This window comes from Halomonas sp. TP35, assembly GCF_052375975.1.
Classification (GTDB): Bacteria; Pseudomonadota; Gammaproteobacteria; order Pseudomonadales; family Halomonadaceae; genus Vreelandella; species Vreelandella citrativorans.
Genome location: NZ_JBQSUZ010000006.1, coordinates 171049 through 216281, shown reverse-complemented (window position 1 = coordinate 216281; position 45233 = coordinate 171049). Strand labels below are relative to the sequence as shown.

Annotated in this window: 41 protein-coding genes, 1 tRNA gene and 2 pseudogenes (1 of these 44 running past the window's edge); 10 read left to right on the top strand and 34 right to left on the bottom strand. The window is 54.6% G+C overall.

The annotated features are described in order from the left end of the window. The 4 genes from ACT3RU_RS10025 to ACT3RU_RS10010 form a co-directional block, all read right to left on the bottom strand. Positions 1–439: hypothetical protein (locus ACT3RU_RS10025; RefSeq protein ID WP_192527375.1), on the bottom strand; the 439-nt coding region annotated here is incomplete at its 3' end. Between the two features lie 311 nt (positions 440–750). Further along, positions 751–2112: a GntP family permease gene (locus ACT3RU_RS10020; RefSeq protein WP_192527374.1), complete on the bottom strand. Its 1362-nt coding sequence runs from the start codon at positions 2110–2112 to the stop codon at positions 751–753. 208 nt (positions 2113–2320) lie between these two features. After that, positions 2321–2719 carry a lysozyme inhibitor LprI family protein gene (locus ACT3RU_RS10015; RefSeq protein WP_192527373.1) on the bottom strand — a complete coding sequence of 133 codons (399 nt, stop codon included), beginning with the start codon at positions 2717–2719 and terminating at the stop codon, positions 2321–2323. 149 nt (positions 2720–2868) lie between these two features. Then, entirely contained in the window at positions 2869–3558 is a 690-nt protein-coding gene (locus ACT3RU_RS10010; RefSeq protein WP_192527372.1) for a metal-binding protein ZinT, read from the bottom strand. 178 nt (positions 3559–3736) lie between these two features. Here ACT3RU_RS10010 and ACT3RU_RS10005 point away from each other — a divergent pair. The 3 genes and pseudogenes from ACT3RU_RS10005 to ACT3RU_RS09995 all read left to right on the top strand — a co-directional run. Next, positions 3737–3916 (top strand): annotated as a pseudogene (locus ACT3RU_RS10005) (CNNM domain-containing protein); the annotation flags it as partial. Between the two features lie 121 nt (positions 3917–4037). Next, positions 4038–4997 (top strand): calcium/sodium antiporter, encoded by a 960-nt coding sequence (locus ACT3RU_RS10000; protein WP_192527382.1) that lies wholly within the window; start codon positions 4038–4040, stop codon positions 4995–4997. Between the two features lie 59 nt (positions 4998–5056). Then, positions 5057–5602: a hypothetical protein gene (locus ACT3RU_RS09995; protein ID WP_087108749.1), complete on the top strand. Its 546-nt coding sequence runs from the start codon at positions 5057–5059 to the stop codon at positions 5600–5602. 29 nt (positions 5603–5631) lie between these two features. Here the strand turns inward: ACT3RU_RS09995 and ACT3RU_RS09990 are convergent, their stop codons facing one another. Together ACT3RU_RS09990 and ACT3RU_RS09985 are read right to left on the bottom strand one after the other, a co-directional pair. Next, complete coding sequence (locus ACT3RU_RS09990; RefSeq protein WP_192527371.1) at positions 5632–7422, bottom strand: TRAP transporter permease; 1791 nt, start codon at positions 7420–7422, stop codon at positions 5632–5634. A gap of 85 nt (positions 7423–7507) precedes the next feature. Further along, positions 7508–8476: a TAXI family TRAP transporter solute-binding subunit gene (locus ACT3RU_RS09985; protein WP_192527370.1), complete on the bottom strand. Its 969-nt coding sequence runs from the start codon at positions 8474–8476 to the stop codon at positions 7508–7510. A gap of 504 nt (positions 8477–8980) precedes the next feature. On the opposite strand from ACT3RU_RS09985, the gene nhaD reads away from it, so the two are divergent. Next, positions 8981–10456, top strand: a complete 1476-nt coding sequence (gene nhaD / locus ACT3RU_RS09980; protein ID WP_192527369.1) for a sodium:proton antiporter NhaD — start codon at positions 8981–8983, stop codon at positions 10454–10456. Positions 10457–10538: 82 nt separating this feature from the next. Here nhaD and ACT3RU_RS09975 read toward each other — a convergent pair whose 3' ends face one another. From ACT3RU_RS09975 to ACT3RU_RS09960, 4 genes are all read right to left on the bottom strand, one after another. Continuing rightward, the gene (locus ACT3RU_RS09975) at positions 10539–13145 is read right to left on the bottom strand and encodes an EAL domain-containing protein (protein WP_192527368.1); all 2607 of its coding nucleotides are present in this window, start codon (positions 13143–13145) and stop codon (positions 10539–10541) included. Between the two features lie 7 nt (positions 13146–13152). Continuing rightward, positions 13153–13824, bottom strand: a complete 672-nt coding sequence (locus ACT3RU_RS09970) for a glutathione S-transferase (RefSeq protein WP_483392666.1) — start codon at positions 13822–13824, stop codon at positions 13153–13155. Positions 13825–13951: 127 nt separating this feature from the next. Further along, positions 13952–14530 (bottom strand): antibiotic biosynthesis monooxygenase, encoded by a 579-nt coding sequence (locus ACT3RU_RS09965; protein ID WP_087108762.1) that lies wholly within the window; start codon positions 14528–14530, stop codon positions 13952–13954. A 235-nt stretch (positions 14531–14765) separates the two neighbouring features. Then, on the bottom strand, positions 14766–14993 hold the full coding sequence (locus tag ACT3RU_RS09960; RefSeq protein WP_087108764.1) for a DUF2835 family protein: 228 nt from the start codon (positions 14991–14993) through the stop codon (positions 14766–14768). A gap of 126 nt (positions 14994–15119) precedes the next feature. Between ACT3RU_RS09960 and ACT3RU_RS09955 the strand changes: the two genes are divergently transcribed. Beyond that, entirely contained in the window at positions 15120–15716 is a 597-nt protein-coding gene (locus tag ACT3RU_RS09955; RefSeq protein ID WP_192527366.1) for a putative metalloprotease CJM1_0395 family protein, read from the top strand. Positions 15717–15739: 23 nt separating this feature from the next. Here ACT3RU_RS09955 and ACT3RU_RS09950 read toward each other — a convergent pair whose 3' ends face one another. The 16 genes and pseudogenes from ACT3RU_RS09950 to ACT3RU_RS09875 all read right to left on the bottom strand — a co-directional run bounded on the left by ACT3RU_RS09950 (position 15740) and on the right by ACT3RU_RS09875 (position 32377). Then, positions 15740–17512, bottom strand: a complete 1773-nt coding sequence (locus ACT3RU_RS09950; protein WP_192527365.1) for a putative bifunctional diguanylate cyclase/phosphodiesterase — start codon at positions 17510–17512, stop codon at positions 15740–15742. A gap of 223 nt (positions 17513–17735) precedes the next feature. Continuing rightward, entirely contained in the window at positions 17736–18224 is a 489-nt protein-coding gene (locus ACT3RU_RS09945) for a C40 family peptidase (protein WP_192527364.1), read from the bottom strand. Between the two features lie 64 nt (positions 18225–18288). Beyond that, positions 18289–18918 (bottom strand): histidine phosphatase family protein, encoded by a 630-nt coding sequence (locus ACT3RU_RS09940; protein WP_192527363.1) that lies wholly within the window; start codon positions 18916–18918, stop codon positions 18289–18291. Positions 18919–18955: 37 nt separating this feature from the next. Then, positions 18956–19771 (bottom strand): phosphonate ABC transporter, permease protein PhnE, encoded by an 816-nt coding sequence (phnE, locus tag ACT3RU_RS09935; RefSeq protein ID WP_192527362.1) that lies wholly within the window; start codon positions 19769–19771, stop codon positions 18956–18958. A gap of 16 nt (positions 19772–19787) precedes the next feature. Continuing rightward, positions 19788–20624 carry a phosphonate ABC transporter, permease protein PhnE gene (gene phnE / locus ACT3RU_RS09930; protein ID WP_192527361.1) on the bottom strand — a complete coding sequence of 279 codons (837 nt, stop codon included), beginning with the start codon at positions 20622–20624 and terminating at the stop codon, positions 19788–19790. After that, complete coding sequence (gene phnC, locus ACT3RU_RS09925; RefSeq protein WP_192527360.1) at positions 20621–21460, bottom strand: phosphonate ABC transporter ATP-binding protein; 840 nt, start codon at positions 21458–21460, stop codon at positions 20621–20623. Before phnC ends, phnE (ACT3RU_RS09930) begins: the two co-directional genes overlap by 4 nt. A gap of 79 nt (positions 21461–21539) precedes the next feature. Next, positions 21540–22505 (bottom strand): phosphate/phosphite/phosphonate ABC transporter substrate-binding protein, encoded by a 966-nt coding sequence (phnD, locus tag ACT3RU_RS09920; RefSeq protein ID WP_483392665.1) that lies wholly within the window; start codon positions 22503–22505, stop codon positions 21540–21542. A 106-nt stretch (positions 22506–22611) separates the two neighbouring features. Beyond that, positions 22612–22812: pseudogene (locus ACT3RU_RS09915) on the bottom strand (EAL domain-containing protein); the annotation flags it as partial. Positions 22813–23061: 249 nt separating this feature from the next. Further along, entirely contained in the window at positions 23062–24597 is a 1536-nt protein-coding gene (locus tag ACT3RU_RS09910) for a TolC family protein (protein ID WP_192527358.1), read from the bottom strand. Further along, a complete protein-coding gene (locus ACT3RU_RS09905) occupies positions 24581–26485 on the bottom strand; it encodes an FUSC family protein (protein ID WP_192527357.1) in 1905 nt (634 codons plus the stop codon). Before ACT3RU_RS09905 ends, ACT3RU_RS09910 begins: the two co-directional genes overlap by 17 nt. Further along, positions 26475–27524, bottom strand: coding sequence for a multidrug transporter subunit MdtN (gene mdtN, locus ACT3RU_RS09900; protein ID WP_192527356.1), 1050 nt, complete (start codon positions 27522–27524; stop codon positions 26475–26477). The genes ACT3RU_RS09905 and mdtN overlap by 11 nt, the downstream gene beginning before the upstream one ends. 3 nt (positions 27525–27527) lie before the next feature. Then, positions 27528–27824 carry a YtcA family lipoprotein gene (locus tag ACT3RU_RS09895; RefSeq protein ID WP_192527355.1) on the bottom strand — a complete coding sequence of 99 codons (297 nt, stop codon included), beginning with the start codon at positions 27822–27824 and terminating at the stop codon, positions 27528–27530. A gap of 262 nt (positions 27825–28086) precedes the next feature. After that, a complete protein-coding gene (locus tag ACT3RU_RS09890; RefSeq protein WP_192527354.1) occupies positions 28087–30006 on the bottom strand; it encodes an alkaline phosphatase D family protein in 1920 nt (639 codons plus the stop codon). A 15-nt stretch (positions 30007–30021) separates the two neighbouring features. Then, positions 30022–31389, bottom strand: coding sequence for a sensor histidine kinase (locus tag ACT3RU_RS09885; protein ID WP_192527353.1), 1368 nt, complete (start codon positions 31387–31389; stop codon positions 30022–30024). Further along, positions 31386–32060 carry a response regulator transcription factor gene (locus tag ACT3RU_RS09880; RefSeq protein ID WP_087108798.1) on the bottom strand — a complete coding sequence of 225 codons (675 nt, stop codon included), beginning with the start codon at positions 32058–32060 and terminating at the stop codon, positions 31386–31388. Before ACT3RU_RS09880 ends, ACT3RU_RS09885 begins: the two co-directional genes overlap by 4 nt. Then, positions 32057–32377, bottom strand: coding sequence for a PepSY domain-containing protein (locus tag ACT3RU_RS09875; protein ID WP_225733790.1), 321 nt, complete (start codon positions 32375–32377; stop codon positions 32057–32059). Before ACT3RU_RS09875 ends, ACT3RU_RS09880 begins: the two co-directional genes overlap by 4 nt. A 228-nt stretch (positions 32378–32605) precedes the next feature. Between ACT3RU_RS09875 and ACT3RU_RS09870 the strand changes: the two genes are divergently transcribed. Further along, a complete protein-coding gene (locus ACT3RU_RS09870; protein ID WP_192527351.1) occupies positions 32606–33082 on the top strand; it encodes a PepSY domain-containing protein in 477 nt (158 codons plus the stop codon). Between the two features lie 171 nt (positions 33083–33253). Then, positions 33254–34210 carry a DUF1853 family protein gene (locus tag ACT3RU_RS09865; protein WP_192527381.1) on the top strand — a complete coding sequence of 319 codons (957 nt, stop codon included), beginning with the start codon at positions 33254–33256 and terminating at the stop codon, positions 34208–34210. 88 nt (positions 34211–34298) lie between these two features. Here the strand turns inward: ACT3RU_RS09865 and proB are convergent, their stop codons facing one another. The 4 genes from proB to rplU form a co-directional block, all read right to left on the bottom strand. Then, the gene (gene proB / locus ACT3RU_RS09860; protein ID WP_192527350.1) at positions 34299–35438 is read right to left on the bottom strand and encodes a glutamate 5-kinase; all 1140 of its coding nucleotides are present in this window, start codon (positions 35436–35438) and stop codon (positions 34299–34301) included. A gap of 125 nt (positions 35439–35563) precedes the next feature. Beyond that, on the bottom strand, positions 35564–36757 hold the full coding sequence (gene cgtA, locus ACT3RU_RS09855) for an Obg family GTPase CgtA (protein WP_192527349.1): 1194 nt from the start codon (positions 36755–36757) through the stop codon (positions 35564–35566). A gap of 140 nt (positions 36758–36897) precedes the next feature. Continuing rightward, positions 36898–37155: a 50S ribosomal protein L27 gene (gene rpmA, locus ACT3RU_RS09850; RefSeq protein WP_018917617.1), complete on the bottom strand. Its 258-nt coding sequence runs from the start codon at positions 37153–37155 to the stop codon at positions 36898–36900. Between the two features lie 31 nt (positions 37156–37186). Next, positions 37187–37498 (bottom strand): 50S ribosomal protein L21, encoded by a 312-nt coding sequence (rplU, locus tag ACT3RU_RS09845; RefSeq protein ID WP_087108812.1) that lies wholly within the window; start codon positions 37496–37498, stop codon positions 37187–37189. Between the two features lie 307 nt (positions 37499–37805). On the opposite strand from rplU, the gene ispB reads away from it, so the two are divergent. Both ispB and ACT3RU_RS09835 read left to right on the top strand, forming a co-directional pair. Further along, complete coding sequence (ispB, locus tag ACT3RU_RS09840; RefSeq protein ID WP_192527348.1) at positions 37806–38810, top strand: octaprenyl diphosphate synthase; 1005 nt, start codon at positions 37806–37808, stop codon at positions 38808–38810. A gap of 86 nt (positions 38811–38896) precedes the next feature. Continuing rightward, positions 38897–38973 (top strand) — tRNA-Pro (locus ACT3RU_RS09835). Between the two features lie 71 nt (positions 38974–39044). On the opposite strand, the gene ACT3RU_RS09830 is transcribed toward ACT3RU_RS09835, so the two are convergent. Further along, positions 39045–39710, bottom strand: coding sequence for a flagellar biosynthesis protein (locus ACT3RU_RS09830; RefSeq protein WP_192527347.1), 666 nt, complete (start codon positions 39708–39710; stop codon positions 39045–39047). A gap of 313 nt (positions 39711–40023) precedes the next feature. On the opposite strand from ACT3RU_RS09830, the gene ACT3RU_RS09825 reads away from it, so the two are divergent. Further along, the gene (locus tag ACT3RU_RS09825) at positions 40024–41196 is read left to right on the top strand and encodes an MFS transporter (RefSeq protein ID WP_441673951.1); all 1173 of its coding nucleotides are present in this window, start codon (positions 40024–40026) and stop codon (positions 41194–41196) included. Positions 41197–41228: 32 nt separating this feature from the next. Here ACT3RU_RS09825 and ACT3RU_RS09820 read toward each other — a convergent pair whose 3' ends face one another. The 3 genes in view from ACT3RU_RS09820 to ACT3RU_RS09810 are tightly spaced (at most 31 nt apart) and all read right to left on the bottom strand, a layout consistent with a single transcriptional unit that may run on beyond the window. Next, positions 41229–42008 carry a sulfite exporter TauE/SafE family protein gene (locus ACT3RU_RS09820; protein WP_193053597.1) on the bottom strand — a complete coding sequence of 260 codons (780 nt, stop codon included), beginning with the start codon at positions 42006–42008 and terminating at the stop codon, positions 41229–41231. A gap of 31 nt (positions 42009–42039) precedes the next feature. Then, complete coding sequence (locus tag ACT3RU_RS09815; protein ID WP_193053598.1) at positions 42040–44352, bottom strand: ATP-dependent DNA helicase; 2313 nt, start codon at positions 44350–44352, stop codon at positions 42040–42042. After that, a protein-coding gene (locus ACT3RU_RS09810) for a VRR-NUC domain-containing protein (RefSeq protein ID WP_193053599.1) crosses the window boundary here: on the bottom strand, positions 44349–45233 show its 3' portion. 810 nt of this gene lie beyond the right edge of the window; the window shows 885 of its 1695 coding nt (coding positions 811–1695); the start codon falls outside the window, past its right edge; it ends in the stop codon at positions 44349–44351. The genes ACT3RU_RS09815 and ACT3RU_RS09810 overlap by 4 nt, the downstream gene beginning before the upstream one ends.

Sequence of the window (45233 nt, the reverse complement as noted above, 5' to 3'; positions counted from 1 at the left end):
AAGTATTTTTTGCAGCTTGCACAGTATTACAAGTCACCGCCACTAAATATATATTAATATCACCACTTAGATCTAATGGAAACTTCTGTGTACACCTATTATCTAAATAGATACGATGTGGCTTTTCTTTAATCCACTTTTCCGCACCATACAATTGTTGACTGGATTTTATTACAGACTTTTTAAACCATCTTTTCCAACTGACATTAACATCGATATCATTATTAAAACCAATGTCTTTATCAGAAAAAATAATAACATTATTTTCAAAAACAACTAATAAGTCTGATAATTCTTCGCCTACTTTCCTTTTATTAATCCCTTCGTCAGTATATACATTTGGATATGTCCAAAGGCCAAAGAAACTATCATCAGCTAGTTTTGCAAGGTAACGCTCCCTAACAGTGCCGCCTTGTTGTTTGATAGTTGGCTTTAACAAAACATATCCTCTAGGTGGGTAGTGAAATGAAGGTTAGTTTGGTATGAAAGTCAGCATTAAGTCAATTACTCAAATAAGCCATTGAAATATAACAGATAGCGGCGGGTTCAATTCCCGCCGCCTCCACCAGACACCCCTACAAATCAAGCACCTAGCGGTGCTTTTTTTGTGTCTGGAATATACAAAAACTCCCAATAAATATTTAACTCGTGTTAGACGTAGCTGCCCAATCACCTCGTATCGACATTAGCCCCTGACTACAAGGTTACGTGTAGCCAAGGGCAATGCAGATATAAAACAGTCGCTGCTACTTACAGCAGTATCAACGATAGTCCGTAAACCAGGAGCATTGCAGTAACACCCTGAATGAGCGTCGCCATCGTCTGTGCCCGGTAGGCTAGCCCTACGCTCATACGGCTAAAGCGCGAGACGACCCAGAAGAAACTATCATTGGCATGCGAGACCGTCATGGCGCCTGCCCCGATGGCCATCACCGTGAGTGTACGGCCGATATCGCTCCCCAAGCCTAGCGAGTCGAGCATTGGGGCTACTAATGCAGATGTCGTCACGAGCGCAACGGTTGAAGATCCCTGGGCTGTTTTCAGCCCGGCCGCGACGATAAACGGCATCAAAATACCGATACCCAGCGTTGATAGCGTACTGCCCAAGTAATCGCCCAGCGGCGAAGCGCTGAGCACGGCACCAAAGGCTCCACCGGCACCGGTAATCAGCAAAATCGGCGCCGCTGCCAGGATACCTTCGCTAATACGCTCGCTGAACTCCGCGACCTTGTCATCGCTTTTTAACAGCGCGCAGGAAAGCAGTAGACCAATCAGCAAAGCCGTTAACGGTTGGCCAAGCAGGCTAAGTACCTCCATTACCGTACCTTCCCCAACCGGCGCTGCCGGTAGGCGGGCAATCGTTCCGATACAAATGAGCAAAATAGGCACGGCGATAGGGGCAAAAGCAGCCATAGGCTTGGGCAAGCGGCCATAACTGGCTTTAAGCGTTTCCCAGTCTTGCCACTGCTCATCTGGCTTCTGAGACATGTCGTGCAGGTCGGGAGCCGTATGCGCAAAGCGCTTCGCCCAAAGCATACCCGCAATGGCGGCGACCGCAGCAATGGGAATACCCGCAGCAATGACTAATCCAAGGTTAGACTCAAGCCCCAAGTTGCCTGCCGCTGCAATAGGACCCGGCGTTGGAGGCACAAAGGTGTGCGTGGCATAAAGGCCGGTAGCCAGCGCTACGCTCATCGTAATCGACGAGGTATGCAGCTTTTTAGCCAGCGACTCCTTGAGCGAGTTGAGAATGATAAATCCGGAGTCGCAAAAAACCGGGATCGAGACAATATAGCCAATTATCGACATCGTAAGCGTAGGAAAGCGATCCCCTAGCCGGGCAATAATGAAATCAGCCATGGTAATAGCCGCCCCGCTTTTCTCCAGAATCACCCCGATGATAGTTCCCAACACGATTACGAGGCCTATATAGCCCAGAATTCCGCCAAATCCTGAGGTGATCGTACTGACGACCGTATCTATGGGTAACCGATACGCAAAGGCAGCGATAAAGGCCGCGCCCAGCAGCGCCAGGAAGGGATGTATTTTCCACTTGCTGGTGGCAAGTACAATGAGCCCCACCACTATGAGTAATATTAAAACCAGCCCCATGATATTCCCCTAAGCAGTTGTTTATTCAACGTGACGCATATCCCTGCTTACCTAAGCAAGCCAGCACAATGTACCCGAAGCGGCGCGAGGGCGTACACAATAAGGAGAGGAGTAGGCTGTCGCAGAGAACGATATACCTCAACAACCGCTATTTACCCCCCCTCAGCCGAGGTGCTTTTCCGTATCGAACAACCGCCTTGGCACTTACTTACCTTACACAGCTAAGGTCGCCCTCTTCGCAGCTGGCATGCTCTTGCAGGCTTTGCGTACGTGCTTTGGTGAGCGCTTCAAGGCAGCTATTACGTACTATGGGCTGGGCGCTTCCCCCTTCGACCGCGCTACTCTCGAACGCACATTCGGCGTCACGAAAATCAATCCACTTGCGCTGGGCCACTCTGAGCTTCTCAAGCGATAAAGCATTACTATCAAGCCTTTCAATCAATGCCTGATAAGCCTCATTAAGCGCATCATCAGCCGCTTGATACATTTTCGCTGAACACTGCGTCATTTCCGCTTGGGTTTCAGGGCTAACACACTCCTCATTAGCACTTACCAAGCCGCTGAAGATCGAAATCCCCATGCCTGCCCATCGTAAAAGTAGTCGCATCGTCGTACCTATTCTGGTGGATAAAGCCAACGTGGTAACAAGAACGCTATCTGCCTTACAGGTTAGCCTCTTTTCATGCGCCCATAACGGCAAAACGCCAGCATTTCTGCTGGCGCCCATCGACTAGCTATAAAAAAGGTGGCTCGACCTTAATGAGCAGTCATTTCTTCAGCGATTTCATTACCGTCTAAATCGGACGGATAGTAGGTCGGCCAGTGAGAGACTTCTTCCAGCAGTGCTTCGCGATCATTGCCCCAGTAAAGGTGAAAGTGATGCGCGTCGGCTGGGTAGATAGCGTGGTCGCTGAATTGAATGTACTGAGGAAGATTTTCAGCGCTCTCACCCTCTAACTCGAAAATAAACCGCACGCCACGATTGCCTGCGTCGTAGGTTAAAATCTCGTAGCCGTCGTATTGATACTCGCCCGTGCTTTCTTCGCCGTCTTCATAGAAGGTAACGTTATTGCCTTCAATAATGATACGGTCAACCGCTGTTTGGTAACCGGTGTCGTAATACTCCTTGTACTCTTCAGCCGTTTTATCGCCATGCTCGGCTTTATGAGCAAACACCGCATCCAGCGTGCCATCCTCTAGATAGGGATAAACGGACTGCCAATCACCTTCCCAGTCGGAAAGTGAACGGTCCGCTACCTGGTCATCACTGAAATGCCCGGAATAAATATCACTACTGTGGTCATGGGAGTGGTCGTGCGAATGACCATGGGAGTGATCATGATCGTGGTGTTCATGCTTGTCATCTGCAACCACCGGCTGAATACCCGCCAATGCCAGCAAGCTGATGGATAATGCGCTGAGTGCTTTTGATGAAAGTAATGGCATCTTTCAGACTTCCTTTTTCAGCAAATGAATGGTTCTTGAACCAGCAATAAAGATACTTTATAACATAACGCTAATCAAACAAAGCATATTGGCTTGAAGCGTTAAAAGCACCTAACGGTTCTTGGCGGCAAGCTGGTCGACCATCCTCGTAACGATCATGCGGGATCCGACACGTCACCATATGCGTGTGATCCATGATGAACATGGGACATGGCTTGGCATCATTACCCTTGAAGACGTTATCGAAACGATTTTGGGGCAAGATATTGTAGATGAAACGGATAAAATTCAGAATCTTAGAAACCATGCCAAGCAGCGTTGGCTCAATCAAGTAACGTCCGACACACCCCTTCACTAGCTGGCCCTTAGCGAATATTTTAACCCCCTATGGCTGAAAAATAATGTGTCTCGCCATGCACCGAGTTTATGCTTATAGTCACTAACAATAAGCGCTTCGGCTACATGGGAGGCCCTTTATGCTGCTTTATGGACTGAGTTTATTAGCCGGTATTGTGCTTTTAACGCTAGGTGGCGAAGGATTGATTCGCGGCGCCGTCGCCGGGGCCAAACGGCTGGGCGTATCACCGCTGTTTACCGGGCTAGTGATTGTCGGCTTTGGTACCTCATCGCCTGAACTGGTGGTCTCGATCCATGCCGCCATGAACCAGCAGCCCGACATTGCGATTGGCAATGTGGTCGGCAGCAATATCGGCAATATCTTGTTGATTCTGGGCCTTTGTGCGCTTATCTGCCCACTGACCACCCAGCCCCAAGCGCTTAAGCGCGATGGGTTGGTAATGATGCTCGCCACTGGGCTGTTTATTCTTTTAGCGTTTAACGGCAGCTTGGGGCGTTTTGATGCGGCGGTGCTACTCGCAAGCCTGGCGGCTTATCTGGTATGGGCCTACCGCAGCGAAAGCGGCCAGCACTCCCCTTCTGCCGAGCTACACACGGCCGAGGCAGAAGAAGTGACCAAATTGCCCAGCAGCACGCTGTTTATCGTGGTGGCTTTAACCGCCGGGCTGGCTCTACTGATCGGCGGCTCCCAACTGCTGCTTTATGGCGCCGTCGGCATTGCTCAGGCGATGGGGATTTCAGAAGCGGTTATCGGGCTTACCATCGTGGCTATCGGCACCTCACTACCTGAACTCGCGGTATCGGTGATCGCGGCGCTGCGGCGCCATGCCGATGTGGCGGTGGGCAATATTCTTGGCAGCAATATCTTTAATTTACTCGGCATACTGGGCGTCTCCGCCTTTCTTCAGCCGCTACCGCTTGTTGAGCGCATGGCATCCTTTGACCAGTGGGTAATGCTGGGCGCCTCTGCGCTGCTTATTGCTTTCCTCTATACCGGCCTACGCTTATCGCGTGGAGAGGGGTTATTGCTCCTGGTAGGATATATAGCGTATTTAACGGCCAGTTTTACGGTGATTAGTTAAGCTTTGTACGAAAACGGCTTGCGCTCGACCATACGGCGTTAACGGCATAAGGAAGCACAATGATTCTTGGTACTCTGGGGCCTGAAGGCAACAATCATGCGCTGGTCGCTGGGCGCTATCTCAAACACCGGGTACCGCAAGGTGGCCAATGCATTTTCTTCGATACGTTTGAGGCGGCTTTCGAGGCACTTCAAGCCGGCGAACTAACCCATGTACTGCAATGTACGGCCCACTTCAGTCATGCCGACTGCGTAGGTCGCTATATGCATCGCGCCTTTCCAGTCGATACGTTTATTGCGGGCAGTAAGCCGCTGGCGCTGCTCGCCCGTCGTGATACTCCCGAACCAGAGCACATCGCGCTTCAGCCTGCCACGCGTTACTACACTGATTTAAGCGCGTTCAAGACGATCATTGAGGCACCGACAACCGTCGACGTTGCCAATGGATTAATCGAAGGTCGTTATCAGGCCGGCATTTGTGCAGAAGAAGCACTGGTCCAGGCACCTGATACGCTAACCTTGGTACGCTCGCTTGGACCGGCCATTGATACCTGGGTAATCTACGCGACCACAGCGCTAAATGAGGATTCGCCGCTGCACTTATAGCGCACATCGGCAGCGACGAACCCGGCAAGCTAGAGTGCGAAGATAATCAGCGCGCCCACCACCACAAGCACCAGGCGCAGCCAGAGCGCTTTATTGGCAATGACGCCAAAGGAGATCGCCCCCAAGCCTACAGCCACCTTGGCGGTATCGAACAGCGCACCAGCGGGGTCAAAGGCAAGCCGAATCATGTCAGGGTTAGCGACCATTGCTAACGGAATGATATAAAGCCCGATGCCCAGCGCCATGGCCTTCAGCGCTACCTTAAGCCAGTTCTCTCCCACCATGCCCGCCGCGATAAAGACACCACCACACACCGGCGGTGTAATCGTCGACAGTAGCGCATACCAGAAGACAAACAAGTGCGCGAGGAGCGGTTCAAGCCCAAGCGATGTCAGTGCAGGTCCCGCCACAGAAACACAAATGACATAGGCGGCCGTCGTGGGAACTTCCATGCCCAGAATCAAACATGCCAGTGCCGTCAACAAAAGCGCAGGCCATAGCATATCGTTGGAAAGCGACAGGATACCGGAGGTAATTTTCACCCCAAGCCCGGTCAGCGAAAGCACGCCTATCACCAGCGAGGCGCAAATAATAATCGCGCCAATCATCGCAATCTGCCGCCCAGCGGTCACCATGGCGAGCATAAACCGGGTTATAAAACCGGACAGGGAAAAACGGAGTGTGACGTTAAAAAACAGCAGGGCCAAACTGGCGAAAATGGCAATGCTCGCCGCATACTGAGGGGTGTATCCGCTGATAAAAATACACGCCAGCAGCAACACAAAAGGGACCGCAAAAAACAGTGAGGTAATCAACACCTCTTGACGGCTGGGCTGCTCGCTTTTATCCAAAGGCTGCAAGTCATGCCGAGTCGCGTAAGCATTAATCCCCACCCAGACCGTCAGAAAGTAAAGAAACGCCGGTAAAACAGCCGCCGCCATAATCTGTGTATAGGGGGTTCCAGTGAGCTCCACCATTACGAAAGCACCCGCACCCATCAAGGGCGGCATAATTTGTCCACCCGAGGAGGCCACGGCCTCCACCGCCCCTGCCAGGGATTTCGGATAACGCAAACGCACCATGGAGGGAATGGTAATGGCCCCGGTAGACGCCACATTGGCGGAGGCCGACCCGGAAATGGACCCCATCAGCGCTGAGGAGATCACCGAAACTTTAGCCGCGCCACCGGTTAACCGGCCCGCCACGGCACTTGCCAGATTCATAAATCCTTGACCTGCCTCGCCCGCGTTAAGCACAGCGCCAAAAATAACGAAAATCGCGACGACGCCCACACTGACACCGGTAAGTGACCCCCACAGCCCGCCTTCGGCAATGGTCAGCGTGCCCACCATGCTTGGCAGGGGAATACCTGGGTGACCAAACGTGCCAGGCACATACTGTCCAAAAGCGCCATACAGCAAAGCGAGCAACGCAACCAACGGTAAGGGCCAGCCAATAGCACGGCGCGCCGCTTCAAGCGCCAGAGCGATCAAAAAAAGCCCAATACCCATTTGCAGATGGCTATCGATAAAACCGTACTGGTTGGCCAGTGATGCTTCGTTAAGGGCGATATAGCCGCAGGCCGCCACACCAAGTAGTGTCAGCACCCAGCCACTCGCCCGCTGCCAAGGCGTTTTGGCCATAAATATCAGCACCCAGGGCAGCAGTAATGCCATGTGCAGCGGGCGACTAATCAACGCAGGCGTTAACCCGTAAAAGATAAGCCCCATGTGGAAAACCACACTTAAGGTGCCCAGCGCTACCCAGCCACGCGCAGCGGGCGCCTCGTCGTCTAGCGTCGAAGTTGAAAAAAGTGTCATGCCCTATGCCTATCAGAAACGAGTCAACAACAAATAGCGACGCCACGAAGCGGGCCTCGTGGCGTCGGCACTGCCTGGGAGAGAATTAACGCAGCGATTCGGGAACGTCGATGCCTGCTTCCTCGTAATAGCGCAGAGCACCGGGGTGCAGCATACCCGCCATATTGGCAAGCTGATCAGGCGTAATACCGCCCCACCACGCGGTCTCTTCGGCCATGGCATCACGGCGTTCCCAGAAGGTTTTGGTCAGCGTATACGCGGTTTCGTCATCCATTTGTGACGTGGTATACGCCATGACGGGCAACGACGTGGTTTGTACGTCCTCATCAATACCTGGGTAGGTACCGCCAGGAATTACCTGACGCGGTGCGCCGGTCATGTCGATCTGCTCGTCAGTGAGACTCACCATCGCAATCGGCATGCCCGCAGCCACTTCGATAATATTGGGCGTTGGGTAAGAGCTGGCGGTTACAAAGCCGTCAATCTGTCCGTTTTTCAACGCGTCGGGGCCGCTGCCCAAGGCTGCATCGGCGACCTGTACACTCTCATCCAATCCAAACAGCGCTAGGTAACGTGCGGCTTCACGTGCGCCGAACGTGCCCCGGCCAATCAGGATATGTTTATCTTCAAGTTCCTCAATACCCACTACGCCTTTATCCTCGCCCAGGATGAAGTGCATGGTAATCGCAGGAATGGGAAACAGGCCGCGGATCTCCTGGAAACGTGGATTCTGGCGTTCAGCAAAAGGCCCTTCACCCGCCATGGCCTGGTCAACCAACGCAGGCGGCGTGGTAAAAACATAGTTACCCTGGCGCGCCATGACTTCCATCACGTTTTGCACCGAGCCTTGGCTCTCTTCCAGGGTAAGAATAATAGCGTCATCCGTGCCCTGGCGAATGGCTTCTGATAACTCGACACCCATCTGATAATAAGCCGTTCCCGCCGTTGCCGATTTGTAGGTAACGCGGGTTTCCGCCTGAGCGGCCAGGCTAAGTGAAAGCGTGGTGGCTACGAGTAAGGGCGTGCATAAAGCAGAGCGTATAAAGGGGAGCATGTGTCAATTCCTGGTATCCAGCGACCTCAACGGCCTAATTTTTTTGTCGCGCTGAAAGAATAATAAACCCCAGCGGGCCAGGTCGTGAACAGTCCCCGCCTAGCGCCGCTAACATTAGCATGTAATACGCCGAGCAGGAACGCTGCGCCTCAACGAAGCAGCCAAGCCAAGACAGCCCTGTCCAGCACTGAATTCGATGCATAGGCAGCACTGACGGGCAATAATGGCAAACAAAGTATGGCACTCATCGTTCGTCTTACTGCATAGCTTATCGCTTGCAACTTTGGTTTATTATCATAAAGATTAATCACTGTTAAAATGTATCGCACTTTACCAACAAACTTACCATTAGCTAAATGGGTAATTTGCTAAAAAAAGATGCCATAGCGAGTTAATAAACGATCTTTATTCGGTTTTATTCTTTATTTAGAAAATAGGCAAGTTGTTATACTTAACGCCGCTTATTAACCCTTCCTACCACCTTTAAATAAGGATAAACGCATCATGTTGACGCAGGATTGCGACCCAGGCCAGCCGAGATTTTCTCGTCGCTGGCTTTTTTTGTTAGCCCCCTTACTATTTTTCTATAGTGTGTCGACCTTTGCTGTGACGGGTGAGATTGATTTAACGACATCTTTTATCGGTTTTTTTGCTGTCGCCATTTTTGTTTTGGCATATGCCTTGGTGATGGCAGAAGAAAAGATTCATATGCGTAAATCCAAGCCAGTGCTAATAGCGGCAGGTATTATTTGGAGCCTCATCGGCTGGGTGTATGTTCAAAACGGCATGTCAGAAACCTCAGAATATGCGTTTCGCATGACCCTTTTAGAGTTCACCGAGCTGATGCTGTTCCTGCTGGTGGCCATGACATATATCAACGCCATGGAGGAGCGTCGAGTATTTGATGCTTTGCGCTCCTGGATGCTGCGTAAAGGATTTAACTATCGCACGCTTTTTTGGCTGACCGGCGGCTTGGCATTTATTCTTTCACCGATTGCCGATAACTTAACCACCGCGCTGCTAATGTGTGCCGTCATTACCAAGGTGGCCGAAGGTGACAAGCGCTTTATTAACCTGGCGTGCATTAATATTGTGGTCGCCGCCAATGCGGGAGGCGCCTTTAGCCCATTTGGGGACATCACCACGCTGATGGTATGGCAGGCAGGTATTCTTCAGTTCCAGGAGTTTTTTACTCTTTTCCTCCCTTCGTTGGTTAACTTCCTGATTCCGGCCATGATCATGAGCCTGTTTATCAAGGATCAAAAGCCCGATAGCGTGTATGAGGATGTGCAACTCAAACGCGGTGCACGACGGATTATCGTGCTTTTCTTACTGACTATTCTAACCGCCGTCATGTGCCACACATTCCTGAACTTGCCGCCCGTGCTCGGCATGATGACAGGGCTTGGTTATCTTCAGTTCTTTGGCTTCTACCTACGCAAGAGCCTGCCCCGTTCGCTGGAGCGTAAGCGTGAACGCTACAGTCGTCGTGGGGATAACAAGAAACTGGCGCAATTAGGTAGCGTGGTACCGTTTGACGTATTTAACCGCGTGGCACGGGCCGAGTGGGACACACTGCTGTTTTTCTACGGCGTGGTGATGTGCGTAGGTGGGCTTGGCTTTATGGGCTATCTTAGCCTGCTGTCCGATGCGCTTTATACCAACTGGGATGCCACGTGGGCGAACATTGTGTTGGGGGTGGTCTCCGCTGTGGTGGATAACATTCCCGTGATGTTTGCAGTGCTCACCATGCAGCCCGAAATGTCTGACGGGCAGTGGCTGTTGATCACCCTAACCGCCGGTGTTGGAGGCAGCCTGCTCTCTATTGGTTCAGCAGCTGGCGTTGCGGTTATGGGTCAAGCACGCGGCTCTTATACCTTTATGGGCCACTTGCGCTGGACGCCGGTTATTCTATTGGGCTACATCGCCAGTATTGCCGTTCATTTATGGCTTAATGCAGGAAGCTTTACCGCCTTTTAAGACAGATTGATACGCTGTTTTTTAACACACGTCCTCACCATAATAGATAACGCCCTTATCCAGGGCGTTATCGTTTAGCTTTTTAGTAGCTTTCAAACAAGCGATCAATGGGTGTCGGTCGGCCAAACAGGTAGCCCTGATAACGATAACAGCCATGACCTTTTAGCCAATCCAGTTGCTCTTGCTTCTCGACCCCTTCGGCTACCACCGTTAACCCAAGGCTCACTGCCAACAAAATGGTGGTATCGACGATGGCCGCATCCGCTTTATCGGTTAAAAGCTCACGGATAAACGACTGGTCAATCTTTAGTTCATCCAAGGGCAGTCGTTTAAGATAGCTTAACGACGAGTAGCCAGTACCAAAGTCATCAATCGCAAAGCGAACACCTTGCGCGCGCAGTTTGAGCATTGTATTGCGCACACGTGTTGGATCACGCATTAACAGGCTTTCGGTGACTTCCAGCACCAGCCGCCCAGGTGGCGCTTGGGTCTGAGCAAGAAGACCTTCCAAGTTGCGTACAAATTCAGGCTGCTGAAACTGTACCGAGCTCACGTTAACGGAAATCGTCAGCGCAGCATAAGGGGCCTGGTTGGCCCACTTGGCAAGCTGCTCGCAGGCAGAATGAAGCACCCAATAACCAATGGGTATAATTAGCCCATTCTCTTCTGCTAGAGGAATAAAGGTCGATGGCGGCACCCAGCCTCGCTGGGGGTGACACCAGCGTAAAAGCGCCTCCACACCGGTGGTAATGCCTTGATGATTTACCTGAGTTTGATAGTGCAACGCCAGCTCATGACGTGCCAGCGCATGGTGTAAATCGGCTTCAAGGTTGGCCCGCTCGATCAAGCGTGTTTGCATACTGCGATTAAAAAAGCGCAGCGTATTCCCACCCGCGGCTTTAGCCTGCTGAAGTGCCAAGTCGGCCTGTTGGAGCACGCTGTTCATACTATGATCAGAGCCATCGAATAACGTAATACCAATACTGGCGTTGACGGGCAGCGAACGCCCCGTACGCAGTTTGAAGATAGCGTCCAACAACTGCTTAGCTGTGCGTTCAGCGCTTAGCGCAGCATCCGCCTGATGCTCGCCCAGCTTTGCTAGTAGCGCAACAAACTCATCCCCACTAAAGCGGGCCAACACAGCCCCTTCTGGTAACAGCGACCGCACCTGCTTGGCCACATCAATCAACAACTGGTCGCCACTTTCATGGCCCTGAATATCGTTAACGAGATGAAAGTTATCCAGATCAATGGTCAGCAGTGCGCTATAGAGATGGGACGTATTCTCCTGCTCAATTTTCCCGCTTAACGACTCCATCAATAAGCGTCGATTAGGCAGACCTGTCAGCGCATCGTAAAACGCCAGATGATTGGTACGCGATTGCAGCTCAAGGTAATCGGTTAGTTCAGTGGAAATACCGCACAGACTCGCGGGCTCGCCTGGGGAGAGGGATAACGGCATTTTAATAGTAACAAACGTGCGAACCTTATCGTTGTGTTGTAGTACGTTCCTCTCTTCGAGCGTTATTTTTTTGCCTGATTCCATCACACTGCGGTCAATCTGGGCTATTTCATTCGCGGTTGTGCTATCAAAAAATGCCTCATCGCTCTTACCCAGAATTTGCTCTTTCGGCAGCCCAAAGAGCTCAACCACCCGCTGGTTGACAAACTGGTAATGTAACGACGGTGTTTTTATATAGATGTAGGCGTCCACGTTATTAAGAATAGTGGCCAGCATGGCCTCATTAGCGTCGAGCTGTGCCCTATTTAGCGTGACACGTCGTTTAAGCCACCACGCACTGCCTAGCGCCACAGCAAGTAGCGCCGTTAACAGACCAAGCCCGCCCCATAACCAGGTAGAGATCGTATCGGGTGGTGTTTCGGCACGCCAGGAACGCAGTATCCTAAAATACGCTGAACGTGGATTTTGCTTCCAACCACGCAACACATCGTCGATACGGTCCAGTATGGTTGCCGACAAAGTAGGCGACCCGGCATAGAACAACCGGATAGGTTGAAAGATGATGGGCGTTTCATATAGTCCATAGTCCTGCGCGCGCCAGTCTCCGAAGATATGGTCGGTAACCGCCAGGTCCGCATCCCCCATGGCCACTGCTTGAAAAGTATCCGCATAGCTATCCACGGGCAACCAGGTGACCGAAACACCGAAGCGTTCTGTCACGGCGCTCAGGTAGTTCTGTTGAATAGAGCCATCTACAATGGCGACGCGTTTTTGTTCAAGATCAAGAATCGCCTCGACCCGCTCGTTTTCGCGCTGATAAAGCTGCGACCAACTTTGGATAATCGGTTCACGATGAAACGCGATACGTTCACCACGCTCTTCACCCCAGGCAGTCCCGGGCAATATATCGATATCACCCTGCTCAAGCAGAGTAAGACAGTTGTGGAATTCGCAGGCAATACTCTCAAGCTGCCAATCCTCTTCTTGTGCAATCGCTTCAAGCAGCTCACCCAAAATGCCGCGCAAATGCCCCTGGTCATCTACGAATATTTTTGGCGGATTGTTATAAACGCCCACCAATAAGGTGTCGCTGGCCATGCTTGAAAAAGCAAAACTCCAGAGGCTCAGCAACGCAGCGGCCTTAATAGCGCTTCTACGTGTGCGAGCAAGCAGTCGTCCTGATATCAACCACGGCGGGTGGGTAACGCATCCAGCCTTATCCTGCATCGTCCTGCTACTCGCCTGGCACGGTGAGCGGGCCTGCGCGCTCGACCACACGCTGCCAAGCAGGGTCAGCGTCAACACGCGCCACAAACCGCATAATGGCGGGATACGTTGTCAGCGTTTGGGTGGCAGCTATGGCCTGAAGAGGAAAGCTCATTTGAATATCGGCCCCGCTTGGCCACTCACCTGCAAAGTTCTCTTTACGCGCTAAATGATCTTCGATAAAGCCCAGGTGCTGCTTAAGCTGAGGCGCTAAAAATTGCTGACTCACCTTATCGCCAATGCCTTTAGCGAGCGGTTTAATTAACCAGGGAGACTGCTCAGGTATCTTTTTAAACACCAGTTGCATCACCAGCAGTGGCATTAAAGAGCCTTCGGCATAATGTAGCCAATAGCGGTAATCCACCCAGTCGGCGATATTATCGACAGAAGGTTGCAAGCACTCTTTGCCGTAGGTATGTAGTAAGTAATCAATGATTGCCCCTGACTCTGCAATCACTAACTCGCCATCCATAATGACTGGGGACTTACCTAAAGGATGAATGTTTTTTAGTGCAGCAGGCGCCTGCTGAGTTTTACGGTCACGCTGATACACATGAATGTCATAGTCCAACGCAAGTACTTCGAGAAGCCATAAAATTCGATGTGAACGCGACTTTTCCAAATGATGGACGTGAATCATAAAGTACTCCATGAAGGCGATGTAACACGCAGGCGCTAGGTCTGCAGCAACTGTCCTTTTACTGCAAGCTTATTTAGCGTAGCAGCGTTGCCCCTCATGGAGTACATATATCCAGGTAAAAAAAGTCTTATGTTCGATTAATGCGCCGCAGATGTATCCACCTATCCATTGGTGACCACTTCCCTTGCAGCCAAGGCGACAGTAGCCGTGTGGAGAGTGGAATAAACACAAATACCATCACCGGCGTTAATATCAGAGTGCTCACTAACACGCGCGGAATCAGCGCCCAATCGGCCAACATACCGCCAAATACCCACTGAAAGAGTAACGAGATAGGAAAAAAGGCCAACCAAACGGCAACGGCCTGCTTCCAGCGAGGCGGCACACTGCCTGAGCCGGTTTGAAACCAGGCATCCAACCCCGTGGCACGGTGCTCATGAGGCGCATCATAAAGCCCCCTGCCGCGCACAAGCCAGGCATGACGTGAAGCCGAGTGCTCCCATGCATGGAGCGTTTCACTGCTGCTAAAGCGGAAAATAATCTGATATTCATCGTGATGCTCGGGTGGCGCAAGCACTCCTGAGCCCAGATAACCAGGAAAATCAGCCGCTAGCTCGCGACCTTCGTTCAACCACCGATTAAAATCATGGTAACGGCCACTGGCAATGCGCCGAGCTACCATCAATGTGACAGGTGAGGCAGACATGGTATATCTCCTGATATAACCACAACCAATACTGGGTAAGCAGGTTGTAAACGATCCGGCGGATAAGCCTGATCGCGTTAACGGCATAAGCGAGGGATACCGCTTATGAGATGACGTAATTATATAGACAATAGCAACGCCATGTGGGTTATTTAACAGGTGGCGCTAAGCCATCTTAAGCACTCGTATTTGCACTCCGCCTTCGGCTAAGCACTCTAAGCGTGCAGCCTATGCATTAACGATAAGAGAGCGGATGGATACTCGTAAAGCGCCCTTGCGCTGAAAACTCCAGCCGGAAAACGCCATGAACACCGTTTTTCCCTACCACACGTCGAATAGCGTCGGAGGGAAACACCACCCAACGCCCATCCACGCTGCGGGTACGCACGTTGGCAACGCGCCCTTCATAATGGGCCAGGCATTCATCGGGGCTAAGATGGAGAATCACATCAATGGACGGCATAGCGGTATCAGTTAAAAACGGTTATGCAGCAAGTGACATGCCCTTGCACGCTTCTATTGGTTTACGAATGCGCTATAGTAACGCAACCGTACAATAACGTAATGACTCAAACGGCGGTAACTGCTTATGGATGCGACCATCAGTGCTTTTTCCCCGGTTGGGGCAGCATATACCACGACCTCCCATCGTGGGTCGACGACGACTGACGACACCGAGGACACGCTAGAAGCGCCTTCCACCTCCGAAGACGAAACAACCCAAACAGATGGTGAGGCGGAGGCCGCCCCCACGCGACCCGATGGAACGCCTCTAGCGCCTGAAGAAATCAAGCTGATTGAGCAGTTAAAGCAGACCGACCGGGATGTTCGTCAGCATGAGATGGCTCACCAAATTACCGGCGGGGCCTATACTGGCGGCGCCACTTACGAATATGAAATAGGCCCCGATGGAAAGAAGTACGCCGTTGCGGGTGAAGTGCCTATCGATTACGGCCCCATCCCGGGTGACCCACAGGCCACCATAGAGAAAATGCAGACGGTGATTGCTGCCGCGCTGGCGCCAGCCGACCCGTCGCCAAAAGACGTGCAAGTAGCCGCCCAAGCCCGCCAATACTTGCTAGAGGCCCGCCTTGAGGCTTCCCAGCAAGAGAGCGCCACAAGATCTGCGCAGAGTGAAGCTGAGCAGAACGAGCCTGAAGCGGCCGACTCGGGCCAAGCCGCTTAAACACTGCCCCGAGGCCGCAGCGCTTATGGAAGTTGTGTAAGCGACTGCCAATCGGCTCGTAACGGCCATCGCGAAAGCCAAGTGGGCAATGCGTTGGCAGGCATGGGCTTGGCGATACCAAACCCTTGGGCCAGAAAGCAGCCTAATTTCATGAGCGCCTTGGCGTGCGCCAGCGTTTCCACGCCCTCTGCCAACATGGGTCGGTTAAAACGATTAGCCATATAGATAACGCTTTCCACAATGGCCATATCGTTGGGGTCGCTGAGCATATCGCGCACAAAGCTTTGGTCGATTTTAATCAGATCTACTGGCAGCTGTCGCAAATGGGTAAGCGATGAGTAACCCGTGCCGAAATCGTCAATCGCGAGCCCCACCCCAAGCGCTTGGCAGCGCTCAATATTTTGAAGCGCCGCCTGTATATCATGCATGGCCGCACTTTCCAGCACCTCCAGCTTCAGCATACGCGGTGATATCTGTGGATAGCGCGCTAATAGCTCGGACAAGCGCTGGCTAAAATCGCTGATCAATAAGTGCGTAGGGCTGATATTAACGCTAATCGGCATTGCAATCCCTAAGCACTGCCATTGTGCAAGCTGTTCAAGTGCCTGTGTCAGCACCCACTCTCCCAGATCTATTTCCAGCGACGAAGTATCTATGTGGGGCAAGAATTGGCCGGGGAGCAGCAGCCCCTTTTCAGGATGTTGCCAGCGGACAAGTGCCTCCACCCCCACCACTTGCCCCAAGCGCATATCGATCTGCGGCTGAAAATAGAGCTGTAATTCCTCGTGGTTAAGCGCATCGATAAAACGCTGTCGCTGTTCGTGGCGTACCTGAAGCAGCCTATCCAAGTCTGGATCGAAAAAGTGAAACGTATCACGTCCACGCTGTTTGGCACGGTACATGGCCTGATTGGCGTGGCGCAGCAGCATGTCGCCCTGCACATGATCATTGGGATAAAGCGTGATACCCAGGCTTACGGTCAGATAAATACTCTGCCCTTCAATCACCATCGGCTTGCGAATCGCCGCCAGCAGTTTTTCAAAAAAGGCGTCGTCTACGCCATGATGCAATAGCAGCACAAACTCATCGCCACCGACCCGCGCCAGCACATCGTCACCAAACAGCAGATGGCCCACGCGCTGTGCAAAGGAGGAAAGCAAGGTATCTCCCATTTCAGTGCCCAAGCGCTCATTGATCGTTTGAAAGAAATCGATATCCAACGAGCAAATGGCCAGCGGCAACCCCTTTAAGTCTGCGTACTGAATCGACTCCTGAATCAATTGCGTTAATAGCTGTAAATTGGGGAGACCGGTCAGCGCATCAAAATAGACGTCTCGATTCAAGTGCCGCGCATGGGCCGGAATTGCAGACAAATCGGCCAGTACAATAATATGGTGGTCGATACATTCCTGATGATCACGCACCCGATTGACCGACATCATGCCAGGATAATACTGCCCGTCATGACCTCGATAACTCACCTGGTGCTTGCTACGGTCACGCAGCCTGAGTTTTTCGCTCATTCGATGAGCAGTACGGCCATCCTCCAAGGGGAGAATGCTAAACGCTTCCGGCGTCTTGCCTTTAACGTCGTCAAGCGTAAGCCCGGTAAGCTCGCAAAAAGCCGGGTTTACGTCCAGAACTCGATTGTCTCGATCAGAAATAATGATCGCTTCGTTAGCGAATAAAAAGGCGGTTTGATCAGGTGAGCGTTGAGTGTCCGCGTTCCTGGCCGGTACAACATCCACTTGGCGCGAAAACAGGGTCTTTGGCGGCATGTGGGTAGGCGGATACATAGCAAGACTCCTGTCCATTCGCGTCCAAAAGGCGTGCTACCAGGCAGCCTCTCTACTGCCATTTACGCGCTTTTAATAAAAGCAACATGCCATACTATCATCCTCGGCCCGTCTCGTGTCTTTGATATTGCCAAGCATGTTCGTTCATACGAAAGCGGCGCCACGCCTGTGCGTTAGGCCGCCCTAAGGCTGGATGCTAGTTAAAAAGTTAGCCAAGGATTCATCAAGGTGCCAACGCCGCTGCGCCTAAAAAGCGCTGCTGCCAGTAATCGATATCCAGGGGAACGCTGACCACGGCACGACCACTTCCCGGGGCGTGGATCATCTGCTGGTTACCGCGATAGATACCGACATGTGTGGCCTTGCTACGCTCTCCAAAGAAGAGCAGGTCACCTGGCCTGGGCGTATTGGCTGAGGGTAACGCACGAAACTGTTCATCTGCGGTGCGCGGTACGCGCATACCGGCCGCGCGATACGCCATTTCAACAAGCCCGGAGCAATCAAGGCCGTCGGGCGTATTACCACCAAAGAGATAGGGCGTACCAATGGCCTGCTGAGCGTGAGCCAGGATCAGCACGCGCTCCATGGAAAGGCCTTCGCGGGGTTCGGCTGAGGATGTGGAGGGGGCAATAGCGACATCTCGGCTGGCACAGCCCGAAAGCCACATTAATATCATCAAAGCAAACGTGAATTTCCCCAACATGACGGGCATTAGCAACTCTCCTTGTGGCAATGCCCTTATCATGGCGCAAACGTGTGGACAGCGCCAAGCTCAACTAACGACCAATCCACTCAATAAAGCTGGTTTCGCCTAGCGCATGGCGTTCATGGCGCACACGGCTCATCGCAGCGTAAGGCAAATCCATCGCCAATACGCGCCCTAACGGCTGCTGCAATACCTGGCGCAGCAGGCCATTGCAGACAAACAGATGGGCAACGACGAGTACATGCTTGCCTGGCGGCTTGGCCAATAGATTGCGCCATACTTCAGCAATCCTATGATCAAAAGCGTCAATGGCTTCGCCTTGCGGTGGTGAAACCGTCGCAGGGCTATTCCAGAAAGCACTCATCGGGCCGGTGCCTTCCTCGCTAAATACGTCTGCGTGAGTCTTACCTTCCCATTGCCCGAGATGCAGCTCAGCCAGGTCGTCTTCAATCTGTACCGGTAATTCAAACTCCTCGCCCAACCACAGCGCAAACTCACGACACCGCATAAGCGGCGAGGTAAGCACAGCATCGTAAGGCGGCCTGCCGCCAACGGTATGGCGCATAATGGCATCCGTTACCTGCTGCCAACCGGTTTCACTCAGCGGATGGTCAGTAGAACCGCGCAGCATGCGCCCGCCAACGGGTTCGCCATGGCGCAGCAAATCAATGGTGGTGACATCGGCATCAGGAAAGCGCATTCAGAACTCCTCGCTTGGCGACTTATCAATCCATGGGTTAAATAATCGCATGGCGGACACGGGCGGATATCCATTCCGAGACCAATACCGTGGCGAAGATCATGACAAAAATAACGCTGACCTGATTCCAGGCGAGCATGTTGATAGAGGCATTCAACTGAAGACCGATACCCCCTGCGCCCACCAGGCCAAGCACGGTGGATTCACGAATATTGATATCCCACCGATAAACGCTGATACCGGCAAACGCTGGCATGACCTGAGGCAGCACACCATAGTTCATGACCTGTAAACGGCTGGCACCGGTTGCGCTAATGGCCTCGACAGGCGTCGGGTGAATTTCCTCAATGGCCTCATAAAGAAGCTTGCCCACAAATCCAATAGAGCGCAGCGCAATGGCGATGATGCCCGCGAGGACGCCTGGGCCCAAAATCGTTACCAACAGCATGGCCCAAATCAGCGAGTTGATAGAGCGTGACGACACAATCACCATCAACGCCAGGCTGCGCACAAGAGGATGTGGAGTTGTGTTACGCGCGGCAAGAAACGCCACGGGAAACGCCATCACTATTCCCAGGGCGGTGCCCAGTGTGGCAATGTTCAGCGTATCCCACATGGGTTTCCACAGCACATTGGCGTATTCCCATTTGGGGGGCATCATCCGACTTAAAAGGTCACTGCCCTGGCGTCCTGCATCCTCGACAAACACCCACATGGTGTTGTCGGAAATCACCTTCCAGCAGAACAAGAACAGGCTAACCCCTACTAGCCATGCACTAAATTGCAGCCACTGAGCACGCGTGGTACGTAGCCGCCATACCGGTACCCCTTGCCGGGAGGTTGAAACAGGCATATAGATTCTCCGGAGATTACTGCGTCCAACGGCGGACGTGGCTTGAGCTGTATTCGCACAGCAGCACAATCGCGATGATGATCAACAAAATGGCGGCCGACGTATCGTACTCGTAGCGGCTCAGCGAGGTATTCAGCGTGGCGCCTATCCCGCCTGCACCCACAATGCCGATCACTGACGATTCACGAAAGTTGATATCCAAACGGTACATGGAAAGGCCAATCAAGCGCGGCATAACCTGGGGTTGAATGGCGTGATTCATGGTTTGCCACCAGCTGGCGCCGGTCGCTCTCACTGCCTCTACCTGGCGCCAATCCAGATCTTCCACATCTTCTGCCAACAGCTTGGCCATAAAGCCGATAGTCGCAAACGCCAGCGTAATCATCCCCGCCAGCGGGCCAAAGCCAAACATCACCACAAACAGGATCGCAATAATGATCTCTTGAAAGGTACGTGACACAGCAATGATGCTACGGCATACGAAATAAATAGGCAGCGGCGCAATGTTGCGTGCAGCGCCTAACCCCACAGGGATAGCGAGTGCTACGCCTATCACCGTGGAGGTGAGCGTCATGGTCAAACTCTCGACCAATCCATTGAGGATATCGTTGCCACGGCTAATAAAGTCGGGCTGCGCAAACGCGCTGATAAAACGCAGGCCACGGCTGGCGCCTTCTGCCACACGCGCCCAGTTCACCTCAACAGAGGCCAGCGCCAACACCAGGTAAGCCACCACACCCAAGGCAATAGCCCAGCGCAACCACTGGCTATGCACAAGGGGTAGCCGACGCCAATGTCCTTGGCGGGCCGCATTTTGGCGAGCTTCAAAGTATGCAGGGCTCTGCTCACTCATGGCGCTACCCCGGCCGCCATCTCGCCTGCGACAGAGCGACGCTCACAGGAAACGGCCTCACTGTCAGGCTCATCGGCAGGTTCAGGGGACGTATCCCAATCCTCTTCGCCATAAATGGTGGTAAGAATATCGCTGGTTAGCTCGTTCGGGTGACCATCAAACACGATCTGGCCAGCCCGCAGCCCCACAATACGGTCTGCAAACTGCTGGGCGAGCGCTACGTCATGAATATTGATAATCGTCGCCAGTTCGCGCTCGGCGCACAGCTCACGAATCAGGCGCATAATCTGGCGTGAGGTCTTGGGGTCCAGGCTAGCGGTTGGCTCATCTACCAGTAGCAGTTTAGGGCTTTGCAACAGTGCCCGGGCAATCCCCACTCGCTGGCGTTGGCCACCCGACAACGCATCGGCGCGCTTATCAATAGCGTGAGGCAGGCCTACTCGCTCAAGCAGACGAAAGGCTTCAGCGACAGCATCCTGCGGATAGCGCCGTAAAAAACTACGCCAGAAGCCCACGTAACCAAGCCGTCCGGAAAGCACGTTTTCCATCACTGTCAGACGGTCAACCAGCGCGTACTCCTGGAAAATCATACCCATTGAGCGACGCGCCTTACGCAAGCCACTACCAGAAAGCCTGGTAAGTTCTGTTCCTTCCAGGCGAATACTGCCCGACGTAGGCTCTACCAAGCGATTTACACAGCGAATCAGGGTACTTTTACCCGCTCCAGAGGGACCGATAAGCGCCATCACCTGGCCTTTAGGCAGGGTAAGTTCGATATCAGTAAGCGCACGGTCCCCGGTTGGATAGCGCTTGGTAACGCCGCTGAGTGTCAACATCGCTCTACCTCATCTACATAATGTAACGGCCAGAAGGGGTTAACCTTCTGGCCGAGTAACCGCAAAAGTAAGGGCTTACTTAGTCACATTCGTACGTCACACCGTTGGCATCGGCGATCGTGCGGATAACTGACCAGTTCTCTTTATAGGTGATCGGGATAAATTGCGCTTCTCCCGAATTGGCAAACTCAGCCTGTAGCGCAGAACCCTCCCAGTCGTAGCTGAAGAACGCCTCTTGGATCTGCTCAGCCAGCTCAGGCTTCAGGTTATGCGCCAAACCGTATGCTGTGGTGGGGAAGGTTTCTGAGGTGTAGATAATGTCGTAATCGCCTTCACTAACGACGCCCCGAGCCATCATGCGCGTACCAACGGAGTTAGCAATGGCTGCTGCGTCGTAATCTTTATTCACAACGCCCAGGATGGAGTTATCGTGGGAACCAGAAAACGCTGCCTCGAAGTCTTCCCCTGCTTCCATGCCATATTCAGAACGCAGCAGCGCAGAAGGCGCTCGGAAACCTGAGTTAGAGGTCTCAGAGGTAAACGCCAGCTGACGCCCTGCCAGGTCTTCAACCGACTCAATACCGCTGCCTGGGTAGGTGATGATTTCCATTTCATAGCCGTAGCTACCGTCATCGGCCGCCATAATGGTAAATGGGCGGAAGCCGCCGCAGTTCACCGCAACCGGTACACCACCGGTGTTAAAGCCCGCGACGTGCAGACGGCCAGCACGTAGCGCTTCTTGCTGTGCCGCGTTGGACTGAACCGGGAAGAACTGAACGTCTTTACCTGTGGCTTCGCTTAGGTGGTCCAAAAAGTCGGCCCAAACATCCGCATAAACGGCCGGGTCTTCAACCGGTGTATAAGCAAATACCAACGTATCGGGGTCAACCCACTGTGACTCATCCGTGGGTGCATCCGCTAGCATGTCACCGTCGTTATCGACATAACGCGCAGAGAGGTCTGCCGAGGCATTGACGGCAATCAGAGCAAAAGCACTGACAACAGCCGCGCTGATCAAAGTACGGGGTAGAGACACAGTATGCATACGTCACCTGGAATGTTGTTCGAAGATAGCGCTATCCTGCCGACGCTAGATGACAACACCGCGACACTTAAATGACCACTTGATGACGGCTTCAAAACACTTAATGCAGCTCTACCAATAGCCCCGCCTGCATGGCCACATCAAACAAGCGCAGCGGTGAGTGCAGCGGCGATGTTTTAGGCCCACGTATCAGTGCTTCATAGCCGTAAATAGATTGCTGGCTGGCATCCACGATGGGTTGAAACAACACGTGCAGATCTTCTGATTCAATAATACGGTTAAGCCATTGCGCTTCCTGGGCGGTCATATGCCTGCTGCCTTATCAAACGTCGTGATAGCTATTGAAAAAGACTCTTACAGGTTCGTGAAAGCACCTTATTAAACGGCTGAATGCCTCTTGTATTAGAGACGGTGTTAGAGACGACGTTAGAGGCGGTTTGCAAAGGCTTTTTACGAAGACTGTCTAGTTAGCAAGCGTGCGACTTTTTTATGACACTGGCGTGACAGTTAGCGCGCTAAAATAGCTTACGAGTGAAGGGTATTGGATGGACGAGCCTCAGGGAATAGCCTCTAAAGGGGACGTGCTTGATGTCATGGCGCCAAGCGTGAACGCAAGCGTCGATGCTGCAATCAGGCTTGCTGCATGTGCCTCGGAGCGTGCCAGCCTTGCATCCAGCAGACCGGACTCCGCCGCAGTAGCCTCAGTGATAGTGCCTACCCCGTTGCGATAAGCATCAAAGGCCGCGTCGTAAGTCACCGCTGCCGCTTCGGTCAACGCATCAGCGGCGTCAAAAGCTGCCAGTGAGGAGCGCAGTGCATCAGCAGCAACGACCATCTCGCGCATCGCCGTGTTGCGAATTTTCTCGAATGCCGCTTCGGCTGAAGCCGTGACAGAGACTGCCTGCTGGCGTTTGGCGGCAAGAAGGCCGCCATCATAGATAGGCATTGTCACCCCCAGGAACACCCCGGTGCCTGTGGTCTGGTTGCCAATACTGGGCAAATGACCAATGCTCAGATTTTTCTTGTTGGTTCCCGTGGCGGCGGCAACAAATACCCGGGGCATGAAGTCGGCATCGGCGGCACGCTCTGTCGCTTTGGCAGCTTGCAGCTCAGCATAGCTGGCCAGCACATCCGGCCGCTTGCTGAGTGCCGCCTCAATCGCAGAATCCACCGATGCCAACTCGTCAATACCCGGTAGCGGGCGATTCGACGCGCCGGCCACCTCGATCTGTGTCGTCGGCGAAGCGCCGAGAGCACTCAGCAACTCCTGATACTGATCGCGCAGCATACTCTGTGCCTGCACCATCCGCAGGTTAGATTGGGCGACAAGCTGGCGGGCTTGAGCAACAGCGATACTGGTGCCGGTGCCATTGGCGTAGCGGGACTCAGCCGCATCCTGCAGAAGGCGGTTGTTGACCAGCACCTCCTCAGCAATTGCCAGCCTGTCCTTGGCAGCACCGTACTGGTAATAGCTACGCGTCACGTTGTAGATCACCGCCTGGTGGGCACCATTGAAGTTGACGTTGGCCGCATAGGCATTGTGTCGGGCGGCATCGCTGAGCGCCTCGCGCCGACCAAAATCAAACACTAGCCACTGCAAAGCAAGGTTCGGCGCCACACCGCTGACGGTGGTATCGACATGGTGAGTGTCACCATCCAGCAACCCGCGATAAGGAATGCTGGTTTGCTGTCTGCCCGCAAACACATTGGCGGTCAGGATCGGCAGAAACGTGGCTTCCACCATTCCAGAGGCCAGCGCCAGCTGGCGCGCCTGTTCCCAGGCAACTCGGGTTGACGGGTTATGACGTTGCGCAAAGTCTATCAGCTCGGGTAACTGATACACCTTGCCCGGCTGTAGATCCTGTGACACCGGGTCTGGCAGCAAGCCGATATCAGTTGAACCTGACACGGAAAAATCGCCAGGCAGCGCGGACTGACCTTGAGGCACCCAGGGCGTGCTGGGGGAGGCGGAGGTATTCTTTAGCGCATCCGTTGCGCAGCCCTGCAGGCCCCCTATAGTGCCAAGAACAACGCCCAGAGCAATACAGGTTCTGAGCTTGGCTAATCTGGACACGCTAGCTTTTCTCAACATGCACAATCCGCTCTATCCGAGTGAGTTGCCGTTCTATATCACTATACGCGCCGTCGTCGAGGGGAGAGCCCTCGTAAGTCGAAGACGCCCTGTTACGTCGGTTTTCAAGCTCAGTGACCAGCTGTGACTTGAGTCGCTGCAGACGCTCTTTGATAGTGCCGTCATCCTGTTCTGCCATGTAAAGCTGGCTGGTGAGGTCATTGAGCTCTTCAACAATTCTTTCCACGCGCTTCAGTTCATCAGTGCTGGCACGCAGACGCGACGGCTCGAAAGGCACCATATCGAGCAGTTCTTCGGCCTGGCCCAGTGCAAAATATGCAGTAGATGCCGCTTGGGTGCGCAACTGTTGATCCTGCCTGGAAAGCGTACTGAGATCGCTCAAGGCATCCAGCACATCGTTGAGCTGCCGTGCCACCTGATTGATGACACTGCGCGGCCAGAACTGGGTAAAAATCACATAGATGACAAAAATACCCAGCAGGATGCCGTAGATACGGTTGCTGGCCTGGGAGATATCAAAGCTGGGACCAAATCCATTGAGGGTGGTCAGCAAGAAAGCCAAGGCGATCTGCACGCCGGCATAATAGATCCGCTCAGTACCTGATGACACCCAGGCACCGATCAGCACACCAAAGAATACCAGCCCCATCAGGCCACCGACGGAGCTCAGGTGCGGCATGATGAAAACCAACGAAAAAATCCCCATCGCTGCGCCAATCAGACAACCGACGATCCGCAACGTCAGCTTACGCAGTGTTTCCCCCGTAGTGCCGAGCGCGGCAACATAACAGGTGATCATCGCCGTATGAATGCCATCCCACTGCATGCCGGTATAAATCAAATAGCAGAGCACCGCTGCTGCTGATGTCTTTAGCGCATAGCGCTGATGTATCGGATTGGAAAATGCATCGGCAGCCAGCAAAGGTATTTTTCTCGGACGCGGTGGCTGTGCAGCCCCTCCATCCGGCTGTGACAAACCATGTAATGCGACATAAAGCGGCTGTAAGCCGGTTTCTGCCGCCTCCGGCGCAGCCTGTAGCACCGGGCACTTATCATTGGCGATAACATCCGCCGCTTGGCGTAACTCAACCGCCAAGTTACTCCTTGCTGCGCGGCTCAGGCTTTCAGGCAGGGCCTCAGCGATAATCAGGATGCGATAACTTGTCTCAGTGGCTCCGCTGAGCCAGCGAGAGCGTACCGTCGATATCAGGTGCAGCAGCTTGACGATCTGCATTTGCTGCAACGAGTCATCATTACCTTCGCTCACCAGAGTGTTGAAAGCCGTTGACGCTTGCTGTGTCTCGATGCGGTCTGCCGCACAGCGCAGTCTTTCGACAATCCGGTTACGCACCAGTGTTTGCGAAGGGGTGCCGAACAGCAGGTTAAAAAGGATCATCAAAAACATCGGCATGCAGGCCATTTTCCATGCCATGAGCAAGCCTTTGTCAGCGACCTCACCAACCGGCACCATGGTCACCAGCGTCATGATAAAGGCGATCACCAAGCCAACAATGGCCGCCTGCTCGCCCAGCGGAGTCGCTGAGCTGAGAAACAGAAAAATATACGAGGCGAAAAACATGACCGCTAGGCGCATGGCAGGGCTGTCGATGCTAACGTTGATGATCGGAATCATCAGAAGTACCACGGTTGATGCCATCAGAATCACGCCCAAGGCCATGATGCAGTTCTTTACGGCATCCTGCTTGGACAAAAAAATGATCAAATAGCAGCTGATCGAGGCCTCAGGTATTTTCAGCATCATGGCCGTTGCAGACACCAGAGCACACAGTAGCGCCACGCGCCAAGTCAGGCCAATCCTGCCAGGAAAGGGCTGGAGATCCGCCCACGCCTGGCGGGCGATTTTCCCCCACGGAGATTCAGCAGCCATCGTTTTGATGAACCGTTGCCACCGCCGATGCACCGACACGCATCAATTCCGCCGGTGGGTCATCCAGTCGGATGCGGACGGGAAAGCGCTGCTGAACTCTCACCCAATCAAGGGATTTTGGCACAATCGGCAGTGTTAACGGCAGGTCGATCAGGTCTTTCGAGGCCACGCCCCAGCCGATTCCCACCACTGTGCCTTTAATGGCACGGTCGCGGTTAGCCAGCGCATATACCGTGGCGCAGTCACCGACAGCGATATTGCCCAGCATGGTTTCGGTGAAGTTGGCCGAAGCATACCAGGTGTCCGTCTTGATCAGATTGAACTGGGACTGGGCAGGCAGCGCGTAGTCCCCCACAGAAACGGTCACTCCGACAACCCGGCCGTCAGCAGGCGCATAGACCCGAGTGCCGTCCAGCTCATGCTGGGCAATGTCCTGAGCTGCCTGGCGCGCTTCAATCAACGCCAGGGTTGCTTCATCATTACCCACCAGCGCCTCAGCGGCCTGACGCTGCTGAATCGCTTCCTGTAAGCTGATTTCGGCATTGCGTTTAACAGTGCGCGCATCGTGGATCTGCTGCTGAGAAACATAGCCCTTGGACTCCATCGGCAGCAGGCGGTCAAGGGTCTGGTTCGCCAGCGCCAGGTTTGTCGTGGCTCGATTGATCTGGGCCTCGGCAATTTCCGCATTGGCCTGCTCCGCGCGGATAGTTCGAGACTGATCGCCACTGGCCGCCGTTGCCATGGCCAGGTCGGCCTGTGTCTGTTTTAAGGCCAGCCGATAGGCAGTGTCATCAATTTCCAGCAAAAGATCGCCCTTGCGGACAAAGTCGTTTTCCTCAACATGCAAGGCCACGATGCGGCCCGCTACCGACGGAGCAATGTGGACAATATCGGCCCTCAGAGTGGCATCATCTGACAGCGGATTGGCGCGCGCATTCTCGTAGCTTTGGTAAGCCAGAACAGCAGCGCCAGCAATGATGGCAATGGCGATCACAGCCCCGATAATGGATGCTACCCGCTTGGAAACATGACCTTTCATGATTCAGCGTCCAAAAAAAAGATGAGAAGATAACAGGGTCATGGCCAGCGTCAGAGACAGATATACCAGAACACGCCATGGAATGATGTCATCGAGCTTCGTCACCACGAAAATGACACGGATAAAAATCGTTGTCACCACACCGATAAACAGCGAGATTAGCCAGTAAGGAAAGAAGCTACCAAACATGCCGACAGCCGGAGCGGCTGACAAGGCCGGAGTGGCGGCCATCAACAAAAGGATCGCCAGAAAGATTCTTTTCAGCAGCCGTTCTTTCCTGGCGGCGCCTGCTCTCAGCACCAGAGCCTCCTATTCATTGCAGTCTGCCCCTATCAAAATAGTGCCCAACAGGGCCTTTTACTTTTGTCCGATCTTGATGAGGCGATGCACCTGGTGCATGCCGTCCCCTAAGCATGCTTACTATGGCATGCGTGGTTCGCGGCTGTCTATGCCGCCGCCCGCGCTACACGCTATTCCAGCGACCAGCGCCATTGTTTGCCATGCACTGACGTCAGATAAGCCGCGCTCATCGCAAAGTATCCATGTCGCCAGGTACATGTCATCAGATAAAGGGAAGATCAGCAGACGGAGGAAAGATGACGTCTTTACCGTTTACGTCCAACTGGCGGATGTCCACCGGGCGGCCCTCGTCATCTAACGTCACAAGGCCAATACCGCTGGCGTTCCAAAGCCGCTCCCCCGCGCTTGCTCCGCTGGGGTCTCGCGGGTGGATACTCAGCTTGCGACGTTTGGTAAACCAGTTAAGCGGCGACCAGGGCGCGTAGAGCCACCGGTTAAGCCGATCAAAGGTATTTAGCAGCTGCACGGGGAAGGTGTTCTTGATGCCGCTGGAGGTCACCTGCCATAAATGTGGCGCACGCTTTTGGCGACGCACAATAATGTCGTAAGCAAACGAGTAGTGCACATCGCCAGAGAGAATCACGTAATTGCCCGGCGTTTTGGAATGACGCCAGATTTGCAGCAATGCATTGGCGGCGCCACGGTGGGCCATCCAGTTCTCGGCATCCACCACCAGCGGCTTGCCCGCCCAGGTGAACATCTTCTGAACGCCTTCAATCAGCTTTACCCCAAACATGGGGGCTGGCGAGACGATGACAGCGCTTTTGCAACCCAATAGCGCCTGCTGCATTTCCATCAGCGCTTCCCAATCCATTAAGCCGGACGGCTGTTGGGGGCTGCGCTCGCTACGCCAGCGGCGGGTGCGGGTATCCAAAACAATCAGGGCAGGCGTGCCGGGCACCTGAAACTCCCACCCTTGAAAACGCAGTAGCCGTTCGATCAATGCATCCTGCCTGGAGCACGAAAGCAGCCCTTGCTCACGGAACAATTCGGCCGCCTGCTCGACCAGCGGGTTAAGCTTATCCGGTGCATTGCCCCACCCCTGGCAGAGCAAATAGGCCACCAGCGCATTGCCAATAATGCGCTTTGAGAACGGATGGCCATACGCGCAGCGCTCCCAATCGGCGGTCAGGTTCCAGTCGTCGGTAACATCGTGGTCGTCAAAGATCATCAAGCTGGGCAAATGCGCCATTAACCGAGCGCACTGCGGTAACCCGGCCACAAAATCATCTAAAGCCGCCTGCTCCTCACGATAACGTTGGGCTACTTTATCGTTAAGGGCAGGCATCGCTGGGGCAATCATTTGCCAAGCAACCGGCGACCACACTAAACAATACATGGCGAGCATTTCCGCCAGTGTCATTAGATGATTGGAGGCGTTCGCCGAGGTAAACACCGGCTTTTTAACACCTCCGAAAAATCGCTCGCGTAGCGCCACGTTACTGGTGACATCGGGCAGCAGCGACTCGCGCTGGTAATAGCTATCAGGCGAGGCATAAAGCGCCTGGCTATCCTCCACCGTGGCGCCCTCCAGCCGCTCATCGACTAGCCCCAGGCGTTCAATAAGCGCATGCACCGCACGCAGCATGGGGCCTGCGACATCATCCACATACACCTGGTCGCCCGTCATTAACAACCATGCTGGCCACTCTTTCGGTGCTTGCTGCTTGTCCGCCAACCAGCTGTCGGCGCGCACTAACCCATCGGCGCTCGCATGGTGAGGCTTACGACACGAACCGTGCATCAACCGGTGATGGCGTGAGGCGATGACAAAGGCAGGGTAAGCGGCGCCTTCATGGCATAGCCAGGGCGCCCAATCGGGCAGCGCCTGCCACTCCCCCATCGTCGATTGAAGCCGCAGATCGTATTCGATACGTTCATCAGTGGGTAGCGCCTGCGGCAAGCGCAGATCAATCAAGTGAATAAACGCGTGCCGGCCGATAGGCAGGCACTGGTGATGGTTGCTTAAGCGAAAGCGCTGCTCATCGCTGCTGCCTGGGAAAAGCACCAGCGACATGTCAAGCGGGCGCGTTGCCACTAACCACAACACCAGGCGTGTGGGGCTAATGCGGCGCAATAGCGGGCCGACCAATACATCCGGCAACGCATCATCCATTGTCATTACATTTGTTCTCCCTTAGCCATGCGCCACCACCGGCAGTTCGACAGTGACCTCAAGCCCCCCGGCCTCTGCGCGCTGAAGGCGCATTTGGCCATGATAGAGCGTGACCAGGTCCGCCACGATGGCAAGACCCAAGCCACTTTGGGAGCGCTGCTCATCCAAGCGCTTGCCGCGCCCAAGTGCCTCCTGGCTCTCTTGTTGCGTCATCCCTGGGCCATCATCACTGACGCTCAACCAAAGCATCTGGTCGACGACCCACACCCTAAACGTCACTTCATGGTTTGCCCAGCGTAGTGCATTATCCAGCACGTTGCCGATAAGCTCCTGAATATCCTGGGCATCCAGGTGCACACGCGGGTAATTTTCCCAGATTTGATGCAGGGTAAGCATGCGACGCTGAGCCAGCCGACTCAGCCCGCTTAACAGCGGTGAAAGCGTGTCGTGCAGCGAAATTGGTGCAAAGCGGCCACCGTCACCTGCGGCAGATGCCCGTGCCAGGTGATGGCGAACGGCACTGTCCATTCGGGTTAACTCGGCTTCCCAAGCAGCGCGATGCGCGTCAGGCAACTGGTGGACCAGCAAGCGCATAACACTTAAGGGGGTTTTCAGGGCATGGGCCAAATTACCTGCCGTGTGACGGCCACGCTCAATCAGGCGCTGGTCGCGGGCCAGTACGGCGTTCATGGAAGCCGCAAGCGTAGCAAGCTCGTTAGGCAGGTCCGTTGTCATTTCTGCTGCGCGCCCCTGCTCAACGTCTTTTAAGTTGGCCTGCATACGCCGCAGCGGCGCAAGCCCCCAGCGCACCTGTAGGCCCAACACGCCTAACAGCAATGCTCCAAGACTGACCAAGCCCAGCCAGAGCAAGCGCTGGAACTCGCGTATATCGGCCTTCAGCTCGTCATCGCGGGCCGCTACGCTAATATGCAAAGGGGCTTCTAAAGGGGCCAGGTAAATATCTCGCTCGACGGTACGCAGTGATTGCCCACGTGGGCCGGGCAACGAGCGCGCGCTCACCTCTTCGTTATCGATGACCGGCAGGCGTTGATCCCACAGCGAGCGCGAGGTGATCGTGTGCACCTGTTGATCGGTAATTTGCCAGTACCAGCCGGAGAAGACCTGGTCAAAAAGTGGGTCCCCAAGAGCGCGGTCATAGCGCAACTGCTCACTTAGCGGGTCAACGGAAACGCCTGCAATAATCACGTTCAGCGTTGCTTCAAGGCGCTCATCAAACGCCTCGGTCGCCGCGTTTCGGTAATGGTGCGAGAGCAGCATTCCAGCGAGCGGCAAGGCCACCCCGATCATGACTAAAACGGCCAGCAGCAGGCGAAGGCTAATCGAGCGACCTGACCAGCGCGTTCGCCAAGAAGGCGTTACGTTGCTCATTCGCCGCCAGGCACTTCTGCCAAGAGCCGGTAACCCTGCCCACGCAGGGTGGCAAACCGCCAGGCCCCCAGCTTGCGACGTAGTCGGCTGATTTGCACATCAATCACGTTTGAGTCGGGCTCATGGTCGCGGTCGTAAACGTGTTCAGAAAGCTCGCTTCGGCTGACGACCCTGGGAGCGGCATGCATCAGGTAGCCGAGCAGACGTGTCTCCTGGGCAGTCAAGCTTACCGGGCGGCCCGCCAGGCTTACGTGCTGCGTATGAGTATCCAGGCTGAGTTCACCTACTTTGAGTACCGGATGAGCATGGCCGTGGGTACGCCGCACTAGTGCCCGTAGCCGAAACAACACCTCACCCGGCTCGAAAGGCTTGGTAACGTAGTCATCTGCGCCTGCGGTAAAGCCCGCCGCTTTATCCGCCCAGCGCTCTCGAGCGGTCAGAATCAGCACAGGCAGATCAATGCCGTCTTCACGCCAGGCAGCCAGCCAACGCGTGCCGTCACCATCGGGCAAACCTACATCAAGTATTACCGTATCGTAGGTTTCGGTACGCACCAAAAAGTCGGCCTCTTGGCCATTTTCGGCATGCTCAACGACCCAGTCACCGTCACGCAGCGCTTGACTCAGCTCGCGGGCAATCGCCTGATCATCTTCTACCAGCAAACACTTCATGGCGTCATACCTTGTGGGCGGCGCATCTCATTGATACGCACGCCCTCTATTTTCATTAACCGACCATTGTGACCATCAAATTCAAACTCAACCACCTGGCCTTGTGGACCCAGCAGCTTGATTTCATACTCTACCAGACCCTGCTCGCGCTCTACCTCCACTTCCAGCACGTCTCCCAGATAGTTCGCTTCCAGCCAGTCTAAAATGGTTTCCAAGGGCACCACCTCCCCGCGGCGCACTTCACTGTGCAGCGTTTCCCAGTGCTGATCACCCACAGCGCTGCCTATCAATATGGCAGCCAGCAGCGCCCCGCCCATCCACTTGGCAGAGGAGTGGAAGCAGTAAAAGAGTCGGTGCGTGAATCGATGGCGGAGTGACTTCATTGGACTAGAATGCCAGAAGCAACATGAACGCTAGATGAATGGATTGTTCAGCTTGGGGAAATAACCGAAGTGCTATAAATCCTCTGTCGCATTCGCTGAGTGATCTATATCAGACCACATTCATCGGGCAATGCCATTCATTAAGCAAAGAAGGAATTTGATATGAACGTCATGCAAAAAATGCTGTTGATACCCGCCTCTGCTCTGCTACTCACCGCGGCAGCAGGCAGCGCTCAAGCAGACGCGCTGTCCATGGATCGGGTTGACGAGGTGCTGGTACCTGCCGTCGATTATGGATTCACCCACTATGAAGAGATCAGCATTAAAAGCCGTGGACGCGCAGAAGTAGAAGGCTGGCTGGATGATGAGTGGTACGCCGACGTTGAATTTTCACTGGATAATGGCGAAACCCTGAAAGAAGAGCGTAAACGCTTAATTACCGGCGCGTGGGGAATGAGTGAAGAGGACGTACGCCAGGCGTTGGAAGTGGCGCGAAAAGAGGGCATGAGCGAACTTGAGGATATCGACATCGATAAGGGCGGCGTTATTGATATCGAAGGCCGGGATGAGAATGGCCGCGAGCTGGAAATAAGCCTGCGTCAAGGCTCTTACGAGATTACTGAAATTGACCGCGATTAATAACTGCTAGCGGTAGCACCCTATCGCTGGCTATGTGTTATCACACGGTGCGGGCCCTACGGGGCCCGCTTGTGTTTTTACCACTATCTAGCGACAGTTTTGGCAAGGGGAGAACATCGTGGAACTGATAACGTGGAAGCAAGAAGGCATCGCGCAGAGAAAATCGAAGAGATGACAGCGCCGGGGGTGGCCCAAATAGCGCATGATTTGGCGTGGCTGATAACAGCGCCCGATCTGGTCACGCTCCCGCCGCCCATGCCAAACGGTGGCCGCCCGACGTGTCAGGAGTTGGGCCTGGCCACAGGCACTGCTGACTGGCTACAGCAAATAACGCCGCTACTCGCAGGCGTTAACCGCCAACAGACAGGCCGCATGGGGCACTACCACGAGCGGCTGTGGCATCTCCTGCTGGATAACGCGCCTAATACGCGGCTACTCGCCAAAAATGTGCGCATCTTTAAAAAGCGCACGACGCTTGGCGAGCTGGATATGCTTTACCGCACCCGCGATAACCCGGCGCCCGTGCATCTGGAAGTGGCGATCAAGTTTTATTTGGGCCTGCCTGAAGGCCCCGGCCCGGCCGACAGCCCAAGCCGCTGGATCGGTCCTGGTGGGCTGGATAGCCTGGCGCTAAAATGCGCTCATTTATGCCAGCACCAACTGCCGCGCTCCATAACGCCCGGGGCACTGGCCACGCTTGCTCACTGGCTAACACCCCGCGACATCGCCACCTGCTCGTCCACGGTAGAAGAGCTTCTTACTCATCGTCTCGCCATGCCGGGCGTCTTGTTTTACCCGTGGCATGCGGCGCTGCCTTCCCCCCAGGGCGCTACGCCGAACCATCACCGCGGCATGTGGTGTTTTTTGCGTGACTGGCCTGCGCTGCGCGATAGCCTGGGTGCGTCGTTACGCATGGTCTGGTTACGAAAACCGCACTGGCTAGCACCGCCCAGAGCGGAAGATTTTCAACCAGTGGCCGCCGTAATGCCTGGCATTGAGCGACTCATCGAACAATACGGGCCCCAGCAAATAATGCTCTACCTGCCCCACCAGCAGCGCATTGAACGAGTATTCATAGTGCCCAACGACTGGCCCCGCCAAGTACCCATTGCCCCCAGAGCAAGGTAGCGCACGCATAAAAAAGCCGCTTACTGATCACAGTAAACGGCGTTTTGATGACGTTCTGTTTCAACCAATACCCGGACAAAATCAGGCGCTAGATCACGACCAGGTTATCGCGGTGAATCAGTTCATGGGCTTCTACGTAGCCCAAAATAGCCTCAATTTGGTGGCTCGGCTGACCTGCCAACAGGCGTGCTTCATCCACGCCGTAATTGACCAGCCCTTTGGCAACCGGCGTGCCCTGCTCATCAACACACACCACCATATCGCCCCGCTTGAACGTGCCTTTTACACCCCGCACTCCCACCGGCAACAGGCTGGAGCCTTTTTCGCGCAGGACTTTTACCGCCCCGGCATCCAGCATCAGCGTACCACGCACTTGAAGTTGCCCCGCCAGCCAGCGCTTACGCGCCGCCATCGGTGCCTGCTCCGGATGCAGTAGCGTTCCCAACGCTTCACCACTGATAAGCCGGGTAATGACGCCTGGCTGGCGACCACTGGCAATCACTGTAACGGCGCCTGAACGTGCGGCAAGTTTGGCGGCACGTACCTTGGTACTCATGCCACCCCGCCCCAGCGCCCCGCCGCTGCCCGCCACCGCTGCCAAGCGCGGGTCATCTGCACGCCCTTCGGCGATCATCTGGGCATTGGGGTTATGGCGTGGATCGGCATCGAACAGGCCTTCCTGGTCGGTAAGCAGCAGTAACGCGTCCGCTTCCAGCAGGTTGGCTACCAACGCGCCCAGCGTATCGTTATCGCCAAAACGTATTTCGTCGGTCACCACCGTATCGTTTTCGTTGATGACCGGCACCACGCGCATTTCCACCAGCGTGCGCAGGGCCGACAACGCATTGAGGTAGCGTTTGCGGTTGGAAAGGTCGTCATGAGTGAGCAGAATTTGCGCAGTGAGCATGTCGTGGCGAGCAAAATGTTGCTCATAGCACTGAGTAAGGCCGTTCTGGCCCACTGCCGCGGCGGCCTGCAGCTCATGCACCGCGCTCGGGCGTGCTTGCCAGCCTAACCGCACCATGCCTGCTGCCACGGCGCCCGAGGAGACCAGCACCACCTCAACACCCTGTTGATGAAGCTCGGCAATCTGGTCAACCCAGCCGCCAATAGCGGCTTCATCCAGGCCACGACCATCGTTGGTCAGCAGTGCGCTGCCGATTTTCACTACCACACGGCGCGCACGGCTTAACGCTTCGCGGCCCATCCCCTGCTCATGACTCTCCATCCGTTTCTACCTTATCAGGCACATTATTAACACTATTCAGCAACGCTATTCAGCGATGATATCCGACAACAATATTCAACGTCGGCCATTACTGACAGGCTGAGCATGCCTGCCGGTTTCGGCCGTTAGGGCGCGTACTCGATCTCAACGTCGTAATCATCATCATCGAAGTCATCGTCGTCGGCTTCTTCAGCAGGCCGCTTACGGCGACGCCCCAGACGCTCTTCGATACGGGCGACCGACTCATCTTCCATGCGGCGGCGCATTTCCTGCTCGCGGGCCAGCGCCTCTTCGTCTTCGTTCTCAAGGCGACGCTGCTCGGTCAGCCAGCGGTACGCGGCCTGAACCAGCTTGTCCGTGCCTTCATTGCTAATCGCCGAGATACGGAACACCGGGCCTTCCCAGCCAAGCGCGTCAATGATCGCCTGGGCGCGTTCTTCGCGCTCCTCTTCCGGCAGCAGATCAAACTTGTTCAACACCAGCCAGCGCGGGCGCTCGGAAAGCGCCGGAGAGAACTGGCCAAGCTCATGCACGATCGCTTGAGCGGTTTCCACCGGGTCAGACTCATCAAAGGGCGCCACGTCGACTACATGAAATAGCAGTCGCGTGCGGGTCAGGTGCTTAAGAAAGCGCAGCCCCAGGCCCGCACCGTCAGAGGCACCTTCGATCAACCCCGGCACGTCCGCCATCACAAAGTGCTCGTGCATACCCAGCTTCACAACACCCAGGTTAGGCACCAGCGTGGTAAACGGGTAGTTGGCTACTTTAGGTTTGGCCGCCGATACCGAGCGAATCAGGGTGGATTTGCCGGCATTGGGCATGCCCAACAGGCCAACATCCGCCATTACCTTCATTTCCAAACGCAAGTTGCGACGGTCGCCTTCGGTACCTGGCGTGGTGCGCCGCGGTGCACGGTTAGTGGATGACTTGAAGTGGATGTTACCCAAACCACGTCGACCACCTTCCGCGACCAGTACCACCTGGCCAATTTCGGTGACATCCGCGATGACTTCCAGCGTATCAACGTCCACAACGGTGGTGCCTACCGGCACCTTAACGTGCAGATCTTCACCGGCTTTACCGCTCATCTGGCGGCCCATGCCACCTTGGCCGTTTTCAGCCTTGTAAAAACGCTGAAACTTGAAGTCGACCAGCGTATTGAGCGCATCGTCACCGATCAGGTAAACGCACCCCCCGTGCCCACCGTCACCACCATCGGGGCCACCTTTGGGCACATATTTTTCGCGGCGAAAGCTCAGACAGCCATTGCCGCCATTTCCCGCCTCAACAATAATCGAGGCTTCATCGACGAACTGCATAGTTTCTCCCGGCCGCTTCCGCCGCCCTATATGCAACGCTCCTGCCTCCATTCATTGGGCAAGAGGGTTTAAACAGACAAAAAAGCCCCGCCATAGCGGGGCTTTTTTTCATTAACTACGTTCTACGCAACCAGAGTTGCTTATTCAGAAACGATGCTAACGAATTTGCGGTTTTTCGGGCCTTTGGTCTCAAACTTCACAAAGCCTTCGTTCAGTGCGAACAAAGTGTGATCACGACCTAGACCAACGCCAGTACCCGCGTGGAAACGCGTGCCGCGCTGACGAACGATGATGCTACCTGCGTTCGCTGCTTGGCCACCGAAAAGCTTAACACCTAGGCGTTTGGATTCGGAATCGCGACCGTTACGCGTGGAGCCGGCTGCCTTTTTATGTGCCATTGCAAAATTCTCCTTTCAGGGAATGAACCGCTTACGCGGAAATTCCGGTAATTTTGACTTCAGTGAACCACTGGCGGTGGCCCTGACGCTTCATGCTGTGCTTACGGCGACGGAATTTAATGATCGTCACCTTGTCACCGCGGCCGTGGGAAACGATTTCAGCGGAAACCTTGGCGCCACTCAACAGCGGTGCACCAATGTTTACGTCGTCGCCGTCTGCAACCAGCAGCACTTCATCAAACTCAATCGTTTCGCCGGTAGCGACTTCGATTTTCTCGAGTTTAAGGGTCTGACCTTCTTGAACGCGGTACTGCTTGCCACCGCTTTTGATAATTGCGTACATGTCGCTCTCCGGACTTATCGGTAATGCCGTTATGCGTTGCATAACCAGCGCTCATCGCCTGACGCTCTTATTGACCTGCTGCGAGTGGCGCCCCTTTTGGAGCCATCTGACAGGGAGCATGATGAGTGGGTCGCGGATTATAACGACAATCGCCTTCTACCACAAGACTACAGGCCGTTGTCAATTGATGATTATTGTCGCACGCCGAATGGATGCCCTCCACGCGCCTTGACGCTTTCCCGGTAGCCCCATAGCATGACCTCAATTCAGGGGCGTACCCCTCCACCTGCCGCGATGAACGGAACCCATGACCGCCAACGTCTCCCCAACCCCGACTGCCAGCCCTACGCCCTCACCGCTGCACGCCGTGGTGGCAGATGACTTTGAAGCCGTCAACCGGACGATTGTTGAGCAGCTCACCTCGAAAGTCCCGCTCGTCGAGACCATTAGCCAATACATTATTGAAAGCGGCGGCAAGCGTTTGCGGCCCATGCTGGTACTGCTGGCAGCTCGTTCACTGGGCTACCAGGGCGACAAGCACATTACCCTGGCCACGCTGATCGAGTTCATGCACACATCCACACTTCTGCATGACGATGTGGTGGATGAGTCTCACATGCGCCGCGGCAAAAAAACCGCCAACGATGCCTGGGGTAACGCGCCATCGGTGTTAGTCGGCGACTTCCTCTATTCGCGCTCATTTCAGCTCATGGTTGATGTTGGGTCGATGCAGATCATGGCGATTCTCTCCAGCGCCACCTGCACCATCGCCGAAGGCGAAGTGCTACAACTGACCAACATTGGCAACCCTAGCGTCTCTGAAGCGGACTACTTTGAAACCATTCAAGGTAAAACCGCCATGCTGTTTGAAGCTGCCAGCCACAGCGGTGCCGTACTTGCTGATGCCACACCAGAGCAAGCCCAGGCGCTACAGTTATATGGCCGTTACCTGGGCCTTGCCTTCCAGTTGATTGATGACCTGTTGGATTACCAGGGCGATGCCGACGCCATGGGTAAAAATGTCGGCGATGACCTGGCCGAAGGCAAGCCCACCCTGCCGCTGATTCACGCCATGGAGCAGGGCACGCCTGAGCAGGCCAAGCTGATTCGCCAGGTGATCCGCAAAGGCGGCCTTGAGCAGCTGGATGACGTACTGGCCATTGTTCACGCCACGGGCGCGCTTGAATACACCCGTAAACGCGCCAATGAAATGGCCGATAAGGCACTGGTGCAATTAGAGTTACTTTCACCCAGCCCGTATCGCGATAGCATGGCGCAACTCGCCCGCCTGGCCGTTGACAGGCAAGCATAAATTCGCACAACAGAGGTGCTGATGCTTGATAAAAAGCGTCCACTTGTGTAAGATACGCCCCGTTGTTGAGCACCGCTCACAACCTTCGGAATATAGCTCAGCTTGGTAGAGCGCTGCCTTCGGGAGGCAGAGGTCGTAGGTTCGAATCCTGCTATTCCGACCAGGAACATATACAAAAACGGCCACTTAGCTTTTAAAGCAAGTGGCCGTTTTTTAATCCACACTTCCGCTAGCCTATTCTTCGAGCAGGTCAGGCGCGATGCTGATAACCTCGTTTCTATAGTCATTCAGCGCTTTTTCAAACAGCTCTATCCAAGCAGCGTTGGTAGCAAACGGGCGAATCTGGCGAGTGCGGACAAGAATACTTTCTTGCGTTTCACTAGATCGTAGCTCAAGGGTTGTGGAGATCCGAGTATTCAAGGTAGTTTCCAGTCCCGGAGTGAGCCACCCCCAAAACTCATCGATATAAACATCTATAACCGGACTATTAGCGGCAGCAACTGCTGACTGAGGAAGCACACTGTAACCGGATTCGTTCAGAGCAAGGGCCAAATTGCTACGCACCACGCTATCAACAGTTTGTCCATTCTCCAACAAAACGTCTCCTATCGCATAACCGTATTTATTCTTTTTCCGACCAATCGCTCTTGCTTTGGTCTGGTCGGATGCTTTACTTGCTCCGCCTTTTCCAAGAGAAGGAGTGCTCGGATTAATCGGTGACTCTTCGAAAACTCGCCGATCTATAACTTCTCCTATTACTATGGTCTGCTCTGTACTCGCATATTGGTTTGAATTTGCCTCCGGCAGCGGCAACACTATTTCGCTACGGTTGAGAGCACAACCAGACAACAGCACTAAACCGAAAACTGCTAAAAACCTTGAGCATCTATTAGTTATCAACTCTTTATTCCCTTAACGTTAGTTTTCATATGAAGCTCGTCTAATAACCTTTGTTATTAGATATGAAAAGCTTCGTCCCTAGGACGAACTATGTCAACTTAGACATAGCTGAACGTCTCTTATTGCTTCATCAACATACGTGTTTAACGATCAACCAGCGCCTCACTCTTCCGGCTTTGCCAAAACAGCCAGTTGGGTCAACCTATTGGCACAGTGTCGCTGTCGATACACCAGCACCAAAATAGTAGCTTGCTAACGACAGTGCTATTATCAGTGCCTTTGCCATCTCGATGTTCATCTAGGGAAGCTCACCATCAACCATTTAACCCATACCAAAGCCGTACTGCTGTTTGCCAGCACCATGACGGTGATGTCGGGTGCGATTATTGCGCCTGCTTTGCCGGGTATCAGCCGCCATTTTTCGGATCATCCGCAGGTGTTGATTCAACTGATCCTGACGCTTCCTGCGCTGATGATTACGCTGTTCAGCCCGCTAATGGGCTATCTGGCCGACCGGTTTGGGCGCAAGCCTCTACTCCTGATGATGTTGTCCATTTATGGCCTGGCGGGTGGAGCGGGCTTCTTGATTGATAGCGTGAACCTGTTGTTAGCATCACGGGCGCTGATGGGCATCGCCGTGGCCGGTATTTTAAGTATTAGTACTACGCTAGTTGGCGACTATTTTGATGGCCCCGAGCGAGTGCGTTTTTTGGGTCTGCAAAGTAGCTGCATGGCGCTCGGTGGCGTGGTGTTTATTAATCTGGGTGGGCTACTCTCCGACTGGAGTTGGCGGGGGCCTTTCCTGCTTTACCTAACCGGGGTGTTTCTACTGCCTTATGCCTGGGCGATGCTCAAGGCGCCTAAGCTTCAAAGCAATGCGCAGGCAGGCAGCGTCAACGCGCCAGTCAAGGTCGACTATATGCGCACCGGGATTGCCTATCTGGCGGGCATGCTGAGCATGATGATGTTTTACATGTTTCCGGCGCAACTGCCTTTTTTACTTTCAGAGCAGGGTGAGGTCAGCGGTTTAGCCATCGGCATTGCGCTCTCGACCGCCGCCTTTACCGCCAGCATCGTGTCGTTCTGCTATGGCTACTACAAACCCTTTTTGTCGGTCATGACGATCTATATAGCGGGCTTTGTACTGGCCGCGCTGGGCTTTCTGGTGGTGGGCCTTACGCAGAGTTATGCCATGGCGATTGTCGGCGCGGCCATTTCGGGGCTTGGCCTGGGCGCCTTTATGCCCAACACCACGGCCTGGCTGATGCGTATTACGCCACAGCGAGTGCGTGGCCGCGTGTTTGGTGGCTTTACCGCTACCTTCTTTCTTGGTCAGTTTATCTCGCCCATTGCGGTCGCCCCTGCGGTTACCTGGCTTGAGTCACTGCGCAATGTCTATACCGGCATGGCCGTGCTCTGCTGCGTGTTGGCGGTGATACTGGTGATCCTGAGCAGGACGCTGCTACGCGCCGACAGCACGCTTTAAGCGGTAGCAACGTTTTCATACCAAGCCGATAATCAAGAAGGCGAAAATACCAACCCTATGATGCTGACAAAGATCAGCACCGCGCCCAGCACCCGGAAGAACACGCCTGTATCGGCTTTGATGATATAGCGGTGCGCCCGCTCACCCACCAGGTGCCCGGCATACGCACAGGGCAATAGCCATAGCTGATGGATCAGCTGTAGGTCCACACCGGCAAACACAAACGAGATCATCTTGATCACGACCAGAATGAACCACAGCACGAACATGGTATCGCGCAGCTGCTCCTTGGCGACATGTGAGGCAAACACCGCCACAATCAGCGGCGCACCAATCAGCGACGTACCGCTGACATAGCCGCCCAGGGCCAGCAGCACATAGTCGACGTACCTGTTGTTGCTTTGAAACGGCTTATTGAGCACATAGCCAACAGCGTAGACCAGCACGATGCCGAAAATGATGCTGGTCATGATAGAGGCAGGCAGCGTTAACAGGCCCACCACGCCAACCAGCTTGGGGATGATCATAATTTTCAGGGCCTTGCGTAAATAGGCCCAATCAATATTGCTCTGTGCCGACGCGTTGCCACTCTCTCGCTTTATTTGGCGGTTACCCTGCCAAGCGATCCAGCTGGAGAAGATCAGCAGATGAATGGCGATAATTGGCAGGAAAAGTAGTGGATCGTTAACCACCAAGAGTAGAAACGGCAACGCCAGCACCGCGCCGCCAAACCCCAGGCTGGTTCTGACAAAACCGCTCCAGGCAAAAATCAGCCCGATCAACGCATACTGATACCACAACAAATCCGCCATTCACTTGCGTCCCTGGTTATCACGTTGGTTATCAAAATGATGATCCGCCTACCGCCCACCAGCTGGGTAATAGCGCCTGCACGCGGGTGTGGGCAAAACGATCATCCATTAATACCACAACCCCTTCATCAGAGGGGCTGCGGATCACCCGTCCGGCGGCCTGTACCACCTTGATCATCCCCGGAATGCGGTAGGTGTAGTCATCGCCCTGGCCAAATCTTGCCGTGAGGCGCGCTTTAAGGGCTTCGTTGAAAGCGTTAAAGGGCGGTAAGCCCAGCGTTGCGATAAACGCACCAATCAGTCGGTCGCCGGGCAGGTCGATACCTTCAGCAAAGGCGCCGCCCAGCACCGCAAAGCCGATGCCCTGCCCACCCGGCGTAAAACGCTGCAAGAACGCTTCGCGCTCGGCTTCACGCATGCCCGGCGTTTGGGCAAATGCAGGGATGTCAGGGTGCTGTTCACAAAACAGCTTAAGCGCGGCATTGAGGTAGGTGAAACTGCTAAAAAATGCTAGATAGTGGCCCGGCGCCTGCTCATACTGCTGGGCCATTTCGGCCACCATCGGCGCAAGCGATGCCTCCCGGTCGCGAAAGCGGGTCGAGATATCCCGGCGAATGCACACTTCAAGCTGGCGGGCCACAAAGGGCGAGCACACTTCGCGCCACACCGTGTGCGCTGGCAGGCCCAGCAAATCACGGTAATAATGGGCAGGCGTTAGGGTGGCTGAGAACAGTACGGCACTATGCGCAGCGTTGAAGCGTGGCGCTAAAAAGTCTGCCGGTATCAGATTACGCAGACCGATTAGCGCCTTCCCTCGGCCTTTTAATGTGAGATCACACAGCGAGTGATCGCCGAAATTCTCCGCCAGGCGGCAAAATGCCAGCGCCTCAAACAGCAGCTCCTGCAGCTCATAAGAGATATCTTCGGGGTGCTCGCCCAGGTGGTTGGTGATCGAGGCGGCAACGTTCTGAAGGGCGCCCACCAGCTTATCGGGTAGCGACTCAAGCAGGTGATAGCCTTCCCGCTCAGCATCATCCGGCTTACTTTCGGCGACATCTTTCACCACGGCCTGCCACTGCCGACCCAGGCTTGCCAATGAGCGGCTCAGGGCTTTCGGGGCGCTACGCTTAACGCGATTAAAACGCTGCTGGTCAAGCTCGGCGCTATACATGCCACGTGCCCGCTCAACCAGGTTGTGCGCTTCATCCACCAATAATCCCACTCGCCAATCATTAGCTTGTGCCAGGCCATGCAGCAGCGCATGGCGATCAAACCAGTGGTTAACGTCGCCCACAATCACATCGGCCCAGCGCGCCAGTTCCTGGCCCAGGTAATAAGGACAAACACTGTGAGTAAGCGCTAACTTGCGCAGCGTTTCGCGGTCCCACCCGCTTTCAGCCACGGCGGCCTGGCGTGCAGCGGGCAGGCGGTCATAGAAGCCCGCCGCTAACGGGCAGGCATCACCATGGCAGGCGGTTCCGGGGTACTCGCAGGCTTTTTCACGGGCAATGAGTTCCAGCACACGCGGCGCGCTGTTATCAGAATGTTCGGCGGATTGTACAGAAGAGCGAAGCTGAGCCAGGGCGTCCAACGCCAAGCGGCGCCCGGGTGTTTTCATGGTCAGAAAAGCAATCCGATCAAGCTGCTGACGAGGCATGGCGGTGAGCATGGGAAACAGCGTGGCCAACGTTTTGCCGATCCCGGTAGGCGCCTGGGCCAGCAGGCAGCGCCCGGTGCTGGCGGCCTTATAAACATCTTCGGCAAGCTCACGCTGGCCGGGGCGAAACGTGGCATAGGGAAAGCTGAGTGTTGTTAACGCTAAATCACGCGCCTTGCGATGCACCGCTTCCTGTTCGGCCCAGGCAATAAAGCGCTCGCACTGGGTGATAAAAAACGCCTCAAGCTCAGATGCTCGCGCTTTCTGGCTAAGCAAAGTCTCTTTTTCAGTGGCGATATCCAGATACACCAACGTCAGCGTAACTTCATCCAGGCCGCGTTCTTTGCATAACAGGGCGCCGTAGATTTTTACCTGCGCCCAGTGCAGCGCGCGCTGGTTGTCGGCCATGCGCTCAAGGCTACCGCGGTAGGTCTTGACCTCCTCCAAACGGTTTTCGGCAGGATCGTACCCATCAGAGCGTCCGGTGACGGCCAGGCTTTTGTAGGTACCGGAAAGCGGCATTTCGGCAATATAGTCATCGCCTCGGCGGCTGGCCACCAGGCGATGCCCGGCCATGCCTTCCTGAGCACTGGGCGAAGGGGTAAAGCGGTGATCCAGGTCACCCTCGCGGGCGGTAAAATCACACAGTGCGCGAACGGCTATCCGATACTCCGCAGCGCTACTCATAACGTACCTAGCGAGTCAGCCAGCCACTGCACGTAACATACTGCAACCGGAATACGATGCTGATGAAAAAATGCCAGCCAGCGGCGCTGGTTATCCTGAAGCCGGTCACCAGGGCCTTTCACTTCAATAAGCCGATAGCGGGGTTCATTCTTCGGTGCGTTGGGTAAAAACTGGATCAAGTCGGGCAACCCTGCCCGGTTAGCTTTAAGGTCTTGTAAAAGCCGTTCAAAACAGGCTTTCAAGTGGGCGGCAGGCAGGCACTCAAGCGCCAGCGCTAAAAGCGTTTCATCCAGCAATGGCCAGTGCACAAAGGGGGACGCCAGGCCGTGTTTTTGCTGCCTGGTTGTGTGAATCGTCTGCCGGTAGCTGCCATCCTCTAGCTGTGCCAGGCACTTATCAAACAAACCACGCCGCCGAGCGACGAAATCTTCACGATAAAGATCCGCAGGCCCGCTATGAAACGGATGAAAAAACGCCCCTGGCAGAGGAGCAAAGATAGCGGGCCAGCAGAGCAGGCCAAACAAGCCGGTGATTAGCATGTTTTCCGCATAGTACACCGGCGCTTCAGGTGTGCCGACGTGCTGCCCAACGGCGCGCTCTACCGGCTGAGGGCCGGGAAGCATTAACTCCCAGCGCGTGTAGGCGGGCTCATGCACCGGCGGCTGCGCCTCCATTTTCAACTTTTTACGCAGCCGAGGCAGCAACCGAGCGAGTGCCTGAGCTTCGGTTTCATTGGGCGTAAGTCGCTGGGCATTCGTTGCCAGCTCAAATGCCTCCTGATACCTCCCCAGCCGCTCCAATACGCGCAGTTGGCGAACGCGGGCTTCGCTGCTACCCGCTTGTGCATAAAGTAAAATGGCCTGCTCGGTTTGGCCACTGCG

Bases quoted from the DNA above. Each gene is read 5' to 3' on its own strand.
- ACT3RU_RS09875 (WP_225733790.1), bottom strand. From the start codon at position 32,377: ATGGGCGGGGCGCTGCTGGCTGCCATATTGATAGGCAGCGCTGTGGGT.
- ACT3RU_RS10020 (WP_192527374.1), bottom strand. From the start codon at position 2,112: ATGGGGCTGGTTTTAATATTACTCATAGTGGTGGGGCTCATTGTACTT.
- rpmA (WP_018917617.1), bottom strand. From the start codon at position 37,155: ATGGCACATAAAAAGGCAGCCGGCTCCACGCGTAACGGTCGCGATTCC.
- ACT3RU_RS09940 (WP_192527363.1), bottom strand. From the start codon at position 18,918: ATGCGCTTTCCTGATGCCGATGTCACCACCATTGATTTGCTGCGCCAT.
- ACT3RU_RS09985 (WP_192527370.1), bottom strand. From the start codon at position 8,476: ATGCTCCCCTTTATACGCTCTGCTTTATGCACGCCCTTACTCGTAGCC.
- ACT3RU_RS10010 (WP_192527372.1), bottom strand. From the start codon at position 3,558: ATGCCATTACTTTCATCAAAAGCACTCAGCGCATTATCCATCAGCTTG.
- ACT3RU_RS09995 (WP_087108749.1), top strand. From the start codon at position 5,057: ATGATTCTTGGTACTCTGGGGCCTGAAGGCAACAATCATGCGCTGGTC.
- ACT3RU_RS09975 (WP_192527368.1), bottom strand. From the start codon at position 13,145: ATGCAGGATAAGGCTGGATGCGTTACCCACCCGCCGTGGTTGATATCA.
- phnC (WP_192527360.1), bottom strand. From the start codon at position 21,460: ATGTTGACACTCAGCGGCGTTACCAAGCGCTATCCAACCGGGGACCGT.
- ACT3RU_RS09945 (WP_192527364.1), bottom strand. From the start codon at position 18,224: ATGCCCGTCATGTTGGGGAAATTCACGTTTGCTTTGATGATATTAATG.
- mdtN (WP_192527356.1), bottom strand. From the start codon at position 27,524: ATGAAAGGTCATGTTTCCAAGCGGGTAGCATCCATTATCGGGGCTGTG.
- ACT3RU_RS09970 (WP_483392666.1), bottom strand. From the start codon at position 13,824: ATGATTCACGTCCATCATTTGGAAAAGTCGCGTTCACATCGAATTTTA.
- ACT3RU_RS09990 (WP_192527371.1), bottom strand. From the start codon at position 7,422: ATGACACTTTTTTCAACTTCGACGCTAGACGACGAGGCGCCCGCTGCG.
- ACT3RU_RS09905 (WP_192527357.1), bottom strand. From the start codon at position 26,485: ATGGCTGCTGAATCTCCGTGGGGGAAAATCGCCCGCCAGGCGTGGGCG.
- cgtA (WP_192527349.1), bottom strand. From the start codon at position 36,757: ATGCAGTTCGTCGATGAAGCCTCGATTATTGTTGAGGCGGGAAATGGC.
- ACT3RU_RS09820 (WP_193053597.1), bottom strand. From the start codon at position 42,008: ATGGCGGATTTGTTGTGGTATCAGTATGCGTTGATCGGGCTGATTTTT.
- rplU (WP_087108812.1), bottom strand. From the start codon at position 37,498: ATGTACGCAATTATCAAAAGCGGTGGCAAGCAGTACCGCGTTCAAGAA.
- ACT3RU_RS10015 (WP_192527373.1), bottom strand. From the start codon at position 2,719: ATGCGACTACTTTTACGATGGGCAGGCATGGGGATTTCGATCTTCAGC.
- phnE (WP_192527361.1), bottom strand. From the start codon at position 20,624: ATGAGTGAGCAGAGCCCTGCATACTTTGAAGCTCGCCAAAATGCGGCC.
- phnE (WP_192527362.1), bottom strand. From the start codon at position 19,771: ATGCCTGTTTCAACCTCCCGGCAAGGGGTACCGGTATGGCGGCTACGT.
- ACT3RU_RS09950 (WP_192527365.1), bottom strand. From the start codon at position 17,512: ATGTATCCGCCTACCCACATGCCGCCAAAGACCCTGTTTTCGCGCCAA.
- ACT3RU_RS09960 (WP_087108764.1), bottom strand. From the start codon at position 14,993: ATGCCGTCCATTGATGTGATTCTCCATCTTAGCCCCGATGAATGCCTG.
- ACT3RU_RS09815 (WP_193053598.1), bottom strand. From the start codon at position 44,352: ATGAGTAGCGCTGCGGAGTATCGGATAGCCGTTCGCGCACTGTGTGAT.
- ACT3RU_RS09870 (WP_192527351.1), top strand. From the start codon at position 32,606: ATGAACGTCATGCAAAAAATGCTGTTGATACCCGCCTCTGCTCTGCTA.
- proB (WP_192527350.1), bottom strand. From the start codon at position 35,438: ATGGAGAGTCATGAGCAGGGGATGGGCCGCGAAGCGTTAAGCCGTGCG.
- ispB (WP_192527348.1), top strand. From the start codon at position 37,806: ATGACCGCCAACGTCTCCCCAACCCCGACTGCCAGCCCTACGCCCTCA.
- ACT3RU_RS09910 (WP_192527358.1), bottom strand. From the start codon at position 24,597: ATGTTGAGAAAAGCTAGCGTGTCCAGATTAGCCAAGCTCAGAACCTGT.
- phnD (WP_483392665.1), bottom strand. From the start codon at position 22,505: ATGCATACTGTGTCTCTACCCCGTACTTTGATCAGCGCGGCTGTTGTC.
- ACT3RU_RS09865 (WP_192527381.1), top strand. From the start codon at position 33,254: ATGACAGCGCCGGGGGTGGCCCAAATAGCGCATGATTTGGCGTGGCTG.
- ACT3RU_RS09885 (WP_192527353.1), bottom strand. From the start codon at position 31,389: ATGAGCAACGTAACGCCTTCTTGGCGAACGCGCTGGTCAGGTCGCTCG.
- ACT3RU_RS09955 (WP_192527366.1), top strand. From the start codon at position 15,120: ATGGATGCGACCATCAGTGCTTTTTCCCCGGTTGGGGCAGCATATACC.
- nhaD (WP_192527369.1), top strand. From the start codon at position 8,981: ATGTTGACGCAGGATTGCGACCCAGGCCAGCCGAGATTTTCTCGTCGC.
- ACT3RU_RS09890 (WP_192527354.1), bottom strand. From the start codon at position 30,006: ATGACAATGGATGATGCGTTGCCGGATGTATTGGTCGGCCCGCTATTG.
- ACT3RU_RS09965 (WP_087108762.1), bottom strand. From the start codon at position 14,530: ATGTCTGCCTCACCTGTCACATTGATGGTAGCTCGGCGCATTGCCAGT.
- ACT3RU_RS09880 (WP_087108798.1), bottom strand. From the start codon at position 32,060: ATGAAGTGTTTGCTGGTAGAAGATGATCAGGCGATTGCCCGCGAGCTG.